Origin of the sequence: Mycobacterium sp., assembly GCF_035274705.1 — a bacterium.
Lineage (GTDB): Bacteria > Actinomycetota > Actinomycetes > Mycobacteriales > Mycobacteriaceae > Mycobacterium.
The window spans coordinates 1-44,702 of record NZ_DATENY010000053.1; the positions used below are offsets into that span (position 1 = coordinate 1).

Sequence of the window (44,702 nt, forward strand, 5' to 3'; positions counted from 1 at the left end):
CTCAACTCGGTCAAACCGATGTGGTGTTTCTCGACGAGGACACGGGCGACGGCCAGCAGCCATCGGCCGTAGTAGGGCAGCCCGAGATACTCGGCCCGGCCGACGTCGACGTTGCCGATCCGGCGACGTTCCTCGGACAGCCAGATCCCCCGCCACGCGAGTACCTCGCAGATCACGTAGGTCATGTGTTCCCAGAGCTCGTACTGCTTGTTCTCGTACTTCATCGGAGCATCCGGCTCACCGCCGACGTCATGGACCGGCTTCAGATATGCGGTGATGCGCGCGTGGTCGAGCATGTCCGGAGTCGGCGCGTCGGGAAGCTCGGGAAAGGCCGACTTCAGTCGGGCGACGAGATCCAGTTGAGCCGATCGCTCCGCGGCCGTACTCATGAGAGCTCCCTTCGTTCGCCGGATAGCCCGCACGACCCTTCGCAAAATGCGACGAGGAGCGTACGAGGTGAGGTCCAAGGAATCTGGAACATCCGGTTGACGCCAGCAACACCGTCGGCGGCGACAGCGTCGTCGCGCATCGGCACCTCCGGGGCTGCTCATCTGATCCGGTCAGGTGACCGTACCTCCGATAGCCCGGCTAATGGGTCAAATCGGTGACGTAATTCGTCAAAGGGTATGCAATGTCCCGCAAAGCATTTGGCAGTCGCGGTGGCTGGATTCATTTTTGCTTTTTCAATGCAATTCGCGTATGGCCGTATATCGAGTTGAGATTTGGCGCGTGTACTCCACCGTTCCGTGCCCTTGGTGGAGTCAGAATGGGCAAGTGACCACGGGCAGCCGGGCCATTGATGCCCTTCGGCTGACGACGCCGGACATCGGCGCGGTGTCGCGCAGCGCACTCGGTGTGCTGGCGATCGCCGCGGTGGCGCTGGCGACTGGTTCAGGAAGCACGGCCGTGTGGGCAGCCGCCGCCGCTGCAATAGCAGGGGGCATCGCGCTGCAGGACAGGCCGGGCGGGCGTGTTCCGCTGGTGATCACGATCTCTGTACAGATGGGCGCAGCGGTGTTTCTCGGCGCCCTGACCGCGTCGTACACCGTGGTCTTCATCACCGTGGTCGGCCTGTGGTGTTTCGGGGCCGGCATGCAGTGGGCGCTCGGCGCCAACCCGGGTTTGGTCGGAGCCGCCACCGCTGCCCTACTAGTCGTCGCGCCGCCAACGGCGCCGTCGACGACATGGGTGGTGGCGTCGACGGTATTGACCGTCCTGGCCGGTTGCGTGCAAGCGGCGTTGATTGCGGTGTGGCCGCCGCAGCGATGGCGAGTGCAGCGCGATGCGTTGGCGCGGACGTACCGGTCACTGGCAGCCGACGCCCGCACCGTTGCAGCCCATTCCGATGCGAAGTTGGGCGCTGCTCCGCTGACGTCACTGCGGGAAGTCTTCGCCGACAGCCAGGCCGCGCGACGTCCGCAGGCCTATCACGGGGGATATCGGCTGCCGGAGCGGATGACGGCGACGTTAAGCGCACTGCGCGGACGCGGTGACGATGTTTCGGAGGTACTGACAGCTTCCGCGGTGTTTTTCGAGGCGATCGCGGACCACGGCCATACCGCGCGACGCGACGCCGAGTATGCGCTGGCCAGGGTGGATTCCGCTGTCGCCTCGGTAGCCGGTCCTGAATCGGCTACGGCGCAACGCTTTTCACAACAACTGCACGAAGCGTCCGCCTTGCGGTTCGGTGAACTGCGACGCCCTGACCTGATCGCATCGCTGGGCGCTGCGGCCGCGCAGGTGCGCGGCCATCTGACGTGGACCTCGCCGGTCCTTCGACACGCGGTCCGGGTGTCCGCGGTCACGGCGCTCGGCGTAGCGGCAGATCGGTTCGGCGAGGTCACCCACGGTTATTGGATCGCGCTGACCATCCTGGTCGTGCTGCGGCCGGAAACTGCGCACACCTACACCCGCTGCGTCGGACGGGTGGCGGGTATCGCCCTGGGAATCGCTGTCGCCTCGGCGATCACGATGTTGTGGCAGCCGACGGGCGCCTCGGCTGCCGTCGCGGCGGTGGTGTTCCTGGCTGTGACCCACGGGGTGGCACGGTTCGGTTATCTTGCGTCGAGCGCGGCGTTGGCGGCGACGATCATGTTCCTGCTCGACATCGACGTCGCAGCGGCTAGCGCGACATTCGAAGAACGGTTGTTCGCGGTTGTCATCGGCGGAGGGCTGGCGGTGCTCGCCCATGTCGTGTTGCCGGATCACGCCCTGATTCGTTTGCATCAGCGTGCCGGCGAGCTGCTGAAGACCGAGATCGACTATGCCGCAACGGTGGTCAAGGCGTTCGTGCACGAACTCGACCACCCCTCGGAAGCGGTGTCCACAGCGTGGCAGCGGGCGTACCGCGCACGCGCGGCGTTCGAAGCCGCATCCGGTGCAACGAGGGCCGACGTGGCCGAACTTCGTCGATGGCTGCGGACGTACCGCACAGCACTCAACGCCGTCACCAGCGCATGCACGTCTTTGGAGAGCAGCCTGCCCACCCAACCGTCGACGTCGCTGAGCCGCGAGTTCATCGCGGCCGTCGATGACTATGTAGACGCGCTGCGCGGCGCTCCGCCGAGCCCGGCCACACCGTGGACGGTCGACATCGCCGAGCTGACGGCGGCCGACCAGAAGGTCCGGGAAGAAGCCATACGGCTTGCGCCGGGCAGCGGCGCTGCGCGTGTGCTGGTTACCGAGCTCGCGACGATCACGCGCAGTCTTGCGGGCATCGCGGCTACCCGCGAGCCGACATCGTCCTGATCGACCTTCCTCGAAATCCCAGTCCCGTAGGCTGTGACCGCTTTGCGCTCTCCGATGCCGTGCGAAAGAGGTTGATCATGGCGAAACCGTCCAAGGCCAAGTCCGCTAAGAATTCGCCCGCCAAGAAAGCGGCCACAAAAGCAGTCAAAGCGCCATCAGCGACGAAAGCCGCCGCGACGCACGTGTCACCCGCACCGCCAATAGGCCGCGAGACGCTGCCGATACCCGATCCACAACACGTCGGCCTCACGACGTATGACGCAAAGGATCCCAACACCAAGTACCCGCCCATCACCATGCTGCGTCCGCCCGAGGGGGCGCCGAACGTGCTGATCGTGTTGATCGACGATGTCGGCTTCGGTGCGTCGTCGGCATTCGGAGGGCCGTGCAAGACGCCGGTGGCAGAGCAACTGGCGGACAACGGGTTGAAGCTCAACCGCTTCCACACGACCGCGCTGTGCTCACCGACCCGGCAGGCCATGCTGACCGGGCGCAACCACCACTCCGTCGGGATGGGCGCGATCACCGAGATGGCGACGTCGGCGCCTGGCAACAGCAGCGTGCGACCGAAGAACAAGGCACCCATCGCAGAGACCTTGCAGCTCAACGGATACTCGACGGCTCAATTCGGCAAGTGCCATGAGGTGCCGGTATGGGAGGTCTCCCCCGTCGGTCCGTTCAATCAGTGGCCCACCGGATCCGGGTTCGAGTACTTCTACGGCTTCGTCGGCGGCGAGGCCAACCAGTACTACCCCGGCCTGTACGAAGGAACCACGCCCGTCGAGCCACCCAAGCTGCCGGAAGACGGCTACACCCTCACCGGGGATTTGGCCGATCGCGCGATCACCTGGGTCCGTCAGCAGAAGGCTCTGACACCCGACAAGCCGTTTTTCATGTACTTCGCGCCCGGTGCAACGCACGCGCCGCACCACGTGCCCAAGGAATGGTCGGACAAGTACCAGGGCAAGTTCGATGACGGCTGGGATACCTTGCGGGAGAAGATCTTTGCGCGTCAGAAGAAATTGGGCGTGATCCCCAAGACCGCCGAGCTGACCAAACGTCACACCGAAATCCCCGCCTGGGACGACATGCCCGCCGACCTGAAACCGGTGCTGGCCCGCCAAATGGAAATCTACGCAGGCTTTCTCGAGCAGACCGACCATGAGATCGGCCGGGTCATCGACGCGATCGACGACCTCGGCGCGCTCGAGGACACTCTGGTCTTCTACATCATCGGCGACAACGGCGCGTCGGCCGAAGGGACGCCGAACGGGTGCTTCAACGAGATGACGACGTTGAACGGTTTATCGGGCGTCGAGACAACCGAATTCCTGCTCAGCAAGATCGACGACTTCGGCACGCCGGCTGCCTACAATCACTATGCGGTCGGCTGGGCGCACGCACTGTGCACCCCGTACCAGTGGACCAAGCAGGTCGCCTCACACTGGGGCGGCACTCGCAATGGGACGATCGTGCACTGGCCCAATGGGTTTGGGGACAAAGGCGCCGCCCGCGACCAGTTCCACCACGTGATCGACGTAGCACCGACGATCCTTGAGGCGGCGGGGCTGCCTGCGCCGCTGTTCGTCAACGGTATCCAGCAGGCGCCACTCGAAGGCGTGAGCATGCTGCCGATGCTGCGCGATGGTGACGCCGCTGAAACGCACGATGTTCAGTACTTCGAGATCATGGGCAATCGCGGGATCTACCACCAGGGCTGGACCGCGGTGACCAAACACCGCACGCCGTGGTTGGTCGACGCGCCTCCGTTGAGCGCGGACATCTGGGAGCTGTACGGGCCGGACGACTGGACGCAGGCGCACAATCTGGCCGCCGAGAACCCGGAGAAACTCGCCGAGTTGCAGCGGCTGTGGCTCATCGAGGCGGTCAAGTACAACGTGGTGCCTCTCGACGATCGCTCGTTCGAGCGCATCAACCCAGACGTTGCCGGGCGTCCACAGCTCATCCGCGGCAACAGCCAACTGCTGTTCCGGGGCATGCGGCTGTCCGAGAACTGCGTACTCAACATCAAGAACAAGTCACACTCGGTGACCGCGAACGTCGTCGTGCCGAAGTTGGGTGCCTCCGGTGTCATCGCCACGCAGGGCGGCAGCGTCGGCGGTTGGACGCTCTATGCGCACGACGGCAGGCTCAAGTACTGCTACAACTTCTTCGGTATCGAGTACTACATGGTCGAGGCCTCGAAGAAGATTCCGGCCGGAAAGCGCCAGATCCGAATGGAATTCACGTACGACGGTGGAGGACTGGGGCTCGGCGGTGAGGTGACGCTGTACTACGACGGCAAAGCGGTGGGTAACGGCCGCGTCGACAGGACCCAGCCGATGGCGTTTTCCGCGGACGAGGCCTGCGACGTCGGCGGCGACACCGGCTCGCCGGCCTCGCCCGATTACGGACCGACCGGCAACAAGTTCACCGGCGAGATCGACTGGGTGCAGATCGACATCGGCGACGACAGCCACGACCACCTCATCACGCCGGAGGAGCGGCTCAACATCGCGATGGCCAAGCAGTAGACGGCCCGCGGGCGTACCATCTGCCACCGACAATTCTGGCTTTGTCGCTCGGGTTGTCCCCAGTGGGGTTGTCATCCACAGATTGTCGGTTGGCGACTGCGGTTCGCTCATGCGTTCGATAGCGTTGAGGCATGGGGCAATTCCTCACCGCAGAGGCGGCGCGCGAGCGGTTTGCGCTCTGCTCGCGCCACCGATGCCGACAAACTGTTCTTCGCCTGCGGGCCCTCCCACAAACTCGTCACCGACGGCCATTACCGCACGGTTGTCACCGACACCGGCCGACTCGGCTGGACCGACGGCACCACACCACGACAAGTCAACCACGCCCACCACCGCGAAGAACTCCTCCACAACGCCCCCGACCCACCCCAGGAGCGCGAGAAGTGAATGCGCACAACAGTTCTTGAACTAGGTGCGAGCCCACCGCGGCTGAATGAACACGCCTTCGGCTTCCACGGTGACCCCTTCTTCGTCGGCGAGATGGCCGACGGCATAGGTCTTCACGCCTTCCGTCCGATCGATTCTGGCCTCGACGTGAAGATTCCCGAGCCGGGTGGTGCGGACGTAGCGCAGCGTGATGGTGCCGGTGAAGCGCGGCTTCTCTGGCGTGGCCGCCGCAGCGCCGAGCACGTGGTCCAGGATCATCGCCGCGACTCCCCCGTGCACGTGCCCCGGTGGACCCTCATACGCCGCGCCCAGATGAAAGTCAGCGGAGACGCCGCCGTTCGGGTCGGTCTTCACATCCAGAGGCGGCGCGACCGGATTGCGCAGACCGATGACGACATTGCCCCACGGCATCTGGTCGCCGCCGGAAGTGAACCGGATCCCGTATGACCCGTCGAGTTGCTTGCGCCGCAGCCGGGCCGTCACCGAGTCGATCTCCGCCTTGGCGGCAGCAACCGCATCGGCATCGACCTCTGTCCGAATGGTTGCGTCGATCAACTCCCGTACCGACTGCGTAAGCGGCTCGTAGACGGCGCGCAACCGTTCGACCTCTTCGGCAGTCAGGTTCTCGAGGGTCCAATCCAGCACACCTGCACTAGAACATGTTCTAGCTCCGGTGTCGAGCGCGTGAACCGCCGCAGCACTGTGGGAGAGCTTCACCGAGCCGGGGCAGGACTTGCGAACAGCGCCGCCATATCGGCCACCACAAAGCCCGGCTTGTCGTTCACGCGCAGCAACGGAGCCAGCGCAGAGGGCGGAGCCAAGCGGGGATGCACTACTAGCAGAGCACACGCAGCACCCGGCGCGTTACGCAGGCGCTCGGCGGGCAGTCCCGCGATATCGTGCACACCGAGTTCGATCAGTCGATCGGCTTGTTCGCGGATGCTTGGCAACGTGAGCGCGACAGTCGGCACGGGGCGACAACGAAGCGGATCCGCCGGATAGTTCCTACGATGGGCTGCCATGGCCGCGCCCACGCAGGACGGATCCCGCCATGCGTTGCCCGCAACGCTGGTCGAAGTCGCAGCGCATCGCCTGCGTGACGGGATCCTGAGCGGCGAACTACAGCCGGGCGACAAGATCGTCGAAGAACAACTCTGCGCGGACTATGGCATCAGCAGAGCTCCGCTGCGGGAGGCCCTGCGACTGCTGGCGCAGCAGGGTCTCGTCGAGCATCTTCCCCGCCGCGGCTCCCGAGTCGCCGAATGGTCGCCCAACGACATCCTGCAGCTGTTCGCGCTGCGCCACGTGTTGGAACGGCATGCGATCGAAACCTCGCTGCCCCTCACCGATCCCGACGCATCTTTGCGACCGGTGCGCGCGGCACTCGACCTGATGCGTACGGCCACACAAGACCTGGATCGCGACGACGCGCACCGCGTCTTCCACGCCGCCGTGGTCGGCCTCGCCGACAACCGTCAACTCGACATCGCCCTCGAGCCGGTACTGCTCAAGCTGCAGCTACCGATGGCGATGAACCTTCGCGAGGAGGCCCGCCATCACCGGGCCCGCGACGGCATCGAGCGCCATCAGGCGATCCTTGCTGCGCTCGAGACCAATGACCCCGCTGTCGTCATCGAGGCCCTACAGGACCACGGTCATCTCCACTTTCTCGGCCTCGGACCGCACCGCTAACACAAACGACACACAGCCGACCCGAAACCGCCATCATTCTGTCGACAATCGACAGTCATGGCTGATGACACGCGGGGACCGTCCATCGGACCGTCGGTGGCCGAGATCCTCGCGTCGCATGCGGGCGGGACCGGTGCGCCGACCAAGACGGCCGCGCGCGTTGCCGACGCCATCGCGGCCCGCGCGGACGACGGAACGTGGCTGTCCACCGTTCCGCGCGATCAGCTGCTGGCTGCGGCTGAGGACATCGAAAAGCGGCCCGGTGCACGAACTTTGCCGCTCTACGGGGTGCCCTTCGCGGTAAAGGACAGCATCGACATAGCAGGCGTGCCGACCACGCTGTCATGCCCGGACTACGCCTATGTCGCCTCGGCGACCGCCCCCGCGGTGCAGCGGCTGCTCGACGCCGGCGCGTTGTACGTAGGCAAGACGAATCTGGACCAGTTCGCCACCGGTCTGAACGGCACCCGCACTCCCTACACGATTCCTCGCAGCGTCTACGGCGGCGAAATGATCTCCGGCGGTTCGAGTTCGGGTTCGGCCCTTGCCGTGGCGCTGGGCCAGGTGCCGTTCGCGGTGGCCACCGACACCGCCGGGTCCGGCCGCGTGCCCGCCGCGCTCAACGGCGTGGTCGGTTTCAAGCCGTCGCGCGGACTGATCAGCACCATCGGCCTGGTTCCCGCGTGCAAGTCACTGGATTGCATCAGCGTGATGGCGGGATGTGTCGACGACGTCGACCGCGTGTTCGACGTGATGGCCGGCCGTGACGACGGTGACGCCTGGTCGCGTGACCGCGGACCCCGCTATGACGGCGCGCCGATCCGCGTCGGGCTTCCGCAGGCCGACGAGCTGGACTTCTTCGGCGACGACGAAATGCGCCGCACTCATCTGGAATTCCGCGACCAACTGGCCCGCAAGACCACCGTCGTCGACGTCTCCCTCGAACCGTTCCTGGCCGCCGGTGCACTGCTCTACCAAGGACCGTGGGTGGCCGAGCGGCTCGTGGAGTTCGGCGCTTTCCTTGCCGCTCAACCCGACTCGATCCATCCCGTGGTCCGCGAGATCTTACGCAGTGGCCTGGCGTATACAGCCGTCGACGCGTTCGCCGCGTTGCAGAAGCTGCAGGAGCTCAAGGCGCTGGTGGCCCGGCTCTGGCAGCACATGGACGTGTTGGTGGTGCCCACGATCGGCACCACCTTCACCGTCGAGCAAGTGCTGGCCGCGCCGATCGAAACCAACACCATGCTCGGCCACTACACGCATTTCGGAAATCTGCTCGACCTGCTGGGCGTGGCCGTCCCGGTTGGCGTCACCGCCGACGGGCGACCGCACAGCGCCATGCTGCTTGGCGGGGCGCTTGCCGACGACACCGTGCTGCAGCTGGCCGCACAGATTCTCGACGAACCGCGCACGCGGTCCGAATCACCCGTTTCGATCATGACCGAGGAGCCCGTGTGAGTCAGCCCATCGAAGTGCCCGCCGAGCCGTCGTCGTTTCGTCTGGAGCCAGGCAAGACCGCACTGGTCGTCATCGATATGCAGCGAGACTTCCTGCTGCCGGGCGGCTTTGGCGAAAGTCTCGGCAACGACGTCGATCAGCTTCGCAAGGTCGTGCCGCCGCTGGCCGACTTGATTGGTGCGGCTCGTTCAGCCGGAATCCTGGTGATCCACACGCGCGAGGGCCATCAGCCCGACCTATCCGACTGCCCGCCTGCCAAGCTCAGCCGCGGCGCGCCGTCGAAACGGATTGGCGACCCGGGCAAGTACGGCCGCATACTCATTCGCGGCGAGTACGGACACGACATCGTCGACGAATTGGCGCCCATCGACGGCGAAATCGTCATCGACAAACCCGGCAAGGGCGCCTTCTACGCCACCGAATTGCAGGACGTGTTGACCGAGGCCGGGATCACCCAACTGCTGATCACCGGCGTCACCACCGAGGTGTGCGTGCACACCACGACACGCGAGGCCAACGACCGCGGCTACGAGTGCCTTGTCGTATCCGATTGCGTCGGTTCATATTTTCCGGAATTCCAGCGCATCGGTCTGGAGATGATCAAAGCCCAGGGCGGCATCTTCGGCTGGGTCGCCGATACCTCTGCCGTCATCCCGGCCTTGCACGCACTGACCACCACCGCCGCCTGAGAGGACCAGCCATGACCACCAACGTCACCCAGTCTCCCGCCGATCCACCGGTAGATCCCCCGGCTCCCAGTCGCGCGTCGCTTCCGTTGTGGACCCGCGGCGACACCAACGCTTTCTTCGGGCTCGGTTTCAACATCCTGGTCAACGTTCTGACGTTGACGGGGCTGATGATCGGCGTCGTATCGGTGCCCGCCGGCGACGTGCTGGGCACCGTGCTGCCCGCCCTCGGCGTCGCGCTGATCTTGGGCAACTTGTACTACACGTTCCTGGCCCAGCGCCTTGCCCGCCGCGAAAACCGAACCGACGTCACGGCTTTGCCATACGGCCCAAGCGTGCCCCACATGTTCATCGTGGTGTTCGTCGTGATGCTGCCGGTGTATCTGGCCACCAAGGACGCGATACAGGCGTGGTCGGCGGGACTGGCCTGGGCGTTCATGATCGGCGTGATCGTGATGATCGGCGCTTTCGTCGGGCCCTACATCCGCAAGCTGACCCCGCGCGCCGCGATGCTCGGGACGCTGGCGGGCATCTCGATCACGTTCATCTCGATGCGGCCCGCTGCTCAAATGTGGGAGGCCGCGTGGATCGGCCTTCCCGTGATGGCCATCATCCTGATCGGCTTCTTCACCGACGTGAAGCTACCATTCGGCATCCCCGTTGGCCTCGCCGCGCTTCTGGTCGGTACCGCGATCGGCTGGATCGGCGGCTACATGTCCGCACCCGATGTGGGACAGGCGATTTCGGACATCGCGATCGGCATCCCCGACCTGCGCCTCGGTATGCTGTTCCACGGCCTGTCAAATCTGGCGCCGCTGCTCGGTACTGCGATCCCGCTGGGCGTTTACAACTCCACCGAGGCGATGAGCAACGTGGAAAGCGCCGCTGCCGCCGGGGACAACTTCAACCTGCGCAGCGTGCTGCTCGCCGACGGGGCAGGTGCCGTCATCGGCTCGGCGTTCGGCTCGCCGTTCCCCCCCGCGGTATACATCGGCCACCCCGGATGGAAGGACGCGGGCGGCCGCGCGAACTACTCGCTAGCGAGCGGCGTGGTGATCGGAATCCTTTGCTTCCTTGGGCTTTTCGGGGTTCTCGACGCGCTGTTGCCAGTGCTCGCAATTGTCCCGATCCTGCTCTATATCGGCCTGCTGATCGGTGCGCAGGCATTCCAGGCCGTGCCGCGGCTGCACGCGGTTGCGGTGGTCGCCGCGCTGTTGCCGAACCTCGCCCAGTGGGCCAGCGGGTTGATCGACAACGCTCTGAATGCGGCCGGAACGTCGGCCGGGAAGGTCGGCGCCGACGCGCTCAACAAGGCGGGCGTCGTCTACGAGGGTCTGCAGACGCTAGGTGAGGGCGCCATCCTCGTCGGGCTTGTCCTCGGCACGATGGTGGCATTCATCCTGGAGAAGAAGTTCCTGTACGCAGCGATCGCATCGGCGGTGGGCGCGGTGTTGTCGTTCATCGGGTTGATTCACGCGCCGGAGGTGGCATGGGCGGCCAATCCGCAAGTCGCGCTCGGCTACGCGTTCTTCGGAATCGTCTGCGTCGCTTACTCATTCCTGCCGGGTGCGAAGGATCCGGTGACGGTCGACGAGGCCGACATAGTGGCGGGCCACTGATCGGGCTCCAGTGGCGGGCCACTGATCGGGCTCCAGTGGCGGCCCACTGACTACTCCTCGCGCGCTATCAATTCCCGCGGGCCGGTCGGTAGCCGCCAGTGGAACGCCAGTGCGGCGAGCCGAAGTAGCGTCGCCACTGCGCTGCCAACCGCAACGCCTACCCACTGCGGCCCGAAGTAGTCGATGGCGACGTACGTCGCGGCGCCAAGCAACGCCGGAATCGCGTACAGATCGTCGGGGCCCATGACATACGGCACCTCGCGGGCGATCACATCACGTAGCATCCCGCCGGCGATGGCCGTGAGCATGCCGATGATGCCCGCCGCGAACCAGCTCGCGCCCGCGTCAACCGCGATCGCCGCGCCGGAGGTGGCGAAGAACCCCATTCCGATCGCGTCAAGAACGAGGACCGCAGTGTTCATCCGCATCACGAGATGGGCGAGCGGGGTGGCGATGGCGACGGCGATCACTGCGACCGTGATGTTGGGCCAGTGCTGAATTGAGTAAGGAGGCCTGTCGAGCAGCAGATCGCGCAGCACTCCCCCACCGACACCGGTCAGCACTCCCAGCGTCGCGATTCCGAACAGGTCGAAGCCTTTACGCACCCCGACGGTCGCGCCCGACGACGCGAACACTGCTATACCGACGTAGTTGAGAATTATCTGCAGCACGCCTGAACGCTAGTCCGGCACGAAGGAGACGTCGGCGCCATCGGCGAGCACGACGTACATCCGGCGCCACGGGTGCGAGTCCTCGAACCGCCACTGATGTCCCGACCCGGCGGCCCAGGCCCATGTCGAGTCGGCCGACCTGAACGTGTGACGCGCCGTCCGAGCCCGTCCAGAGTTTGACGCATCGAATCATTTTCCGACTCCACGTCGCGCGCGGGCTTTACCCTGCTGATTGATGAACACAGCCACCGTAGTCGTGACAATCCTGCTTGCGGCGCTCTTCACGTTCTCCGCCAGCATCAAACTTCTCGGCGTCTCCAAGTCGCTGGAGATCCGTGACCACCTCGGAGTCAAGCCGCTGCAGTGGCGGCTCATCGGCGTATGCGAACTCGCCGGGGTCGCCGGCGTGTTGGCCGGCCTGGTGTGGACGCCGATCGGCATCGCCGCGGCCATCGGTCTTGCGCTGCTGACGATCGGTGCTATCGCCTACCACGTGCGGATGTCCGACAGGGTCGCCGATCTCGCGCCCGCCGTGATCGGCGTCGCACTGGCGCTCACCGCCGTCGTACTGCACACCCTCTGAGGTAGCGGCGGTCACACCAGCGTAAACAGGTGTCTTAGATTACCTAATTTTTCGTGGTCGACTGTCTACGAAATGTCTTACGCTGCCCGTATGGCAGCACGAACGCACAGCGTCGATCCCCGCGCTGAACGGGTCCGCACCCGACTGCGGGAGGCGGCGTTCGCGCTGGCCCACGAGCGGCCGGTCGATGAGCTGACGGTCGGCGACATCGTCACCCGCGCCGCAGTCAGCCGGCAGGCGTTCTATCAACACTTCAGCGACCGCGACGACGCCGTCGCGACCGCCTTTGCCGTCGCATTCGCCGCGGCCACCGCGGACATCGGCCGAATTGACGGCACGGCCGTCGGTGGCGGCGACCCTCGTGCGCGCATCCTGCGGCTGTTCGACTTCGCCGCCGAACACCGCACGATGTACCGCAACGTCGTGCCGAGTGCGGTGACCCAACGCGTCGTCAACGCGTTCCGCGCCGAACTGGCTCCGGCCTGTCAGGAGATCGCCACGCAGGCCATGCCGGTGGTCTCGCCGATCGCCGGCCTCACGCCGGAATCGGTGTCCCGGTTCCTCGTCGGCGGGTTCATGGAAGTCCTGCGGTCGTGGATGGAAGACCCCGACGCCACCGACCTGAACGGGCGCGTGCGCGCAGCGCTCGACACCGTCAACGCACTACTCGGCCTCACCACCGTTTCGAAAGGTTCACACCATGGCTAAACACCAAGCCCCCGAGCGGCATCCCGCGCGCGACCGCGCAGCGATGCGCACCGTGGGGCTGGCAATGATCGGGCTGATACTCTTCGTCATCGCCATGATCGCCAGCTATTCCGGCGCATTCGCCAAACCGACTCTGCACCACATGGCCGTCGCCGTAGCAGGCCCCGACCAGCTTGTCGACGGCATCCGAAGCCAAAATACGTTGGCGGTCACCGAAGTTGGCGACGACGCCGCCGCCCGCGCGCAGGTGTACGAGCGCAAGACCGATGCCGCCTTCGTCGTCGCGCCGAGCGGCCAGATGAAGATCTACGTGGCCGGCGGCGGCGGACGCAGCGTCGCCAACGCCGCCGAGACCGTCGGCCGCACGATCGCCACCAAGGCGGGGCTGACGCCCACCGTCGAGGATGTCGCACCGGCGTCGACCGGCGACCCGTCGGGCACCGTCGAGTTCTACGCGATCATCTTCATCTCGATCGGCGCCTCCGTCGGTGCGGCGGTGCTCGGCCGCGTCATGGGCACCGTCCGCACACCGCTGACGCTGGCACTACGCACCGCCACGCTAGCCGGATACTCGGCGCTGCTCGCCGGTGGCGTGACCTTTTACGTCGACGTGATTCTTGGTGCGCTGACGGGTCACTCGTGGGCCCTGTTCGGCGTGCTGTGGCTGTATTCGATGGCCGTCGCGGGAGCGATCACCGGTGTCGCCGCGGCATTCGGCACCGTGGCGTCGATGGCGCTCACGGCGTTCCTCGTCGTGGTCGGAAACGCCGCGGCCGCTGGTCCGGTGGGTCGGCCACTGCTGTCGGGCTTCTACTCGACGTTCACCACGATCGTGCCGCAAGGCTCGGGTGTCTCGCTGCTGCGCAGCGTCCAGTATTTCGGTAGCAACGGAGCGGTGACGCCGCTCGTCACGCTGGCGATCTGGGGTGCGGCGGGGTGTCTTCTCGCCTTCCTCGCCACGGCCTCGCGGGTGAATTATCGTGCCCCCTATGAGCGTTGCCTCAATCTCGCACGGCGGGATCGAGTCCTATTACGACCTCGGGTCCTATCACCGACCGATTGAGACGCCGTCACCTCAGGCGCAGGTGTGGTTCGACCGCGGGATGGTCTGGGCCTACGCGTTCAACCACGAAGAGGCGATCCGCTGCTTCGACCGCGCCTTGGAGCTCGATCCCGACCTGGCGATCGCGCGCTGGGGCGTCGCCTACTCGATAGGGCCGAACTACAACAAGGCGTGGGCGGCATTCGATCCCGTCGACCTGGAAGCGTCGCTGGCCCGCGCCAGGATGGAACTGGGCCTGGCCGCCAACGGCCGCGCATCGGCCGTCGAACACGGGTTGATCGAGGCCCTGCAGGCCCGCTTCCCCACCGACGATCCGCACGACACCGAAGCCCTACAGGCCGGGCACACCGCCTACGCCGACGCGATGGCAGCGCTTGCCGAGGCCTACCCCGACGACATCGACGTGCAGGCGCTGGCAGCCGACGCGCTTGTCAACGTCACGGCATGGGCGTTGTGGGACACCAGAACCGGCGAGCCCGCCGCCGGCTCACGAGTGGTTGAGGCCAAACGAATCCTCGATGCCGCGCTGGCCACGGCGGCCGGACGCGAGCACCCCGGTGTACTGCACCTGTATCTGCACACGATGGAGATGTCGGGCTCACCGCAGGACGCCCTGCCCGCCGCAGACCTGCTGCGCGGGCTGGTACCCGATGCCGGTCATCTGGAGCACATGCCCAGTCACATCGACGTCCTCTGCGGCAACTACCGCGACTCGGTCGAGTCGAACCTGTCAGCAGTACAAGCAGATCGGCGGTTCGTCGAACGCGAAGGCCCACTGAATTTCTACTCCCTCTACCGCGCGCACAACCTGCACTTCATCGTCTATTCCGCGATGTTCGAAGGCAATTCACGTGCTGCTCTGGCGGCGGCGGAGGAGCTTGCGGGACAACTCACACCTAAGCTGCTCGCCATCGAGTCACCGCCGATGGCGGACTGGCTGGAAGCGTTCGTGCCGTTGCGGACCCACGTACTGGTGAGATTCGGGCGCTGGGACGAGTTGATCGCGCAGCCGCTGCCCGAGGACCTCGAGCTGTACTGCAGCACGGTGGCCACCATCCACTACGGCCGCGGCGTTGCTCATGCCGCGAAAGGTCAGCTGCCGCAGGCGCATGCAGAGCGCAATGCGTTCACCCAGGCTTATGCCCGCATCCCGGACACCCGCTACCTGTTCAACAACACCGCTCACGACGTCCTGGCCATCGCGGGCGCGATGCTCGATGGCGAAATCGACTACCGGGAAGGTAGATTCGACGACGCCTTCGCTCACCTGCGGCGGGCCATCGAACTCGACGACTCGCTGCCCTACGACGAACCATGGGGCTGGATGCAACCTACCCGGCACGCGTACGGCGCGCTGCTGCTCGAACAGGGCCGGGTCGAGGAGGCGGCGCAGGTGTACGCCGCGGATCTCGGGCTCGATCCGACACTGGCCCGGCCCTGCCAGCATCCGGGCAATGTGTGGAGCCTGCACGGCTACCACGAATGCCTTCGGCGACTGGGCCGCACCGAGGAGGCCGCCATCATCGGTCAACAGCTCGAACTCCTCAAAGCACGCGCCGACGTGCCGATCGTTGCGTCGTGCGCATGCCGGCTCGACGTCGCCGGGCCGTGCCACTGAGGCTCAGTCCGGCGCTTCGTGCAGCTCGATGGAATTGCCGTCAGGATCGGTGATCTGGACCTGCTTGCCGCCGGGGCCCACCTTGATGTCGTTCAGGAAAGTCACACCGGCGCCGCGCAAGCGGTCGACCTCCGCCGCAATGTCGTCGACGTAGAGCACGATCCGGTTCCACCCGCCGGGCTTCTGGGTTTGACCGTCAGCCAGTGGCTGGGCGCCCGAGCTCTGCGGCGCGCTGAGCAGCAGGTTCAGCGCCCCGCGCGAAACGACGGCTATCGGCCCGGCACGCTGCTCGAGCTTGAACCCGAGCTGGCTTGTGTAGAACTCGATTCCGCGATCGAGATCGACGATTTGGTAGCGCACGACGGCATCATCTGTGGCCGTCGGCTTCCAGACGTTGCTCATAGGAGACAACCTACGGGTGCGCGCGGTCGACGTCTTGGAGGACCAGCTGCCTCGGCGACGTGCCTGTGAACTCGGTGACGTCGTGAATGAGATGCGATTGGTCGAAGTAGCCACATGCGCGGGCCAGCCGCCCCCAGTCGGGCGCGCCGGTGCATCGCGCAGCGCCCACAGGTACTCGACGAAGTCCGCGAGCGGCGGACCAGGTCGGTACGTGCGGTATTGCATTAGTGCAGGATTCCCCCGTCAGCCGAAGCCGACACGTTCCAGCCAGAAGTCGACCAGCGCCGTGTCACCGTTGCCGACAGGGCACCAGATCTGTGCATCCGGCCCGGCCACGGTCAGCGTCGACACCAGCACCGCCGCTGCGTCGGTCAGCGAGGCAGACAACGTCCTCCGGATCATCGTTCGTGGCACCTGACAGATCGCGTAATGCCACGTCGCTGGGTGGCTCGAAGGCCCGCGTCGCGACGATTTCTTGTGCCCAGCGCTGGCCGCCGTCGACGTGGCGCGCCAGTTGCGACACATTCCAGCCCGGGCATGACGGCACGGGCACGGTGCGGTCCGCGCCCTGCGGATGGCCGATCAACAGCGACGTCTGCGTGACGATTTCCGTGCAATGCCGTTCGAAATTCACGCTCTGTGTGCTCACATCGTCACCTCCACACGGGTTGACCGTCGTGAAGCGCCAAACTCATCGCACCTTTATCGTCATCAGTCGTGACGAAGGTGTGGCGCTATATCCGCAGTGCTCCACTGACCTATTCGTGGCTCGTCGTGCTGCTGGCCACCACGATCATTCAGCACTCCATGTCTGTTCGGCGAGTGCGCGCGCTGCTCCAGAAGGACTCGACGAACCTGCACCATCTGGCCTCCGATCCGATCCGGGTGCTGATCGAGAGCCTGCTGTGGATCGACGGCAGGTACTGGTGGCCTTATCTCGTCGTCTTCACTGTGTTCCTGGCGCCGGCAGAGCGCTGGCTCGGGCATCTGCGATGGCTGATCGTAGGGCTGGTGTGTCACGTCGGCGCCACATACGTGAGCGAAGGTTATCTGTACTGGACCATCCAGGAGGCCATCGCCTCGCCGCGGCTCATCGACGCCCGTGACATCGGTGTGAGCTACTTCGTTGCCGGTATCGTCGCGGTACTCACCTATCGGATCCCGCGGCCATTGCGGTGGGTGTACCTCGCCGCCACGGTGCTCGTGTTCGCGGTTGCGCTGGCACTTCGCACCAATTTCACCGGAGTCGGTCACCTCTTCGCGGTTGGCCTCGGACTGGCCTGCTATCCACTGACCCGATCCCGTCGCGAGGCAGTACCAGCTGCGTAAACTCCGGCCTGTGGCCATCAGCGACGACGACCTCGAACACCTCGGCCGCTGCGTGGAACTCGCGCGTGAGGCGTTGGCTGCGGGCGACGAGCCTTTCGGCTCGCTCCTGGTCGACAGCGACGGCGCGACCCGCTACGAGGACCGCAACCGCGTCAAGGACGGCGATCACACCCGCCACCCCGAATTCGCGATCGCGCGTTGGGCCGTCGACAACATGACCCCGGCCGAACGCGCCGGCGCGACGGTCTACACCTCGGGTGAGCACTGCCCGATGTGCGCTGCCGCCCACGGGTGGGTGGGCCTAGGCCGCATCGTGTATGCGGTCTCTTCGGAGCAACTGACCCAGTGGCGCACCGAGTGGCATTCACCGCCGTCACCGGTGGCCGCGCTGCCCATCATCACCGTCGCCCCACGTGTCGAAGTCGACGGGCCTGCACCCGAATTCGCGGACACCATGAAGGCGCTCTACGAGTCGAAGTTCCGACCGTGACAGGGTCTTCGCGCAAGCGCTCATCCGCGACCGAACCGGCCTGGGTCGAGCACGCGATCTGGTGGCAGGTCTACCCGCTGGGCTTCGTCGGCGCGTATCCCGCGGATCCGCCACCGACCGCCGATCAACATCGGTTGCGCCGCATCGTCGAATGGTTCGACCATGCCATCGAACTCGGCGCCTCGGGCATTGCGCTCGGGCCGGTGTTCGCCTCACGCACCCACGGCTACGACACCACCGACCACTACCGCATCGACCCGCGACTCGGCGACGACGGTGACTTCGACCACCTCATCGCCGAGGCCCATCGTCGTGGACTGCGGGTGCTGCTGGACGGCGTCTTCAATCACGTCGCCACCGGCTTTCCTCACACGTCGTGGTTTCGCCGCCGCGGCAACGACTTTGACACTTTCGAAGGACATGGCGAGCTGATCGCACTTGACCATGCCAACCCCGAGGTCATCGGATATACCGCCGACGTGATGACGCATTGGCTGCGCCGCGGCGCCGACGGCTGGCGACTGGACGCCGCCTACGCCGTCCCCGACCAGTTCTGGGCACAAGTCCTCCCGCAGGTCCGACAGGAGTTCGGCGATGCGTGGTTCGTCGGGGAAGTCATCCACGGCGACTACTCGGCACGCGTTCGCGATGCGGGCTTCGACTCGGTGACGCAGTACGAGCTCTGGAAGGCGATGTGGAGCAGCCTCAACGACGGCAATTTCCACGAACTCGACTGGGCATTGGTGCGGCACAACGAGTTTCTCAACGACTTCGTGCCGATGACCTTCGTCGGCAATCACGACGTCACCCGCATCGCCAGCCAGCTGGCCAATACTCGGCACCTGGAACACGCGCTGGTCATTCTGATGACGACCGGCGGCACGCCGAGCGTGTACTCCGGCGACGAGGCCGCGTACCGCGGCGTGAAGGAGGAGCGATTCGGCGGCGACGATGCCGTTCGGCCCGAATTCACCACCCCCCTAATGGGTGTCGACGAGCAGGGCCACGACGTGTTTCGTCTGCACCAGTACCTGATCGGGCTGCGACGCCGGCACCCGTGGCTCCACACCGCGCGGACATCGCCGCTGCGGCTGACCAACACCCAGTACGTCTATGCGACGCGCAGCGGTTCGGACGCGCTGGTGATCGCGCTGAACATCGATGCGGCCCCATTGTCGTTGTCGCTTTCGGAATTCGGCTTCGGCGAAGGCCAGATCGTCGCAGGGTCGGGTGCGCCGCAGCAGTCGGTCGTCGGCGAGGCGGTGATCGAGCCGCACGGCTGGCTGATCATCGCTCCGTGTTGATCAGCTCGACGGTGGCCGGGTCGTCCTCACCGTCGTAGAACTCGTCGAGCACCGCGCGAAACTCGGCATTGTCGTCGGTGGCATGAGCGAACAACGTCATCGAGGAACGCACCTTCAGATTGTCCGGCCAGCCGAAAATATCGTCGGCGGACCGGCCCTCGATCTGGGCGACCAGCCGCGCGCATTCCCGCAGCCGCGGTCCCAGGACGTCGTGCTCCAGGTAGGCCCGCGCTTCCTCCAGCGAGGAGATGCCGAACCGCTCCGCAGTAGGGCTGCGACCAAGCCCGCGTAGCTGCGGGAACACAAACCAAATCCAATGACTGCGTTTGCGGCCGCTGCGCAGTTCACCAAGAACTTCGTCGTAAACCGGTTCCTGCGCATCGACAAAACGCCGCAGTTCGAACTGATCGGGGCCATTCACAGCTGTCCTCCCATTGGATCAGCGCTTTTCAAGCTAGTCTGCTGCGTGATCGACGCGATACAAAGGACGCGATGCAAAAGAAGGAAGCCGATGCTGCAATCGTCTGACGACAGTGCGGTGACGGACGCGTCGACGGCGGGTGAGGCCACGGCAGAGGCATCCGACGAGCAAACTCCCGACACACAACCATTCAGGCGTCTCCGGCGACGCCGGCTGCTCTCGCGGTTTTCCATTCAGTCAAAGCTCGTGCTGATGATGGTGCTCTGCACGGTCATCGGCGCGGCGGTCGTCGGCGCCATCGCTTTTCAGGCCGGCCGTAGCTCGTTGCGCACACAGGTGTTCAGCCGGCTGACCGAGGTCCGAGAATCGCAATCACGCGCTTTGGCGAGCGAATTCAAGGATCTAAAGAATTCGCTGATCATTTACTCTCATGGCGCTGTCACCGTGCCCGCCCTTCAGGCCTTCATCGCAGGCTTCGACCAGGTCGCCAACGCGACGATCGATCCCGCACAGCAACAGTCCATCAGGGACTACTACACCAATACGTTCATGAAGGACATCGAGCACTACAGCAACGTGAAGCCCGACCTGAGCGCGGTATTGCCTGCAACAAACGCGCAAAAGTACTTGCAGGCGAATTACACCGCGCAGCGGAAGTCCGATGATGTCGCAGTCACCGTCGACGATGCGCACGACGGCAGCGCATGGTCCGCAGCTAACGCCCGCTATCAAGATTTCTTTCGCCAGATCGTCGAGCGGTTCGAATTCCAGGATGTGCTCCTTCTCGATACGCGCGGAAACGTCGTCTATACCGCCTACAAAGATGTCGACCTCGGCACCAATATCCTGACCGGTCCGTACAACACATCCCTGCTACATGGCGCCTACGAAAAGGCATTGGCATCCAACTCAGACGACTATGTCGGCATCACTGACTTCGAGATCTATCAACCCGCGGAGGGACAGCCGACAGCCTGGATGGTGTCACCAATAAGCGCCAACGGCCGCACCGAAGGCGTGATGGCGGTGCAATTCCCAATCACCAAGATCAACAGGTTGATGACATTCGACAAGCAGTGGGCTGCGTCCGGAATGGGTGAAACCGGCGAGACATTCCTCGCCGGACCAGACGATCTCATGCGTTCTGATTCCCGGATGCTCCTGCAAAACCCAGACCAGTACAGGCACGATGTCGTACAAGCCGGCACACCTCCCGACGTTGCCGACACTGCGATTCGGCTTGGCATGACATGTCTGATTCAGCCCATCGCAAGTGAGGCCACACGTGCCGCCCAGCGCGGCGAGTCGGGGACCATGATCACCCACGACTACCTTGGTCAGGAAACGCTGCAGGCCTATGCGCCGGTAGTGATTCCTGACAGCGGGCTGCACTGGTCGATCGTCGCGAAGCTGGACACCGCGGAGGCCTTCGCTCGGGAGTCAAAGTTCACCAGGACGATGGTAATTTCCATCACGGGAACCATTTTCGTCGTCTGTCTGGCGGCGATGGTCGCGTCGCACGTCATCGTGCGACCTATCCGCCGGTTGGAAGCTGGGGCACAGAAGATCAGTGGCGGCGAATACGACGTTGCCATACCCGTGGAGTCACGCGACGAGGTCGGCGACCTGACACAGGCTTTCAACGAGATGAGCCGCAGCCTGGCGATCAAGGAAGATCTACTCAATGAGCAGCGGCGGGAGAACGACCGGCTGTTGTCGCTGCTGATGCCGGAGCAGGTCGTCGAGCGGTATCGGCAGGGCGAGGAGATCATCGCCCAGGATCATCAGGACGTAAGCGTGATCTTCGCCGATATCGTTGGCCTTGATCGGCTGCAAGCCGAACTCACATCGGAAGAGTCGGTGTCGATCACCAACGAACTGGCGCGCCAAATAGATGCCGCCGCCGATGAACTGGGTGTCGAGCCGGTGCGAACCGTGCACAACGGTTACCTAGCCAGCTGTGGTCTCAACGTTCCGCGGCTGGACAATGTCCGACGCACCGTTGATTTCGCGATCGAAACTCAGCGGATCATCGACCGGTTCAACGCCGAGACCGGCCATCAATTAGGACTGCGCGCCGGCATTGACACCGGCCAGGTCAGCAGCGGACTGGTGGGGCGATCCTCGATCGTCTACGACATGTGGGGCGCGGCGGTCAACCTGGCCTACCGAGTTCAAAGCGGCTCGCCACTAGACGGAATCTATGTGACGCAGCAAGTGTACGAAACAATTGGCGACACAAGAGCTTTCACACTTGCTGGCTCGATCACGATGGACGGGGTGGAGCAACCGATCTGGCGGTTGACGGAGCGCTCGGCATGAACAACATCTTGACCTCGTCGTGGTTCTATTGGGCTGTCGGAGTCGCCGTCGGACTGCCGGTAGCGCTCATTGCTCTCACCGAATGGCAGCACGCGCTGGACCGTAGGAAGAGCTTTCTAGTCAGACCCGTCAGCTTGCTGCGCAACTACCTGCTGCCGCTCGGGGCCCTTCTCCTGCTGCTCGTCAAGGCGACGCAGATCCCGACGCAGGAAACGCCGGTCAAGGTAGTCGCCACGCTATTCGGCTTCGTGGTGATGGTGCTCTTGCTTTCGGGTATCAACGCGACCATCTTCCAGTCGGCGCCCGAGGGAACCTGGCGCAAACGGATACCCGCGATATTCGTCGACGTCGCACGCTTCCTGCTGATTGCGGTTGGCCTGGCAATCATCTTCTCTTATGTCTGGGGCGCCCATGTCAGGGGGCTGTTCACCGCTTTGGGCGTGGGCTCGATCGTCATCGGTTTGACGCTGCAGCACTCCGTGGGCCAGATCATCTCTGGGCTGCTGATGCTGTTCGAACAGCCCTTCAAACTCGGCGACTGGATCGAGACGTCGGCGGCGCGCGGACGTGTCGTCGAAGTCAATTGGCGCGCAGTACACATCGACACCGGCTCCGGACTGCAAATCACCCCCAACTCGATTTTGGCGGTCGCGTCATTCACGAATCTGAGCCGCCCCCCCGGTGTACACAAAGTCAGAATCCCGACCGCATTCTCGCTGGATGATCCTCCGGACCGGGTCTGCGCCGTGCTCTCCCGAGTGGCCGGCGAGCTGCCGCAACTCAGATCTGACCGTGCACCAAAATCGGTGCCGCTTGGGGGTATTCAATATCGCACGACCATTCCGTTGCGATCGCCGGCCGACGATGGCGACGCGAAAGCGACGTTCTTGCGGTGGATTTGGTACGCCGCGCGCCGGGAAGGCCTTCACCTCGACGAAGCGGAGGACGATTTCAGCACGCCAGACGCTGTCGAAGAGGCACTGCGCAGGGTGGTAGCGCCGACGTTGCGGCTCACTCCCGCCGACCAGCAGGACCTCGCCTCCCACGCGACCGTAGTGAGGTATGGCGCTGACGAGATCGTGCAGCACCTCGGTGAGGTGCCGACGCGGATGACGTTCATCGCGTCGGGTCGTGTCCGGGTGATCGCGCCGACCGAGGATGGGTCTCTTGTGCCGGTGACCATACTGAACGATGGATCCTTTCTCGGACAGACCGCATTGACGCGACAGCCGGTGCTCGCCGAGGCGCGCGCACTCGTCGAAGTCACCGCTGTCCAAATCGGTCGCGAGCACATCGAAGAGATACTGCAGCAAAAGCCGTTGCTGCTTCAGGAGTTCGGTCGCCTCATCGAGGAGCGGCGCGGCCACGTCAAACGAGCGCTCGCAGCCGTCGACAGTTAGCAAGACGAGCGGTTCGGTGAAGCGACGATTCCCGAAGTTTGGTGAGGTTCGGGCACTCATCGGGTTCAAAAGGCCTCAACTCAACGCAACTGCACGTCGGCTCGCCGCCGCGCTGACCATTCACGATCTGCGCCGAATTGCCGAGCGCCGCACGCCGAAAGTGGCATTCGACTACACCGACGGAGCCGCCGAGGAGGAGCTGTCGCTGGCGCGTGCCCGTCAGGCGTTCCGCGACATCGAGTTTCACCCGACCATCCTGCGCAACGTCGAGAAGGTCTCTACCGGCTGGACCGTGCTCGGCGACGAGGTGGCGCTACCGTTCGGAATAGCGCCGACGGGATTCACCCGGCTGATGCATACCGAGGGCGAGGTCGCGGGCGCGCGCGCCGCATCACGAGCGGGCATCCCGTTCGCGCTGTCGATGCTGGGCACAAGCTCCATCGAAGAGGTCAAGGCTGCTAACCCATACGGCCGCAACTGGTTTCAGCTGTACATGTGGAAGGACCGTGACCGCTCGATGGCGTTGGTCGAGCGGGCCGCGGCGGCAGGATTCGACACCATGCTGGTGACCGTCGACGTTCCGGTCGCCGGGGCGCGGTTGCGCGACACTCGCAACGGCATGTCGATACCGCCGACGCTGACGCTGCGCACCGTGTTGGATGCCATTCCGCATCCGCGCTGGTGGTTCGACCTGCTGACGACCGAGCCGCTGTCGTTCGCGTCGCTGGACCGCTGGCCGGGCACGGTCGCCGAATACCTTGACACCACGTTCGATCCCACCGTCACGTTCGAGGACTTGGCGTGGATCAAGACGCAGTGGCCGAACAAGTTGGTGGTCAAGGGAATTCAGACGCTCGAGGATGCGCGGGCGGTGGTCGACCTTGGCGTCGACGGCATCGTGTTGTCGAACCACGGCGGCCGTCAGCTCGACCGCGCACCGGTGCCGTTCCATCTTCTGCCGACTGTCGCGCGAGAGCTGGGCAGCTCGACCGAGATTTTGCTGGACACCGGCATCATGGCCGGCGCGGACATCGTCGCCGCGATAGCGCTCGGCGCGCGGTTCACGTTGGTTGGCCGGGCCTACCTGTATGGCCTGATGGCCGGCGGTGAGGCGGGGGTCGACCGCGCCATCGAGATCCTGTCCAGCCAGGTCAACCGTACGATGCGGCTGCTGGGCGTCCGCTCTTTGGAGGAGCTGGAGCCGCGGCACGTGACGCAGCTGCACCGGTTGGGACGCAGTGAGTCCGCGTCCGACAGCGAGTCACATCCGTAACTCTGTTCCCACAGGTCACGGGCCATATAGGCGGCTCCTGAGTCCGCGCCGAGTCGGAATCGTTAGCCAACCGCGACGTCGCATCGCAGTGTCGAGTGGCGGGACTCGCGGGTTATGCGTGTTTCATTACGCACGAAAGCGACGGCAATAGCTTTTGTGGCACTTGATGAAAGGTGGGTTGGTTGCCGTTATGAAGTTCATGGAGAGGTACCGAGGTACCCGAAAAAGACTGCTGCGCCGGTTGGCGGTGGGCGCCGTTACGGCGGCGACACTGCCCGGGCTGATCGGCTTCGTCGGGGGTTCGGCGACTGCTGGTGCATTTTCCCGGCCGGGTCTGCCCGTCGAATATCTGGATGTGTTCTCGGCAGCGATGAACCGCAACATCCGGATTCAGTTCCAGGGCGGCGGACCCCACGCGGTCTATCTGCTCGACGGCCTGCGCGCCCAGGACGATTACAACGGCTGGGACATCAACACTCCGGCGTTCGAGTGGTACTACCAGTCGGGTCTGTCGGTCGTGATGCCCGTGGGTGGGCAGTCCAGCTTCTACACCGACTGGTATCAGCCGTCACGCGGTAACGGCCAGAACTACACGTACAAGTGGGAGACCTTCCTGACACAGGAACTCCCCGCGTGGCTGGAGGCCAACAAGGGCGTGTCGCAAAACGGCAACGCGGTGGTCGGCCTCTCGATGGCCGGGAGCACGTCGTTGACGTATTCGATCTACTACCCGCAGAAGTTCATCTACGCCGCGTCCCTGTCGGGCTTCCTGAACCCGTCCGAGGGCTGGTGGCCGATGCTGATCGGGCTGGCGATGAACGATGCCGGCGGCTACAACGCCGAGAGCATGTGGGGTCCGTCATCTGATCCGGCGTGGAAGCGCAACGACCCGATGGTGAACATGGCCCAGTTGGTGGCCAACAACACCCGGATCTGGATCTACTGCGGCACCGGCACTCCGTCGGAGCTGGACTCCGGCACGTCGGGCGGCAACCTGATGGCGGCACAGTTCCTCGAAGGGTTCACGCTGCGGACCAACATCACGTTCCGCGACAACTACATTGCGGCGGGTGGCACGAACGGTGTGTTCAACTTCCCGCCCAACGGCACGCACAGCTGGGGCTACTGGGGACAGCAGCTGCAGCAGATGAAGCCGGACATCCAACGGGTGCTGGGCGCGCAAGACACCGCGTAGCGACCACCCACACCAGGGAGCCTGCCGTATACCCCCGAACGGCAGGCTCCCTGCCGTTCGGGGGTGTTGACGTCAACACCTGACGCACGAAGGCGGCGGCCTCACAGCCGGGTGCGCTCGGCGATGTCGTCGGTGAACTCGGCGACCATCTCATCGGTCAACGTGGGGCGGGTGTCGGCGATGGCGGTCAGGTAGTCGTCGGTCTGGGCGGGTTCGCCACGGCGGTACTCGATTTCGCGCTCGAACGCCGACTGTGCGCCCTTACGCGCGGCGAACTCGATGTCCGCAGGGGTGAACATCTCGCTCGCTTCGACCAGTTTGTCGACCTCGACTGTGTCCGCGTTGGCGCCGAGATATCTGGTCCAGATCGCTGCGCGCGCCGTCTCATCGGGTGGCCCGATCGGGATGATGTAGTCGAACCGGCCGTGGCGCAGAAACGCCGAATCCAGCGTGCGCACCGAGTTCGTCGCACATATGAGCAGGCGTTCGTCGTGCTGACGGAACGCCGGGATCAGCTTCAACAATTCGTTGGTCACGCCATGCGAGGGATCCGACGCGATACCCGATCGCGAACCCGCGATCTCCTCCACCTCGTCGATGAAGACCACCGCCGACTCCAGTTCCATCAGGCCGACGAACGCCTCCCGCAGCGCGGTGGACATCGCGACGCCCGGGGCGGCAAGCCGTGACGGGAACAGCTCCACGAACGGCCAACCAAGGCGCCCCGCGACCGCCTTGGCGAAGCTGGTCTTGCCGGTACCCGGCGGCCCGAACAGGATCACCGCCTTGGGCGGCGAAACCCCATACTGCTCGGCCAGATTCGGCTCTCCAAGAGGAAGTACGATCCGCCGTTCAATGACGCGCTTTTCGGCCTCCATGCCCGCCATCGCCTGCCACAGCCCACGCGGCATCACCTGACCGCCGAGCGCGGCCAGCAATCCGGCATCCGATGCACCCACGTGATCGAGCTTCTCGAAGTAGGTCAGATCGCCGCGCGAGGCAAATCCGGAGTTGCGCAGCGCCGCGGTCCCGGTGGCCTCTGCCGGCAGCAGGGCGCTGATGCGCCGCACCCCGAGGGTTCGCAGACGCGTCTCCAGTTCGCCGAGCAGCGCACTGCCGATGCCCCGGTTCCGCCATCCTTTGCTCAGCGCGACCATGGAGATCCAGGCGCGCTCCCCCTGCAGTTGGGCCACTGCCATCCCGACCAACTGGTCTCCCACGAGGGCCACAACCGCGGGCTGACCAGACCTGGCCGCCGCCACCACCTCGGAGACCGGAAACACCGGCTGCGATTCGTCGGGATGACGGGTCTGGTCCCAGACCGAGATCGCCTGGTCGAGGTCGTCGTCGTGAAAATCGCGCAGTCGCCATGGGGCCATGCACGTCAGGTGTACATCCCGCGACTGTGTCGGTCATCGCCCAAACAGGTGGTTCGCACGGGGAACAAATGACTACACCCCAGGGTTGAGTCGAGTTGACTGAACTTTGGAGGATTCATGGCTGAAGCCAAATCAGTGCCCGTCCTGTTCTTGAGCGAATCGATCGTGCTGCCCGGAATGGTGGTGCCGATCGAGCTGGACGACGCGGCACGTGCTGCTGTCGACGCCGCGCGCGCCAGCGAGTCCGGCGAGCTATTGATCGCGCCGCGTCTGGAAGACCGGTACCCGTCGTACGGCGTGCTGGCCTCGATCGTGCAGGTCGGCCGTGTCGCCGGCGGAAACGGCACGGCCGCGGTCGTGCGCGGCAAGGGCCGCGCGCAGATCGGTGCCGGCGCCAACGGTCCCGGGACCGCGCTCTGGGTCGAGGTGACCGAGGTCTCCGAGCCCGCGGCCACAGACGAGACGCGTGCGCTTGCCGCTGAATACAAGAAGCTGCTGCTGGCATACCTGCAGCGGCGGGAGGCCTGGCAGATCGTCGACTTCGTCAATCAGTTGACCGATCCGTCGGCGGTGGCCGACACGGCCGGATACGCGTCCTACCTGACGCAGGTGCAGAAGCGGCAGCTGCTGGAGACGCCCGATGTGGCCGAGCGGCTGCGCTCGCTGATCGAATGGACCGGCGACCACCTCGCCGAGGTGGAGGTCAACGACAAGATCGCCGATGACGTCCGCGAAGGCATGGAGAAGACGCAGAAGGAGTTCCTGCTGCGCCAGCAGCTCGCCGCGATCCGCAAGGAACTCGGCGAGGGTGAGCCTGACGGGTCTGATGACTACCGGGCCCGCATCGAAGCGGCCGACCTTCCCGAGAAGGTCCGCGAGGCCGCGCTGCGCGAGGTCGGCAAGCTCGAGCGATCCAGCGAACAGAGCCCCGAAGGCGGCTGGATCCGCACCTGGCTGGACACCGTGCTGGATCTGCCGTGGAGCAGCCGCACCGAAGACTCGACCGACCTGAAAGTCGCGCGGGAGATTCTCGACGCCGACCACCACGGGCTGGACGACGTCAAGGACCGCATCGTCGAGTACCTGGCCGTGCGTGCGCGTCGCACTCAGCGCGGGATGGCCGTCGTCGGCGGACGCGGCTCTGGTGCTGTGATGGTGCTGGCCGGTCCGCCAGGCGTCGGAAAAACGTCGCTTGGCGAAAGCGTGGCACGGGCGTTGGGCCGCAAGTTCGTTCGCGTCGCACTCGGCGGCGTGCGCGACGAGGCCGAGATCCGTGGTCACCGGCGTACCTACGTCGGTGCGCTGCCGGGCCGCATCGTGCGGGCCATCGGCGAGGCCGGCTCGATGAACCCGGTTGTGTTGCTGGACGAGATCGACAAGGTCGGCTCGGACTATCGCGGCGACCCGTCGGCTGCCCTGCTGGAGGTCCTTGACCCTGCGCAGAACCACACGTTCCGCGACCACTACCTGGATCTGGACCTGGACCTGTCCGACGTCGTGTTCCTGGCGACGGCGAACGTGATCGAGAACATCCCTTCGGCGCTGCTCGACCGCATGGAGCTGGTGCAGATCGACGGCTACACCGAGGACGACAAGGTCGCGATTGCGCGTGACTTCCTGCTGCCGCGCCAGCGGGAGCGGGCGGCGCTGACGGCCGATGAGGTCGCGGTGACCGAGGCTGCGTTGCGCAAGATCGCGGCCGACTACACCCGCGAACCGGGCGTGCGGCAGTTGGAGCGACTGCTGGCCAAGGCACTGCGCAAGGCGACCACGAAAATAGCGGAAGCCGATGCTCGATCTGATGTCGCCGCCGGAGCGGCTCCGAAAGCGTTGGTGATCGACGAGTCGGATCTCGTTGACTACCTCGGCCGTCCGCGATTCATGCCGGAGTCGGCCGAGCGCACGGCGGTGCCTGGTGTTGCCACCGGTTTGGCGGTGACGGGCCTCGGCGGCGACGTGCTGTACATCGAGGCGGGGTCAACCGACGGCGAACCTGGTCTGCAGTTGACCGGCCAGCTGGGCGACGTGATGAAGGAGTCGGCGCAAATCGCGCTGTCCTACGTGCGTTCGCACGCCGAGGAATTGGGCGTCGACCCGAAGGCGCTGGACCGCCGGATCCACGTGCACGTGCCTGCAGGTGCGGTGCCCAAGGACGGTCCGTCTGCCGGTGTGACGATGGTGACCGCGCTGGTGTCGATGGCCACCGGACGCCAGGTGCGCTCCGACGTCGGCATGACCGGCGAGGTGACGCTGAACGGTCGCGTGCTGCCGATCGGCGGGGTCAAGCAGAAGCTGCTCGCCGCGCAAAGAGCCGGGCTCACAACGGTGTTCATCCCGCAGCGCAACGAGCCCGACCTGGACGACGTCCCGGCCGAAGTGCTCGAGTCGCTGGAGGTGAAGCCGATGACCGACGTCGCCCAGATCGTCGCGCAGGCGCTGGAGCCTGCCGCCGAGGCCGCCATCGTCGCTGCCTGACCCATGCCCGAACACGGAAAGCCGTTGCGCAAGCTCGGGTTCCTCACCATCGGCCGATTCGATGAGGCCGATCCGGGCCCCGGGCACGAGCAGACGCTGTCGATGATCGAGCGCGCCGAAGCGCTCGGCTTCGACAGCGTCTGGCTGCGGTGCAGGCACCTGCAGCCAGGCATCTCGTCCCCCGTCGCGATCATGGCCGCCGCCAGCCAGCGCACCAGCCGCATCGAATTGGGCACAGCCGTGATTCCGCTCGGCCTGGAAAATCCGCTGCGGCTGGCCGAGGATCTCGCGACGGTCGACATCCTCTCGGGCGGCCGGGTCAACCCCGGTGTGTCCGTTGGCACGCCGATGCTGTACGAGCACTACAAGACCAAGCTCTACCCGGAAACCCATGGGCTGGAAAACTTTTCGAAGGATCGGGTGCTGCGGCTCTTGGAGTGCCTTCGCGGCGAGCCCGTCAGCGATTTCGAAGGCAAGGTCGGCATCGAGGACTTCACCCGGCGCGCGCAGCCCCATTCGGTGGGCCTGGCTGACCGGGTGTGGTACGGCGGCGGCCAGTCATCCGCGATCTGGGCGGGTCAGCAGGGCATCAACTACATGACCAGCTCGGTGGTCAGCATCGAAGGGACCGACTCGCGCGATTTTGCGACCATTCAGGGCGAGAACATCGACGCCTTCCGCGCCAACCATCCCAGCCCGGAGCGGGCCAGAGTGTCGCAAGGCCTTGTCGTCATTCCCACCGACTCGGCCTCCCGCGCGCAGATCGAGAAGTATCGCGCGTATGCGGCGGCACGATTCGAGCGAACCAAGACACCGCAGGGTCCACGCAGCATGCTGTTCTCCCCCGACTACGTCGGCACCTCCGATGAACTCGCCGACGCGTTGTATGCCCATGCCGGCTTCCAGCGCGCGGACGAGGTCGCATTTGCGCTGCCGTTCACCTTCGACGAGGAGGACTACCTCCAGATCGTCACGGACATCGCAGAAAAGCTGGGGCCGAAGTTGGGATGGACGCCGAATGTCGGGGGCGAGCGCTAACGTCCTCGCATGGCCTACGACGAAGACCTGGCCGACCGCATCCGCGAACTCGTCGCGCCCGAACGCGGCGTTGAGGAGAAGCGGATGTTCGGCGGGCTGGCATTTCTGATCAACGGCAACATGTCGGTGGCCGCGAGCGGCCGTGGCGGCTTGATGGTGCGGGTGCCGCCGGATCAGACCGACAAGCTGCTCGGCCGTGAGCACGTCGAACCCATGGTGATGGCGGGCCGTGAAACTCGCGGCTGGATTCGGGTATCCATCGAAGGTGTCAAGACGAAACGCCAGTTGCAGGCATGGGTGAGCCGAGGTGTCGAATACGCCAGGAGCCTGCCCGCCAAGTGAGATCCGGATCGGGACGTCGGGGTGGTCCTATGACCACTGGGCGGGCGTGCTGTACCGGCCGGGTCTGCCCGTCGCCAAGAGATTGGCCCGCTACGTCGAGGAGTTCGACACCGTCGAACTCAACGCCAGTTTCTACCGCTGGCCCAAGGACGCCACATTCGCCGGATGGCGCGAACGGCTGCCGGACGGCTTCACCATGTCGGTGAAGGCTCACCGCGGGCTGACGCATTACCGACGGCTACGGTCGCCGGAGCCGTGGGTGGAGCGGTTTGAGCGGTGCTGGACGGCGCTCGGTGAGCGTCGGGAAGCACTTCTGGTGCAGCTACATCCGGCGATCGAGCGCGACGACGCGCTGCTCGACCACTTCTTGAGCGCCATGCCGGACTGGATTCCAGTGGCGATGGAACTGCGCCATCTGTCGTGGGATGACCCCGCCGTCTACGAGATCCTGGAACGGCATGGCGCCGCGTATGTGGTGATGAGCGGGGCGGGCCTGCGGTGTGTGCCACGGGCGACCAGCGACCTCGTCTACCTCCGCATGCATGGACCACCGCAGGAGTCCATCTACGCCGGGTCATACCCCGACGACGAGTTGGGCACGTGGGCGGACCGGGTGTCGGAATGGCACGGCGAAGGTCGACGTGTCCTCGTCTACTTCAACAACGACCTTGGTGGCCACGCCATCCGCAATTCACGCAAGCTCAAGGAGCTGTTGTCGGCCCGAATTGGCTGAACCGGCGGTTCAGCGTCTGCTTGGTTACGCCGAGCACGCGGCTGATCTCCACCGAAGCACCACCCATTCTGGAAGCGTCAGCATGTGCTGACGATTTTCGGAAAGCGTGCATCTGCCCTGTGACACTCCCGCGACGAGTAGGCTCAGACAACATGACAACGTCGTCCACATTCGCCATCGTCGGCGGCGGTCTCGCCGGCGCCAAGGCCGCAGAAGCATTGCGCGACAAGGATTTCGACGGTCACATCGTACTGTTTGCCGCCGAGGAACATCTCCCCTACGAGCGCCCACCGCTTTCGAAGGAGTACCTTGCCGGCAAGAAGGAACTCGGCGAGTTCACCACCGCCTCCTCCGCCTGGTACCGCGACCACCACATCGAGCTACAGCTCGGCACCGAGGTGTCAGCGATCGACCCAGCCGCCCACACCGTCGCGCTACCCGACGGCAGCACTGTGCAATACGACAAGCTGCTCATCGCCACCGGCTCGCAGCCGCGAAGGCCGCCGATCCCCGGCGCCGACGCTGACCGCGTCCACTATCTCCGCACCATCGACGATGCCGAGGCGCTCAATTCCGTTCTGGTGGAAGGGGCTTCACTGGCGATCATCGGCGCCGGCTGGATCGGTCTGGAGGTCGCGGCCGGCGCTCGCGACCGCGGCGTCGATGTGACGGTGGTCGAGACGGCCGAGCTGCCGCTGATGGCCGCACTCGGCCGGGAAGTCGGCGAGGTGTTCGCCAAACTGCACCGCGATCACGGTGTAGACCTCCGACTGAGCGCGACCGTGCGGGAGATCACCACCGCTGACGGCAAAGCCACTGGCCTCGCGCTGCGCGACGGCTCCACCGTCGAAGCTGACGCGGTCCTGGTCGCCGTCGGCGCGGCACCCAACACCACGCTCGCCGAACAGGCCGGGCTGGCCATGGGCGACGGCGGCGTGCTCGTCGATTCGTCGTTGCGCACCAGCGACGCCGACATCTTCGCGGTCGGCGACATCGCCGCCGCAGAGCATCCGCTGTTCGGTACGCGCATCCGCACTGAACACTGGGCCAACGCGCTCAAACAGCCCGCGGTCGCGGCGGCGGGCATGCTCGGCAAGCCAGCCGAATACACCGAACTCCCCTACTTCTTCACCGATCAATACGACCTCGGCATGGAGTACGTCGGTCATGCACCCCACTACGAGAACGTGGTGTTCCGAGGCGACGTCGACGGACGCGAGTTCACGGCCTTCTGGCTCGACGGCGAAGACCGGGTGCTCGCCGGCATGAACGTCAACATCTGGGAAGGGCTCGACGACATCAAGGACTTGATCCGATCGCGCGCCACGTTGGGACCGGCTTGATTCGGACCGCAGCGGTCGCGGCCGTCGCCGTCCTGGCTACGGGTTGCACGGACGAGCCGATCGTCAACACGGGAGAACCGCCCGCCGCAACGCCGACGAGCGCCTCCACGCCGGGGCCACCGGTCAGCAACGCCCACCTCGTCGACGCGTTCGACTATGTCGGTCACATGAGCGAGACCACCGGCTACTACTTCACCACACCCAGCGGCAAGTGGCGGTGCGCGATTCTGACGCGTACCAAGGCCGGCTGCCAGGCGGCGAGCAACTGGCAATCGGGGCTAGGCGTGCGGGGCGAACCGGACTCCGCGAACGCACTCGTCGTCGAAAGCCAGGGTGAGCCGCAGTTCGCCACGCTGCAGCAGCCGGAGTTCTCGCTGGTGCCGGGTCCTGCAAATGTCTTGCCGTTCAACCGGATCCTGGCCGCGGCCGGATTTCGCTGCAATGTGCAGGAGTCCGGGGTGTCCTGTCTGAGCGAGACGAGCGGTAGCGGCTTCACCTTCTCAGCACAGGGATACACACCGCAGTACACCGACGTGCCGGCCAACGCTCCGTAGGGCCTGCTGGCCGACCTGGTCTAGAGCAGTGTCGCGGTGCCGTCGGTGTTGACCTGTACCTTGCCGCCCGCGATGTCGTCGCGGACTGTGGCTTCGGCTTCCGAAGGCTCGCGGATGACCGCGAGAACACGCGCATCATCGGGCGTTCGCACCGCGAGGAACGCCTTTTCGGCCGTTCCGCCCCGGTTGAAAGGCGTCGTCCACGCTTCGACCGTGCCGACCCCCGTCCACTCCACGATCGCGGTGCGTGTGGGTTCGCGGTCCACGGCTGGTTGGACGTCTTCCCAACGGAATTCGTGCACAGGCGGCTCGGCGCTGTACACCCCGAAGCTGTGCTTGGTCAGATACCCGCCGTTGGCGGTGACCAGCCCCCGCTGGCCGGGGTTGGCCACCAACCGCTCGGCCATCGTGGCGATCGAGTGAGTGACGTAGTTGTTCCACGGGCCGCCTGCGAACGTCAGCCCGCCGGTGACGGTGAGCGGGCGGCGCGCATCGCCGACCGGCAGTCCCAGCTCATTGGCGGCCACCTGTACCGCGGATGGGAAACACGAGTAGACGTCGATCAGCTCGATGTCGTCCATGCCCACACCGGCCAGTTGCCGCACCCGCTCCCCCGCGATCCGGATGGCAGGAGACCGGTGGAACTCTGCTCGCTCCCCGATCGCGTACGTGTCGTGCGCATCGGTTCCGGCATACGGGAAAACCCACCGCTCCGAAGGGATCTGGAGATAGGTCGCCTTTTCGGCGGACGTCAGGACCAGCGCCGCACCCTGATCGACCATGTTGTTGGAGTTCATCAGCTTGGTATAAGGCCAGCTGATCATCCGATTACTCGGGGTTGGTTGCCAGATCTGATGCGGCGCCAACGGATTTCGGCTCCACGCATGCGGGTTGGCGACGGCTACCGCACTGAACTGGGACCACAGTTCGCCGATCCGCCGACGGTGCTCATCGGCTGATTCGCCCGCCGCGATCCGCAGTGCCTGCTCGAACATCGGATACACGTAGGCCGGCCGATCCAGGTGGATGCGGATCTCGGCCGGACCCGCCATCGGCACGCCGTCGTCCGCGCCCTCGGCGATCGGCACCGATTCGTCCTGGCTCGTCCAGTCAGGTTTGGCGCCGCTGGCACGCAATCTCGTTCGGGTCCGCCATGTTTCGGCTCCGGCGATCAGCACGACGTCGGCTCGGCCGGCTTGGATGTCCAGGCATGCCTGGTTGACCAGCGACTGCGGAACATTGCCGCCAACGCCGCTGTATCGCGTGGCGGCATCCTTGGCGCGGATGCGCTGCGCCAGCAGCAGGCCTGGATCACGGTAGCGCCAGGACAGCACGTTGACCACCCGGACGGAGTCGACGGCTTCCAGAACCCGCGGATCCGCCGCGGCCCTGGCGGCCGCGACCATGAGGTCGACGGGTTCCACACCGGGATGGTCGTCGTGCTGGTTCACCTGGCCGTAGCCGATGAGCACCGGCGTCCTGGGGTCGATGGGCATGTGTACTAGTTTGACGGGCCGACGTGGTAGATCGACTTGAGGGTCTGAGCTGCCGTCGAACCGGTGAACGCCACCTTGTCCACACCCGGACGCTGGATGCGAGACGCACCGGCTGTCTCGATCACCGGCTCGAGCGCCTCAGCCGCGCGGAAGTATCCGCCGATGAACAGTCGTGCCATCACGCCCCTCCTTGCTGGGTGAACAGGGCGCCCTCGGCGATCAGGTGCTCGATTTCGTCGGCGTCCATCGCGAGGACCTTCTGGCAGATCTCGCGCGTGTGCTCGCCGGGCATCGGCGCGGGCCGAAGCTCCGCGGGCGGGATGTGGGTATACGGGGCCGGCGACCTCTCGCTCGGTATCGGTGCGTCGAACAGCGGATGCACCATGTCGCTGAACAGCTTTCGGTGGCTGATCTGCGGATCGGTCAGCAGATCGACAGCCCGGTTCATCGGCGCGGCCGGCACGCCGGCGTTCTGCAGCAGCTGCGCGACCTCCGTCTTGTCGCGTGCGCGAGTCCACTCGGACACGTCGGTGCCACCAGTGACCGCGGCCAGGGCTGCGCGGTCATCGTCGGATCGCACTGAGATGACACACCATTCGTCGTCCCCGTCGCACGGATAAACTGTGTGCACGGCATCGCCGGCCACGGCCACGCCTGCATCGCGGGCGGCTTCAGCGACATATGCCGGCGCAAGCTGGTTGACTGCCGCCTCGGCCTGCGAGATATGCACGTGCGCACCAGAATCGGTGCGGTCGCGGCCGATGATCGCGGCCAGCGCGGCGATCGCAGTGATACGCGCCACCACGTGGTCGGGGAAGATCGTCGTCGCGTCATAGAAGGTGCCGGGCTCGGCATCGGCGGAGGTCCACAATCGGGTGACCCCGGTGGTCGCACGGACCAGCGGGCCGTAGCCCATCCGCGCGCTCCACGGACCGGTTGATCCGAACGCGCTACTCTCCGCGAGCACGATGCGCGGGTTCAGTTCCCGCATCCGATCGTACGAAAATCCCAGTGATGCAAGTGTTCCCGGCTTGAAGTTGGCGAACACCGCGTCGGCGTCAGCGATCAGCCGCGCGAACACGTCGGCACCTGCGGGATGTCTCACGTCGAGGCCGAGGCTGTATTCGTTGCGGTGCGTCAGCGCCCACGACCTGCTCATCGCCTGGCCGGGCGACGCCTGGCGCAGCCCGTCGGGATAAGTAGTGCTCTCGATCTTGATGACTTCAGCGCCCAGGTCGGCGAACAGCCGGCCCAGTTCCCCGCCGGCGACGATGACACCGAGATCGAGTATCCGCATGCCGTCGAACGGTCGGCTCCCCGACGACGTGCTGTCAGCCCTGTTTTCACGGGATGATGATGCGGCCCAGATCAATTCGTCCGCGCCCACCGCGGGTGCCGCATCGGCATACCCGGCATGGCGTCCGTCCACCACGAACGGGCCGACGGGTACCGGCACGCGCGCCCCGGGTGCAATCTCGGCGTCGGTGAGCGCTCCGACCGCGCAAAAATGGTCGCTGGCCAACGCCTCTGCGGGGGTGAGCACGGCCGCGATCGGGACCCCTCGCCGTTGCCCCGCCGCCACCAAGTCTCCCCTCGTCTGCGGCGCGAACAGGTCCGCGATCGCGGCGTTGAGCTCCCGCGACGCCGCATAACGCGCCGCGATCGTCTCGAACTTCGGGTCGCCGAATTGCTCGGGTTCACCGAGCCACGCCCGCATTCCATGCCACTGGCGCGCCGACAACAAACAGATCCGGACGTAGCCGTCCTTGCACGGAAATATCGGGTAGATCTGCTGGTTTCGTGGCCTGCCGCGCCACAGATGACCGGACCGCTTCAATCCGACCGCCGCCTGGCCCTCAGAGCCGAACGGCGGATCGAGCGACTGCACGACCGCCTCGAACCGCGCGAAGTCGATGTAATCGCCTGTGCCATAACGTAACCGACGATAATGGGCGGCCAGCGCAGCCCAGGCGGCCTGCACCGAGGCCGTCGCGGACGCCACACCGTCGGGTGGAAGCACCGGCGTTCCCGACGTCGGCCCGGTCCGCGACAACGCCGTCGACAACGCGTAGAGCACCGCGTCCGTGGCGTGCCACGACGCGTATGGACCGGACGTACCGAAGTCGGTGACCGAGAGGGCCACAAGACGGCCGAACCGTTCCGAAAGCGCCGAGCACGACATCCCAAACGTCGACAAATTGCCGCTGTCCACCACGATGTCGGCCGTGCCCGCCAATTCGGTCAGCCGGTCGCGGTCCGCGGCGCTGGCAGGGTCGAGCACCGCACAGCGCTTGTTGGCGTTGTGCAACGCGAACGGAATGCTGACGCCGGCCACGGTCGGCCGGGCGCTTCGCGCGGCGCTGCCGCCGGGCGGCTCGATCTTGAGCACGTCGGCACCGAGATCGGCGAACAGCCTGCTCACGCCGTCGGATCCGGCGCCGCCAGTGTCGAGCACCCGCAGCGGCTCGAGTAGTCCACCGCTCATCGGGCCAGCAGCCGTTCCACCCACAAGAGGTAGCCGTCGAGCCCGGTCGCCGCGTACATCAGGTCGACGAATGCGTCGGGATAGCCGTTGTCTGACAACACCGATAGCACCTCTGCGACCTGTTCGACGGCTGTGCCGCCGGCGACGTTGACGCGGACATAAGTGTGGATCGTCGACGGATCCCGCCCAGCGGCGCGGGCGGCATCATCAATGGCCTGCCGCTGCCAGTTCAGCAGGTCTGTGTGGCCGCTGCCCGGGACCTGAATGCCGGCCATCCAGCCGTCGGCGCGCTCACCGACGCGCTTGAGCCCGGCCGGCGTGAAGGCACCGAGATAGATCGGAGGGCGCGGCTGCTGTACTGGTTTGAGGTTCACCCAGGACTCGGAGATGGACCAGCGCTCCCCCTTGTGCGCGATGGGGTTGGCCGTCCACAGCGCGTCCATGGCATCCAGCAGCTCGTCCAGTTGCGCGCCGCGCCGGCGAAACGGTGCCCCCGCGGCCTGGTACTCCTCGGGCGACCAGCCGATGCCGAATCCGGGCAGCAGCCGGCCGCCGCTGATCACGTCGATGCTGGTGAGCTGGCGCGCCAACAGCGCGGGCGGATACCACGGCGCGACGAACACGCTGCTGCCCAGCCGCACCTTCGTGGTCACGGTCGCGGCGACCGTCAGCGCCACGAACGGATCCAGGCAGGTGCGAAACTCCTCGGGGATCGTCTCCTTGCCGACGTAACCCACGGTCGGGTGCACGGCCGCGAGCAGCCGGTCGCCCACCCACAGGCTGTCGGCGCCGAGCTGTTCGGCGGCCGCTGCGAAGCGGGCCACGTCCTCGTGGGCGGACTGACCGTACTGCGGCAACGCGAATCCCAGCACGACCGTCACGCTAGTGCTTAAGCCTTGACTATTCGGGTACATGGGCCTCACGCGTTGTTCACCCGTCGAGACCATGATGAGCCACATGACCAGCCCGGTAAACGAAGCAACACTCTCCCCGACGTTGTCCGATCAAGAACTGTCGCTCATCGACGCGTACTGGCGCGCGGCGAACTACCTCTCGGTCGGCCAGATCTATCTGTTGGACAACCCGCTACTGCGTGAGCCGCTGGCACCCGAGCACATCAAACCGCGGCTGCTCGGGCACTGGGGCACCACGCCGGGCCTCAACCTGATCTACGCCCACCTCAACCGCATCATCTGCGACCGCGACGTCAGCGTCATCTACATCACCGGCCCCGGTCACGGCGGACCGGGTCTGGTGGCCAACGCCTACCTCGAGGGCACCTACACCGAGGTGTATTCGGGCATCGACGAGGACTTCGAAGGCTTGCGAAAGTTGTTCCGGCAGTTCTCCTTTCCCGGCGGTGTGCCCAGCCACGTCGCCGCTGAGACGCCAGGGTCGATCCACGAGGGCGGAGAACTCGGCTACGCGTTGGTGCACGCCTACGGCGCGGCCTTCGACAACCCCGATCTGGTGGTCGCATGCGTCGTCGGCGACGGCGAGGCCGAAACCGGCCCGCTGGCGGCGAGCTGGCATTCCAATAAATTCCTCGACCCGGTAACCGACGGCGCCGTGCTGCCGATCCTGCATCTCAACGGGTACAAGATCGCCAATCCGACGGTGCTGGCCCGCATTCCGCAAGAGGAACTCGAGTCGCTGTTCTACGGCTACGGCTACCGGCCGATCACCGTCGCCGGCGACGACCCGGCCAACGTGCATCAGCAACTGGCCACCGCGTTGGACGAGGCCTTCGACCAGATCGCTGCAATCCAGCGTGCGGCGCGGCTCGACGGCGAGAACGGCCGGCCGCTGTGGCCCATGATCATCATGCGCACCCCGAAGGGCTGGACCGGGCCCAAGGAGGTGGACGGCAAGAAGGTCGAGGGCACGTGGCGCGCACATCAGGTTCCGCTGTCAGAGACCCACACCAACCCGGAGCATATGGCGCAGCTGGAGACGTGGCTGCGCAGCTACCGGCCCGAGGAGCTGTTCGACCAGGACGGCGCGTTGCGGTCGGAGCTGCGGGCGCTGGCGCCCAGCGGACAACGCAGGATGAGCGCCAATCCGCACGCCAACGGCGGCCTTCTGCTGCGGGATCTGGACTTACCGGAGTTCGCCGATTACGCCGTGGCCGTGGATAAACCGGCGGCGGCCACTGCCGAAGCCACCAAGGTGCTCGGCACGTTCCTGCGGGATGTGATCATCCGCAATCCCGACCGTTTCCGCCTGATGGGACCCGACGAGACCGCGTCCAACCGGCTCTCGGCGGTGTTCGAGTCCACAAACAAGGCGTGGCTCGGCGAGATCGAGCCCGACGACGAGAACCTCGCTCCCGAAGGTCGGGTGATGGAGGTCTTGAGCGAACACCTGTGCCAGGGCTGGCTCGAGGGCTACCTCCTCACCGGCAGGCACGGGTTGTTCAACTGCTACGAGGCGTTCGTGCACATCGTCGACTCGATGCTCAACCAGCACGCCAAGTGGCTGACCCGCAACCGGGAGCTGCCGTGGCGACGCCCGATCGCGTCGCTGAATTATCTTCTGACATCCCATGTCTGGCGTCAGGACCACAACGGCGCATCGCATCAGGATCCTGGCTTCATCGACCACGTCGCCAACAAGCGGGCAGAAGTGGTGCGGGTCTACTTGCCGCCGGACGCGAACACGCTGCTATCGGTCGCCGATCACTGCCTGCGCAGCCGCGACTACGTCAACGTGATCGTCGCGGGTAAGCAACCAGCGCTGACCTATCTGGACATGGATGACGCGATCGCCCACTGCACCCGCGGGCTGGGTATCTGGGACTGGGCCAGCAATGCCGGCGGAGGGCAGGAGCGAAGCGACCCGGGAAGGCATTTGGGGGAACCCGACGTCGTGCTGGCCTGCGCGGGCGATGTCCCGACGTTGGAGACACTGGCCGCCGCCGACATCCTGCGGCGGGAGCTGCCCGATCTGGCGGTGCGCGTCATCAACGTCGTGGACATCATGCGGCTGCAGCCCGACACCGAACATCCGCACGGGTTGTCCGACCATGAGTTCGACGCCCTGTTCACCACCGACAAGCCGGTCATCTTCGCGTATCACGGCTATCCCTGGCTGATCCACCGGCTGACCTACCGCCGGACCAACCACGCACAGCTACACGTGCGCGGGTTCAAGGAGCGCGGCACCACGACCACCCCGTTCGACATGGTGATGCTCAACGACCTCGACCGGTTCCACCTCGTGCTCGACGTCATCGACCGGGTTGAAGGGCTGGCCAACAGGGCGGCGCTGCTGCGGCAGCGAATGCTGGACGCCCGGCTGGCCGCACGCCGCTACACACGCGAGCACGGCGAGGACGACCCCGAAATTTCGGGATGGACCTGGGACGCTGACTTCCGCTCGGACTCGTTATCTCAGGACACGCTCAGCGTAGACGGCTGAAATCGCCGGTAAACTGGCCTGCAATGTCTGAGCAAGCGGCCGCCCCGCACCCCGTGGTGGGCCAGCTCGCCGCCTTGCACCACTTCCGCACGTATGTCGATATCGCGGTGGTTGTGGTGGTGCTGGCGATCACCAACCTGATCGCGCATTTCACGACGCCGTGGGCCAGTATTGCGACAGTGCCTGCGGCAGCGGTCTTGCTGCTCATCCTGGTGCGCACGCGCGGACTGGGCTGGGCCGAGCTTGGTTTGAGCCGCGAGCACTGGAAGTCCGGCGCGGGTTACGCCCTGGCCGCCGTCGGTGTGGTGGTATCGGTGATCGCGATCGGCGCGCTGCTGCCCTGGACCCGGCCGATGTTCATGAACAACAACTACGCGACGGTCTCGGGCGCGCTGATCGCGTCGATGATCATCATCCCGCTACAGACGGTGATTCCGGAGGAACTCGCCTTCCGGGGCGTGCTGCACGGCGCGCTGAATCGCGCGTGGGGGTTTCGCGGCGTGGCAGCCGGGGGTTCGCTGCTGTTCGGGCTCTGGCACATCGCCACGTCATTGGGTCTGACCAGCAGCAACGTCGGCTTCACCCGCCTGTTCGGCGGCGGGATTCTTGGCACCGTCGCCGGCGTGGTACTCGCCGTGGCGGCGACGGCGGTCGCGGGCTTCGTGTTCACCTGGCTGCGTCGCCGCAGCGGAAGCCTGATCGCACCGATTGCGCTGCATTGGTCGCTGAACGGGCTTGGCGCGCTGGCCGCCGCCCTGGTCTGGCACCTGTCGACCTAACCAGTCGTCAGCGCGACGCTTTTCGTCGTGCGCGAAACTCCCGGTTTTTCAGCTTGTTCCCGCACGCCGCCATCTCGCACCAGGTGCCGCCGTGGTTTCGGGAACGATCGTAGAAAGCCCATTGGCATTCGTCGTTCGCGCACGCCTTGAGCCTGGTCCAGCTGCCGTCACGCTGCGCGTCGCGAATGATCAGCAACAGCTGGACCAGTCGATCGCGTAGCGCGTCGCCCTGTGCTGCCAGGTGCACCTCGCCGTTGTCTCCTAGGTCGGCACGTGCGGTGGCGCGGTCCGAGACCGTTTGCAACGCGGCCAGCGCCGCTTTATTCGGTGGCGGGCCGCCTGCGTTGTGTACCAACATCGCACGTAGCGCCTCGCGCACGCCTACGACCAGGTCAAGATCGGCTTCCGTCAGCTGGGCCCGCGGCGCCAGCAGGTTGTTGTCGACCAGCCACGGCCGGGCGTCGGAGGGATGGGCGAGCCGGTCGGCTCCGTCCGGCCGTTCGACGGTGTTGACCAGCGCCTGGACCAACAGCAAGGGCTCCGGCGCCGGCTTCGGCTCGTCGTCGCCGCCGGGCCAGCGAGTGGGCCCGGGAGTCATACTGCAAGCCTACGCCGTCATGACCAGTATATCAATTTGACTGGTCATGCATGACCGGTATAACATGTTTGATAGTCACGATGGTTTCAACGGCGATCCAGCGGCAAGAGGTAGATGACGATGACCAACAACGAAATTTCGCGCGATGTCCTTTCCGCTGCACACGACGCCATACGCAGCGACTCCACGGTCCGTGCGTCGCTGGCTGCGCGGTTCATCGCGTGGTTGCGCGCCGGCAAGTTCGACGATCTGCTTGCCGTCGGCGTTCCGGCCCCCGCCGGCAGTGCACTGGCGGTCCATCAAGCACGGCTGACGTCGGCCACCGAGCGCGAGGCAGTCGCGCGGACACTGCGGCAGGCGGTGCATGAGGCCCACGCGGACGGCGCCCTGCTATCGCCGCGAATTCCGGTGCATCCCAACAACATTGCTGCGGCCGAGGAGCTGATCGACAGGATCACGCTGCAGCTGCACTCCCCCCGGCCGGTGGGCGCGCGGGGAATGGCGCGGCTGCGCCGGGTTCTTTCCGACGGCTGCGGACCTCTCTACCGGTACGGCCGCGGCGATTTGACCGGCCGGCTCGGCGCCGCGCTCGCCGAGCTCTAGACCAAGAGTACGGCCGCACCGGCGATGCGGCCCGCGCTCAGATCGGTCAGCGCCTCGTCGGCTCGATCGAGCGGATACTCGGGAGTGGTCACCTCGAGGTGATGCTGGCCCGCGAAGGCCAGAAACTCGCGAGCGTCGTCGCGGGTGTTCGATGTCACCGAGCGCACCTGGCGTTCCTGGAACAGATGGCGTTGATAGTTCAGCGCGGGGATGTCACTGAGATGGATGCCCGCGATCGCCAACGTGCCGCCACGGTCAAGCGCCTCCAGCGCGGGCAACACGAGATCGCCGACCGGTGCGAACAAGATCGCGGCGTCAAGAGCGACGGGTGGACGGTCTGTGGCGCCTTGTGCGGACGCCGCGCCCAACGACAATGCGAGCTCTCGCGCCTGCTCACCGCGAGTCATGACGTGGACCTCTGCACCCTGCGCCAGGGCCACCTGAGCAGTCAGATGTGCACTTCCACCGAAGCCGTAGATGCCCAGACGGCCGCCGGCGGGCAGCTCGGCGCGCAGCAACGACCGGTATCCGATGATGCCCGCACACAGTAGCGGGGCGAGCTCACTGTCGGAATAGCCGGACGGCAGGCGATGCGCGAAAGTGGCGGGCACGGTGGCGAATTCGGCGTAGCCGCCGTCGGCGTCCCATCCCGTATAACGGGATTGCGGGCAGAGATTCTCCTGGCCGCGGACACAGAACTTGCACTGCCCGCAGGTGTGCCGAAGCCACGCGATACCGACGCGATCGCCGACGGCGAAGTCCGCGTCGCCATCGGACCCGGTCGCGACCACCTCGGCGACGACCTCGTGGCCGGGGATCACGTCGGGCCGGTGCACCGGCAGGTCGCCTTCTGCGACATGGAGATCCGTCCGGCATACACCGCAGGCCTGCACCGCGACCAGAAGCTCACCGGGCCCGGGCTGCGGCACGTCGACGGTGACGCGGTCCAGCGGCTTGGTGTCCATCGGGCCCGGCCGGCGGACCCGCCATGCACTCATTGTTCGGGCGGCCATCTCCCCATCGTGGCAGCCCGCCGAGAGTTACGCGGCCGCTATGACTTTCGCTGCACCATCCCGACGACCCACAGCAGGATCACCGAGCCGAGGATCGCGGTGAACAAAGTGAACCACCATCCGCCTTCCGCGGTGTCGAACCAGAAGCTGAGAAGGAAGCCACCGATCAACGCGCCGATGATCCCGATGACGATGTTCATCAGAATGCCGGCCCCTCGGCCCTGGACGATCTTTCCGGCGATCCAGCCGGCGATCGCACCGATGATGATGTAGCCGATCCAGCCGACGCTGGTCAGCGTGGTGGAGCGAGCGAGAACTTCGGTGGCCGCAATCACGTCCATCAGATCTCCTGCCTGTCGCCAGCCGAGCCCGACGCGGCCGCTGGACACCCTTGTTATACCGGACGAGAGTAACCACTGGGTTGCCCTAAATGGTCATGATCGTCAATATTTCCGCAGGTCAGTGCGCCTGCGTGGTCGCAGCAGCCACCAGACCGCCGTAACCCGTCCGCCCGCACCGCGTTTGACCATCTGCCGCCTTG

Annotated in this window: 41 protein-coding genes and 1 pseudogene; 27 read left to right on the forward strand and 15 right to left on the reverse strand. The window is 65.5% G+C overall.

From position 1 onward, the window contains the following. A pseudogene (locus VJV41_RS12620) lies at positions 1 to 389 on the reverse strand (nitrile hydratase subunit beta); the annotation flags it as partial. 385 nt (positions 390 to 774) lie between these two features. Between VJV41_RS12620 and VJV41_RS12625 the strand changes: the two are divergent. From VJV41_RS12625 to VJV41_RS12635, 3 genes are all read left to right on the forward strand, one after another. Continuing rightward, positions 775 to 2,748, forward strand: coding sequence for an FUSC family protein (locus VJV41_RS12625; RefSeq protein ID WP_325334148.1), 1,974 nt, complete (start codon positions 775 to 777; stop codon positions 2,746 to 2,748). Between the two features lie 77 nt (positions 2,749 to 2,825). Then, on the forward strand, positions 2,826 to 5,282 hold the full coding sequence (locus VJV41_RS12630; RefSeq protein WP_325334150.1) for an arylsulfatase: 2,457 nt from the start codon (positions 2,826 to 2,828) through the stop codon (positions 5,280 to 5,282). Between the two features lie 171 nt (positions 5,283 to 5,453). Continuing rightward, positions 5,454 to 5,669 (forward strand): hypothetical protein, encoded by a 216-nt coding sequence (locus VJV41_RS12635; protein WP_414684944.1) that lies wholly within the window; start codon positions 5,454 to 5,456, stop codon positions 5,667 to 5,669. 21 nt (positions 5,670 to 5,690) lie between these two features. Here the strand turns inward: VJV41_RS12635 and VJV41_RS12640 are convergent, their stop codons facing one another. After that, positions 5,691 to 6,314 carry a PaaI family thioesterase gene (locus VJV41_RS12640; RefSeq protein ID WP_325334152.1) on the reverse strand — a complete coding sequence of 208 codons (624 nt, stop codon included), beginning with the start codon at positions 6,312 to 6,314 and terminating at the stop codon, positions 5,691 to 5,693. A 68-nt stretch (positions 6,315 to 6,382) separates the two neighbouring features. Further along, on the reverse strand, positions 6,383 to 6,640 hold the full coding sequence (locus tag VJV41_RS12645) for a DUF5701 family protein (RefSeq protein WP_325334154.1): 258 nt from the start codon (positions 6,638 to 6,640) through the stop codon (positions 6,383 to 6,385). Between the two features lie 49 nt (positions 6,641 to 6,689). Between VJV41_RS12645 and VJV41_RS12650 the strand changes: the two genes are divergently transcribed. The 4 genes from VJV41_RS12650 to VJV41_RS12665 are packed head-to-tail and all read left to right on the forward strand — an operon-like array spanning position 6,690 to position 11,124. After that, a complete protein-coding gene (locus tag VJV41_RS12650) occupies positions 6,690 to 7,361 on the forward strand; it encodes a GntR family transcriptional regulator (protein ID WP_325334156.1) in 672 nt (223 codons plus the stop codon). Positions 7,362 to 7,418: 57 nt separating this feature from the next. Then, on the forward strand, positions 7,419 to 8,819 hold the full coding sequence (locus tag VJV41_RS12655) for an allophanate hydrolase (RefSeq protein ID WP_325334158.1): 1,401 nt from the start codon (positions 7,419 to 7,421) through the stop codon (positions 8,817 to 8,819). Then, positions 8,816 to 9,508 carry a cysteine hydrolase gene (locus tag VJV41_RS12660; RefSeq protein WP_325334160.1) on the forward strand — a complete coding sequence of 231 codons (693 nt, stop codon included), beginning with the start codon at positions 8,816 to 8,818 and terminating at the stop codon, positions 9,506 to 9,508. The genes VJV41_RS12655 and VJV41_RS12660 overlap by 4 nt, the downstream gene beginning before the upstream one ends. 11 nt (positions 9,509 to 9,519) lie before the next feature. Continuing rightward, the gene (locus VJV41_RS12665) at positions 9,520 to 11,124 is read left to right on the forward strand and encodes a regulator (RefSeq protein WP_325334162.1); all 1,605 of its coding nucleotides are present in this window, start codon (positions 9,520 to 9,522) and stop codon (positions 11,122 to 11,124) included. A gap of 50 nt (positions 11,125 to 11,174) precedes the next feature. On the opposite strand, the gene VJV41_RS12670 is transcribed toward VJV41_RS12665, so the two are convergent. Then, positions 11,175 to 11,795 (reverse strand): trimeric intracellular cation channel family protein, encoded by a 621-nt coding sequence (locus VJV41_RS12670; RefSeq protein WP_325334164.1) that lies wholly within the window; start codon positions 11,793 to 11,795, stop codon positions 11,175 to 11,177. Positions 11,796 to 12,030: 235 nt separating this feature from the next. Between VJV41_RS12670 and VJV41_RS12675 the strand changes: the two genes are divergently transcribed. From VJV41_RS12675 to VJV41_RS12690, 4 genes are all read left to right on the forward strand, one after another. After that, a complete protein-coding gene (locus VJV41_RS12675) occupies positions 12,031 to 12,378 on the forward strand; it encodes a DoxX family protein (protein ID WP_325334166.1) in 348 nt (115 codons plus the stop codon). Positions 12,379 to 12,468: 90 nt separating this feature from the next. After that, a complete protein-coding gene (locus tag VJV41_RS12680) occupies positions 12,469 to 13,086 on the forward strand; it encodes a TetR/AcrR family transcriptional regulator (RefSeq protein ID WP_325334168.1) in 618 nt (205 codons plus the stop codon). Further along, positions 13,079 to 14,149, forward strand: a complete 1,071-nt coding sequence (locus VJV41_RS12685; RefSeq protein ID WP_325334170.1) for a hypothetical protein — start codon at positions 13,079 to 13,081, stop codon at positions 14,147 to 14,149. The genes VJV41_RS12680 and VJV41_RS12685 overlap by 8 nt, the downstream gene beginning before the upstream one ends. Next, on the forward strand, positions 14,076 to 15,767 hold the full coding sequence (locus VJV41_RS12690) for a tetratricopeptide repeat protein (protein WP_325334172.1): 1,692 nt from the start codon (positions 14,076 to 14,078) through the stop codon (positions 15,765 to 15,767). Before VJV41_RS12685 ends, VJV41_RS12690 begins: the two co-directional genes overlap by 74 nt. Before the next feature lie 3 nt (positions 15,768 to 15,770). Here the strand turns inward: VJV41_RS12690 and VJV41_RS12695 are convergent, their stop codons facing one another. Continuing rightward, positions 15,771 to 16,169 carry a VOC family protein gene (locus VJV41_RS12695; protein ID WP_325334174.1) on the reverse strand — a complete coding sequence of 133 codons (399 nt, stop codon included), beginning with the start codon at positions 16,167 to 16,169 and terminating at the stop codon, positions 15,771 to 15,773. A 289-nt stretch (positions 16,170 to 16,458) separates the two neighbouring features. Beyond that, on the reverse strand, positions 16,459 to 16,818 hold the full coding sequence (locus tag VJV41_RS12700) for a maleylpyruvate isomerase N-terminal domain-containing protein (RefSeq protein ID WP_325334177.1): 360 nt from the start codon (positions 16,816 to 16,818) through the stop codon (positions 16,459 to 16,461). Between the two features lie 68 nt (positions 16,819 to 16,886). Here VJV41_RS12700 and VJV41_RS12705 point away from each other — a divergent pair, with 68 nt between their 5' ends. Genes VJV41_RS12705 through VJV41_RS12715 form a run of 3 tightly spaced genes read left to right on the forward strand, consistent with a single transcriptional unit; the run spans position 16,887 to position 19,292 of the window. After that, complete coding sequence (locus tag VJV41_RS12705; RefSeq protein WP_325334179.1) at positions 16,887 to 17,498, forward strand: rhomboid-like protein; 612 nt, start codon at positions 16,887 to 16,889, stop codon at positions 17,496 to 17,498. A 10-nt stretch (positions 17,499 to 17,508) separates the two neighbouring features. After that, positions 17,509 to 17,988 carry a nucleoside deaminase gene (locus tag VJV41_RS12710; RefSeq protein WP_325334181.1) on the forward strand — a complete coding sequence of 160 codons (480 nt, stop codon included), beginning with the start codon at positions 17,509 to 17,511 and terminating at the stop codon, positions 17,986 to 17,988. Next, entirely contained in the window at positions 17,985 to 19,292 is a 1,308-nt protein-coding gene (locus VJV41_RS12715; RefSeq protein WP_325334183.1) for an alpha-amylase family protein, read from the forward strand. Before VJV41_RS12710 ends, VJV41_RS12715 begins: the two co-directional genes overlap by 4 nt. Here VJV41_RS12715 and VJV41_RS12720 read toward each other — a convergent pair. Continuing rightward, positions 19,276 to 19,713: a DUF1810 domain-containing protein gene (locus tag VJV41_RS12720; protein ID WP_325334185.1), complete on the reverse strand. Its 438-nt coding sequence runs from the start codon at positions 19,711 to 19,713 to the stop codon at positions 19,276 to 19,278. The genes VJV41_RS12715 and VJV41_RS12720 overlap by 17 nt on opposite strands. 90 nt (positions 19,714 to 19,803) lie before the next feature. Here VJV41_RS12720 and VJV41_RS12725 point away from each other — a divergent pair, with 90 nt between their 5' ends. The 4 genes from VJV41_RS12725 to VJV41_RS12740 all read left to right on the forward strand — a co-directional run bounded on the left by VJV41_RS12725 (position 19,804) and on the right by VJV41_RS12740 (position 25,903). Then, positions 19,804 to 22,035: an adenylate/guanylate cyclase domain-containing protein gene (locus tag VJV41_RS12725; RefSeq protein WP_325334187.1), complete on the forward strand. Its 2,232-nt coding sequence runs from the start codon at positions 19,804 to 19,806 to the stop codon at positions 22,033 to 22,035. Beyond that, positions 22,032 to 23,435, forward strand: a complete 1,404-nt coding sequence (locus VJV41_RS12730; RefSeq protein WP_325334189.1) for a mechanosensitive ion channel family protein — start codon at positions 22,032 to 22,034, stop codon at positions 23,433 to 23,435. The genes VJV41_RS12725 and VJV41_RS12730 overlap by 4 nt, the downstream gene beginning before the upstream one ends. A 16-nt stretch (positions 23,436 to 23,451) precedes the next feature. Next, the gene (locus VJV41_RS12735; RefSeq protein WP_325334191.1) at positions 23,452 to 24,708 is read left to right on the forward strand and encodes an alpha-hydroxy acid oxidase; all 1,257 of its coding nucleotides are present in this window, start codon (positions 23,452 to 23,454) and stop codon (positions 24,706 to 24,708) included. Between the two features lie 190 nt (positions 24,709 to 24,898). Beyond that, complete coding sequence (locus tag VJV41_RS12740) at positions 24,899 to 25,903, forward strand: alpha/beta hydrolase family protein (protein ID WP_325334193.1); 1,005 nt, start codon at positions 24,899 to 24,901, stop codon at positions 25,901 to 25,903. 101 nt (positions 25,904 to 26,004) lie between these two features. Here VJV41_RS12740 and VJV41_RS12745 read toward each other — a convergent pair whose 3' ends face one another. Then, positions 26,005 to 27,282: an ATP-binding protein gene (locus VJV41_RS12745; protein ID WP_325334195.1), complete on the reverse strand. Its 1,278-nt coding sequence runs from the start codon at positions 27,280 to 27,282 to the stop codon at positions 26,005 to 26,007. Positions 27,283 to 27,399: 117 nt separating this feature from the next. Between VJV41_RS12745 and lon the strand changes: the two genes are divergently transcribed. The 6 genes from lon to VJV41_RS12775 all read left to right on the forward strand — a co-directional run bounded on the left by lon (position 27,400) and on the right by VJV41_RS12775 (position 33,767). Continuing rightward, on the forward strand, positions 27,400 to 29,757 hold the full coding sequence (gene lon / locus VJV41_RS12750) for an endopeptidase La (RefSeq protein ID WP_325334197.1): 2,358 nt from the start codon (positions 27,400 to 27,402) through the stop codon (positions 29,755 to 29,757). A 3-nt stretch (positions 29,758 to 29,760) separates the two neighbouring features. Next, on the forward strand, positions 29,761 to 30,795 hold the full coding sequence (locus VJV41_RS12755) for an LLM class flavin-dependent oxidoreductase (RefSeq protein ID WP_325334199.1): 1,035 nt from the start codon (positions 29,761 to 29,763) through the stop codon (positions 30,793 to 30,795). Between the two features lie 9 nt (positions 30,796 to 30,804). Further along, positions 30,805 to 31,137: a TfoX/Sxy family protein gene (locus tag VJV41_RS12760; RefSeq protein WP_325334201.1), complete on the forward strand. Its 333-nt coding sequence runs from the start codon at positions 30,805 to 30,807 to the stop codon at positions 31,135 to 31,137. Next, complete coding sequence (locus tag VJV41_RS12765; protein ID WP_325334203.1) at positions 31,103 to 31,870, forward strand: DUF72 domain-containing protein; 768 nt, start codon at positions 31,103 to 31,105, stop codon at positions 31,868 to 31,870. Before VJV41_RS12760 ends, VJV41_RS12765 begins: the two co-directional genes overlap by 35 nt. 152 nt (positions 31,871 to 32,022) lie before the next feature. Continuing rightward, entirely contained in the window at positions 32,023 to 33,213 is a 1,191-nt protein-coding gene (locus VJV41_RS12770; protein ID WP_325334205.1) for an NAD(P)/FAD-dependent oxidoreductase, read from the forward strand. Beyond that, on the forward strand, positions 33,210 to 33,767 hold the full coding sequence (locus VJV41_RS12775; RefSeq protein ID WP_325334207.1) for a hypothetical protein: 558 nt from the start codon (positions 33,210 to 33,212) through the stop codon (positions 33,765 to 33,767). Before VJV41_RS12770 ends, VJV41_RS12775 begins: the two co-directional genes overlap by 4 nt. Before the next feature lie 20 nt (positions 33,768 to 33,787). Here the strand turns inward: VJV41_RS12775 and VJV41_RS12780 are convergent, their stop codons facing one another. The 4 genes from VJV41_RS12780 to VJV41_RS12795 are packed head-to-tail and all read right to left on the reverse strand — an operon-like array spanning position 33,788 to position 38,629. Next, positions 33,788 to 35,263 carry an acetyl-CoA acetyltransferase gene (locus VJV41_RS12780; protein ID WP_325334209.1) on the reverse strand — a complete coding sequence of 492 codons (1,476 nt, stop codon included), beginning with the start codon at positions 35,261 to 35,263 and terminating at the stop codon, positions 33,788 to 33,790. 5 nt (positions 35,264 to 35,268) lie between these two features. After that, entirely contained in the window at positions 35,269 to 35,442 is a 174-nt protein-coding gene (locus VJV41_RS12785) for a hypothetical protein (RefSeq protein ID WP_325334211.1), read from the reverse strand. Next, positions 35,442 to 37,748 (reverse strand): CoA transferase, encoded by a 2,307-nt coding sequence (locus tag VJV41_RS12790; protein ID WP_325334213.1) that lies wholly within the window; start codon positions 37,746 to 37,748, stop codon positions 35,442 to 35,444. The genes VJV41_RS12785 and VJV41_RS12790 overlap by 1 nt, the downstream gene beginning before the upstream one ends. Beyond that, positions 37,745 to 38,629 carry a TIGR03619 family F420-dependent LLM class oxidoreductase gene (locus tag VJV41_RS12795; protein ID WP_325334215.1) on the reverse strand — a complete coding sequence of 295 codons (885 nt, stop codon included), beginning with the start codon at positions 38,627 to 38,629 and terminating at the stop codon, positions 37,745 to 37,747. The genes VJV41_RS12790 and VJV41_RS12795 overlap by 4 nt, the downstream gene beginning before the upstream one ends. A 67-nt stretch (positions 38,630 to 38,696) precedes the next feature. Here VJV41_RS12795 and VJV41_RS12800 point away from each other — a divergent pair, with 67 nt between their 5' ends. Next, positions 38,697 to 41,168: a phosphoketolase family protein gene (locus tag VJV41_RS12800; protein WP_325334227.1), complete on the forward strand. Its 2,472-nt coding sequence runs from the start codon at positions 38,697 to 38,699 to the stop codon at positions 41,166 to 41,168. 23 nt (positions 41,169 to 41,191) lie between these two features. Continuing rightward, positions 41,192 to 41,947: a CPBP family intramembrane glutamic endopeptidase gene (locus tag VJV41_RS12805; protein WP_325334217.1), complete on the forward strand. Its 756-nt coding sequence runs from the start codon at positions 41,192 to 41,194 to the stop codon at positions 41,945 to 41,947. 7 nt (positions 41,948 to 41,954) lie between these two features. Here the strand turns inward: VJV41_RS12805 and VJV41_RS12810 are convergent, their stop codons facing one another. Continuing rightward, positions 41,955 to 42,545, reverse strand: coding sequence for a CGNR zinc finger domain-containing protein (locus VJV41_RS12810; RefSeq protein ID WP_325334219.1), 591 nt, complete (start codon positions 42,543 to 42,545; stop codon positions 41,955 to 41,957). 120 nt (positions 42,546 to 42,665) lie between these two features. Here VJV41_RS12810 and VJV41_RS12815 point away from each other — a divergent pair, with 120 nt between their 5' ends. Beyond that, positions 42,666 to 43,148, forward strand: a complete 483-nt coding sequence (locus tag VJV41_RS12815; RefSeq protein WP_325334221.1) for a hypothetical protein — start codon at positions 42,666 to 42,668, stop codon at positions 43,146 to 43,148. Here VJV41_RS12815 and VJV41_RS12820 read toward each other — a convergent pair. Together VJV41_RS12820 and VJV41_RS12825 are read right to left on the reverse strand one after the other, a co-directional pair. Continuing rightward, positions 43,145 to 44,161: a zinc-binding alcohol dehydrogenase family protein gene (locus VJV41_RS12820; protein WP_325334223.1), complete on the reverse strand. Its 1,017-nt coding sequence runs from the start codon at positions 44,159 to 44,161 to the stop codon at positions 43,145 to 43,147. The genes VJV41_RS12815 and VJV41_RS12820 overlap by 4 nt on opposite strands. 38 nt (positions 44,162 to 44,199) lie before the next feature. Further along, the gene (locus tag VJV41_RS12825) at positions 44,200 to 44,502 is read right to left on the reverse strand and encodes a GlsB/YeaQ/YmgE family stress response membrane protein (protein ID WP_325334225.1); all 303 of its coding nucleotides are present in this window, start codon (positions 44,500 to 44,502) and stop codon (positions 44,200 to 44,202) included. Positions 44,503 to 44,702 lie beyond the last annotated feature (200 nt).

Coding starts and splice junctions, on each gene's coding strand:
- VJV41_RS12630 (WP_325334150.1), top strand. CDS start 2,826: ATGGCGAAACCGTCCAAGGCCAAGTCCGCTAAGAATTCGCCCGCCAAG.
- VJV41_RS12650 (WP_325334156.1), top strand. CDS start 6,690: ATGGCCGCGCCCACGCAGGACGGATCCCGCCATGCGTTGCCCGCAACG.
- VJV41_RS12655 (WP_325334158.1), top strand. CDS start 7,419: ATGGCTGATGACACGCGGGGACCGTCCATCGGACCGTCGGTGGCCGAG.
- VJV41_RS12665 (WP_325334162.1), top strand. CDS start 9,520: ATGACCACCAACGTCACCCAGTCTCCCGCCGATCCACCGGTAGATCCC.
- VJV41_RS12675 (WP_325334166.1), top strand. CDS start 12,031: ATGAACACAGCCACCGTAGTCGTGACAATCCTGCTTGCGGCGCTCTTC.
- VJV41_RS12680 (WP_325334168.1), top strand. CDS start 12,469: ATGGCAGCACGAACGCACAGCGTCGATCCCCGCGCTGAACGGGTCCGC.
- VJV41_RS12685 (WP_325334170.1), top strand. CDS start 13,079: ATGGCTAAACACCAAGCCCCCGAGCGGCATCCCGCGCGCGACCGCGCA.
- VJV41_RS12690 (WP_325334172.1), top strand. CDS start 14,076: ATGAGCGTTGCCTCAATCTCGCACGGCGGGATCGAGTCCTATTACGAC.
- VJV41_RS12695 (WP_325334174.1), bottom strand. CDS start 16,169: ATGAGCAACGTCTGGAAGCCGACGGCCACAGATGATGCCGTCGTGCGC.
- VJV41_RS12725 (WP_325334187.1), top strand. CDS start 19,804: ATGCTGCAATCGTCTGACGACAGTGCGGTGACGGACGCGTCGACGGCG.
- VJV41_RS12730 (WP_325334189.1), top strand. CDS start 22,032: ATGAACAACATCTTGACCTCGTCGTGGTTCTATTGGGCTGTCGGAGTC.
- VJV41_RS12740 (WP_325334193.1), top strand. CDS start 24,899: ATGAAGTTCATGGAGAGGTACCGAGGTACCCGAAAAAGACTGCTGCGC.
- VJV41_RS12745 (WP_325334195.1), bottom strand. CDS start 27,282: ATGGCCCCATGGCGACTGCGCGATTTTCACGACGACGACCTCGACCAG.
- lon (WP_325334197.1), top strand. CDS start 27,400: ATGGCTGAAGCCAAATCAGTGCCCGTCCTGTTCTTGAGCGAATCGATC.
- VJV41_RS12755 (WP_325334199.1), top strand. CDS start 29,761: ATGCCCGAACACGGAAAGCCGTTGCGCAAGCTCGGGTTCCTCACCATC.
- VJV41_RS12760 (WP_325334201.1), top strand. CDS start 30,805: ATGGCCTACGACGAAGACCTGGCCGACCGCATCCGCGAACTCGTCGCG.
- VJV41_RS12770 (WP_325334205.1), top strand. CDS start 32,023: ATGACAACGTCGTCCACATTCGCCATCGTCGGCGGCGGTCTCGCCGGC.
- VJV41_RS12780 (WP_325334209.1), bottom strand. CDS start 35,263: ATGCCCATCGACCCCAGGACGCCGGTGCTCATCGGCTACGGCCAGGTG.
- VJV41_RS12785 (WP_325334211.1), bottom strand. CDS start 35,442: ATGGCACGACTGTTCATCGGCGGATACTTCCGCGCGGCTGAGGCGCTC.
- VJV41_RS12790 (WP_325334213.1), bottom strand. CDS start 37,748: ATGAGCGGTGGACTACTCGAGCCGCTGCGGGTGCTCGACACTGGCGGC.
- VJV41_RS12800 (WP_325334227.1), top strand. CDS start 38,697: ATGAGCCACATGACCAGCCCGGTAAACGAAGCAACACTCTCCCCGACG.
- VJV41_RS12805 (WP_325334217.1), top strand. CDS start 41,192: ATGTCTGAGCAAGCGGCCGCCCCGCACCCCGTGGTGGGCCAGCTCGCC.
- VJV41_RS12810 (WP_325334219.1), bottom strand. CDS start 42,545: ATGACTCCCGGGCCCACTCGCTGGCCCGGCGGCGACGACGAGCCGAAG.
- VJV41_RS12815 (WP_325334221.1), top strand. CDS start 42,666: ATGACCAACAACGAAATTTCGCGCGATGTCCTTTCCGCTGCACACGAC.
- VJV41_RS12820 (WP_325334223.1), bottom strand. CDS start 44,161: ATGGCCGCCCGAACAATGAGTGCATGGCGGGTCCGCCGGCCGGGCCCG.
- VJV41_RS12825 (WP_325334225.1), bottom strand. CDS start 44,502: ATGGACGTGATTGCGGCCACCGAAGTTCTCGCTCGCTCCACCACGCTG.